This is a genomic window from Nocardioides aequoreus (genome assembly GCF_000720335.1).
GTDB lineage: Bacteria > Actinomycetota > Actinomycetes > Propionibacteriales > Nocardioidaceae > Marmoricola > Marmoricola aequoreus.
Window position 1 is genome coordinate 1 of sequence record NZ_JOJN01000014.1, and the last position, 55260, is coordinate 55260.

At 70.5% G+C, this 55260-nt stretch carries 58 protein-coding genes and 1 pseudogene (1 of these 59 only partly in view); 29 read left to right on the forward strand and 30 right to left on the reverse strand.

Annotated features, from left to right (window positions below; translation table 11 throughout):
• Positions 1-411 precede the first annotated feature (411 nt).
• Together IG63_RS0117980 and IG63_RS22320 are read right to left on the reverse strand one after the other, a co-directional pair.
• The gene (locus tag IG63_RS0117980) at positions 412-1269 is read right to left on the reverse strand and encodes a serine/threonine-protein kinase (RefSeq protein ID WP_051707148.1); all 858 of its coding nucleotides are present in this window, start codon (positions 1267-1269) and stop codon (positions 412-414) included.
• On the reverse strand, positions 1262-1933 hold the full coding sequence (locus IG63_RS22320) for an ATP-binding cassette domain-containing protein (protein ID WP_036196189.1): 672 nt from the start codon (positions 1931-1933) through the stop codon (positions 1262-1264). Before IG63_RS22320 ends, IG63_RS0117980 begins: the two co-directional genes overlap by 8 nt.
• A 279-nt stretch (positions 1934-2212) precedes the next feature.
• Between IG63_RS22320 and IG63_RS21025 the strand changes: the two genes are divergently transcribed.
• Together IG63_RS21025 and IG63_RS21030 are read left to right on the forward strand one after the other, a co-directional pair.
• On the forward strand, positions 2213-2995 hold the full coding sequence (locus IG63_RS21025; protein WP_211249385.1) for a sensor histidine kinase: 783 nt from the start codon (positions 2213-2215) through the stop codon (positions 2993-2995).
• Positions 2992-3646 (forward strand): annotated as a pseudogene (locus tag IG63_RS21030) (response regulator). Before IG63_RS21025 ends, IG63_RS21030 begins: the two are co-directional and overlap by 4 nt.
• Before the next feature lie 135 nt (positions 3647-3781).
• Here IG63_RS21030 and IG63_RS0118000 read toward each other — a convergent pair.
• Both IG63_RS0118000 and IG63_RS0118005 read right to left on the reverse strand, forming a co-directional pair.
• Positions 3782-4252, reverse strand: coding sequence for a DUF6326 family protein (locus IG63_RS0118000; protein ID WP_051707149.1), 471 nt, complete (start codon positions 4250-4252; stop codon positions 3782-3784).
• 137 nt (positions 4253-4389) lie between these two features.
• Positions 4390-5253: a CPBP family intramembrane glutamic endopeptidase gene (locus IG63_RS0118005; RefSeq protein WP_051707150.1), complete on the reverse strand. Its 864-nt coding sequence runs from the start codon at positions 5251-5253 to the stop codon at positions 4390-4392.
• Between the two features lie 132 nt (positions 5254-5385).
• Here IG63_RS0118005 and IG63_RS0118010 point away from each other — a divergent pair, with 132 nt between their 5' ends.
• From IG63_RS0118010 to IG63_RS0118020, 3 genes are read left to right on the forward strand one after another with little or no spacing between them, the layout of a single operon-like run.
• Positions 5386-6555: a sensor histidine kinase gene (locus IG63_RS0118010; RefSeq protein ID WP_030485736.1), complete on the forward strand. Its 1170-nt coding sequence runs from the start codon at positions 5386-5388 to the stop codon at positions 6553-6555.
• A complete protein-coding gene (locus tag IG63_RS0118015) occupies positions 6552-7202 on the forward strand; it encodes a response regulator (protein WP_030485737.1) in 651 nt (216 codons plus the stop codon). The genes IG63_RS0118010 and IG63_RS0118015 overlap by 4 nt, the downstream gene beginning before the upstream one ends.
• Before the next feature lie 14 nt (positions 7203-7216).
• Positions 7217-7609, forward strand: a complete 393-nt coding sequence (locus tag IG63_RS0118020; RefSeq protein ID WP_036196203.1) for a nuclear transport factor 2 family protein — start codon at positions 7217-7219, stop codon at positions 7607-7609.
• Positions 7610-8051: 442 nt separating this feature from the next.
• Here the strand turns inward: IG63_RS0118020 and IG63_RS0118025 are convergent, their stop codons facing one another.
• Complete coding sequence (locus IG63_RS0118025; protein WP_030485739.1) at positions 8052-8666, reverse strand: GyrI-like domain-containing protein; 615 nt, start codon at positions 8664-8666, stop codon at positions 8052-8054.
• 109 nt (positions 8667-8775) lie between these two features.
• On the opposite strand from IG63_RS0118025, the gene IG63_RS0118030 reads away from it, so the two are divergent.
• Both IG63_RS0118030 and IG63_RS0118035 read left to right on the forward strand, forming a co-directional pair.
• Entirely contained in the window at positions 8776-9270 is a 495-nt protein-coding gene (locus tag IG63_RS0118030; protein WP_030485740.1) for a putative immunity protein, read from the forward strand.
• A 170-nt stretch (positions 9271-9440) separates the two neighbouring features.
• Entirely contained in the window at positions 9441-9884 is a 444-nt protein-coding gene (locus IG63_RS0118035) for a protein-tyrosine phosphatase family protein (protein WP_223396577.1), read from the forward strand.
• A gap of 62 nt (positions 9885-9946) precedes the next feature.
• On the opposite strand, the gene IG63_RS0118040 is transcribed toward IG63_RS0118035, so the two are convergent.
• Together IG63_RS0118040 and IG63_RS0118045 are read right to left on the reverse strand one after the other, a co-directional pair.
• The gene (locus IG63_RS0118040; RefSeq protein WP_030485742.1) at positions 9947-10930 is read right to left on the reverse strand and encodes a serine hydrolase domain-containing protein; all 984 of its coding nucleotides are present in this window, start codon (positions 10928-10930) and stop codon (positions 9947-9949) included.
• On the reverse strand, positions 10927-11163 hold the full coding sequence (locus IG63_RS0118045; RefSeq protein ID WP_030485743.1) for a hypothetical protein: 237 nt from the start codon (positions 11161-11163) through the stop codon (positions 10927-10929). Before IG63_RS0118045 ends, IG63_RS0118040 begins: the two co-directional genes overlap by 4 nt.
• Positions 11164-11719: 556 nt before the next feature.
• Between IG63_RS0118045 and IG63_RS23370 the strand changes: the two genes are divergently transcribed.
• From IG63_RS23370 to IG63_RS0118060, 3 genes are read left to right on the forward strand one after another with little or no spacing between them, the layout of a single operon-like run.
• A complete protein-coding gene (locus tag IG63_RS23370; protein WP_036196205.1) occupies positions 11720-12775 on the forward strand; it encodes an ArdC-like ssDNA-binding domain-containing protein in 1056 nt (351 codons plus the stop codon).
• Positions 12772-13302: a hypothetical protein gene (locus tag IG63_RS0118055; protein WP_157210289.1), complete on the forward strand. Its 531-nt coding sequence runs from the start codon at positions 12772-12774 to the stop codon at positions 13300-13302. The genes IG63_RS23370 and IG63_RS0118055 overlap by 4 nt, the downstream gene beginning before the upstream one ends.
• Positions 13299-15062, forward strand: coding sequence for a type IV secretory system conjugative DNA transfer family protein (locus IG63_RS0118060; RefSeq protein WP_030485746.1), 1764 nt, complete (start codon positions 13299-13301; stop codon positions 15060-15062). Before IG63_RS0118055 ends, IG63_RS0118060 begins: the two co-directional genes overlap by 4 nt.
• On the opposite strand, the gene IG63_RS0118065 is transcribed toward IG63_RS0118060, so the two are convergent.
• Entirely contained in the window at positions 15059-15493 is a 435-nt protein-coding gene (locus tag IG63_RS0118065) for a hypothetical protein (RefSeq protein ID WP_030485747.1), read from the reverse strand. The two genes, IG63_RS0118060 and IG63_RS0118065, sit on opposite strands and share 4 nt — an antisense overlap.
• A 100-nt stretch (positions 15494-15593) precedes the next feature.
• On the opposite strand from IG63_RS0118065, the gene IG63_RS0118070 reads away from it, so the two are divergent.
• The 6 genes from IG63_RS0118070 to IG63_RS21820 all read left to right on the forward strand — a co-directional run bounded on the left by IG63_RS0118070 (position 15594) and on the right by IG63_RS21820 (position 20000).
• Positions 15594-16025 (forward strand): single-stranded DNA-binding protein, encoded by a 432-nt coding sequence (locus IG63_RS0118070; RefSeq protein WP_030485748.1) that lies wholly within the window; start codon positions 15594-15596, stop codon positions 16023-16025.
• A gap of 11 nt (positions 16026-16036) precedes the next feature.
• On the forward strand, positions 16037-16615 hold the full coding sequence (locus tag IG63_RS0118075) for a hypothetical protein (protein WP_051707155.1): 579 nt from the start codon (positions 16037-16039) through the stop codon (positions 16613-16615).
• A 98-nt stretch (positions 16616-16713) separates the two neighbouring features.
• Complete coding sequence (locus tag IG63_RS0118085; RefSeq protein ID WP_245604497.1) at positions 16714-17046, forward strand: hypothetical protein; 333 nt, start codon at positions 16714-16716, stop codon at positions 17044-17046.
• Positions 17046-18365, forward strand: coding sequence for a hypothetical protein (locus IG63_RS0118090; RefSeq protein ID WP_030485751.1), 1320 nt, complete (start codon positions 17046-17048; stop codon positions 18363-18365). The genes IG63_RS0118085 and IG63_RS0118090 overlap by 1 nt, the downstream gene beginning before the upstream one ends.
• Before the next feature lie 40 nt (positions 18366-18405).
• Positions 18406-18726: a helix-turn-helix transcriptional regulator gene (locus IG63_RS21815; RefSeq protein ID WP_245604498.1), complete on the forward strand. Its 321-nt coding sequence runs from the start codon at positions 18406-18408 to the stop codon at positions 18724-18726.
• A gap of 29 nt (positions 18727-18755) precedes the next feature.
• On the forward strand, positions 18756-20000 hold the full coding sequence (locus IG63_RS21820) for a tyrosine-type recombinase/integrase (protein ID WP_051707160.1): 1245 nt from the start codon (positions 18756-18758) through the stop codon (positions 19998-20000).
• 545 nt (positions 20001-20545) lie between these two features.
• On the opposite strand, the gene IG63_RS22325 is transcribed toward IG63_RS21820, so the two are convergent.
• From IG63_RS22325 to IG63_RS0118135, 7 genes are read right to left on the reverse strand one after another with little or no spacing between them, the layout of a single operon-like run.
• Positions 20546-20890 (reverse strand): cupin domain-containing protein, encoded by a 345-nt coding sequence (locus IG63_RS22325; protein WP_084597309.1) that lies wholly within the window; start codon positions 20888-20890, stop codon positions 20546-20548.
• Positions 20817-21368: a CBS domain-containing protein gene (locus tag IG63_RS0118110; protein ID WP_030485754.1), complete on the reverse strand. Its 552-nt coding sequence runs from the start codon at positions 21366-21368 to the stop codon at positions 20817-20819. The genes IG63_RS22325 and IG63_RS0118110 overlap by 74 nt, the downstream gene beginning before the upstream one ends.
• Positions 21365-22102: a respiratory nitrate reductase subunit gamma gene (narI, locus tag IG63_RS0118115; protein ID WP_030485755.1), complete on the reverse strand. Its 738-nt coding sequence runs from the start codon at positions 22100-22102 to the stop codon at positions 21365-21367. The genes IG63_RS0118110 and narI overlap by 4 nt, the downstream gene beginning before the upstream one ends.
• A complete protein-coding gene (gene narJ / locus IG63_RS0118120; protein WP_030485756.1) occupies positions 22099-22803 on the reverse strand; it encodes a nitrate reductase molybdenum cofactor assembly chaperone in 705 nt (234 codons plus the stop codon). The genes narI and narJ overlap by 4 nt, the downstream gene beginning before the upstream one ends.
• The gene (gene narH, locus IG63_RS0118125; RefSeq protein ID WP_030485757.1) at positions 22800-24464 is read right to left on the reverse strand and encodes a nitrate reductase subunit beta; all 1665 of its coding nucleotides are present in this window, start codon (positions 24462-24464) and stop codon (positions 22800-22802) included. Before narH ends, narJ begins: the two co-directional genes overlap by 4 nt.
• Position 24465: 1 nt before the next feature.
• Positions 24466-28164 carry a nitrate reductase subunit alpha gene (locus tag IG63_RS0118130; protein WP_030485758.1) on the reverse strand — a complete coding sequence of 1233 codons (3699 nt, stop codon included), beginning with the start codon at positions 28162-28164 and terminating at the stop codon, positions 24466-24468.
• Positions 28154-28933, reverse strand: coding sequence for a helix-turn-helix transcriptional regulator (locus IG63_RS0118135; RefSeq protein ID WP_211249387.1), 780 nt, complete (start codon positions 28931-28933; stop codon positions 28154-28156). Before IG63_RS0118135 ends, IG63_RS0118130 begins: the two co-directional genes overlap by 11 nt.
• Before the next feature lie 162 nt (positions 28934-29095).
• Here IG63_RS0118135 and IG63_RS0118140 point away from each other — a divergent pair, with 162 nt between their 5' ends.
• Positions 29096-30481 (forward strand): MFS transporter, encoded by a 1386-nt coding sequence (locus tag IG63_RS0118140; protein WP_084597310.1) that lies wholly within the window; start codon positions 29096-29098, stop codon positions 30479-30481.
• Positions 30478-31872: an MFS transporter gene (locus tag IG63_RS0118145; protein WP_030485761.1), complete on the forward strand. Its 1395-nt coding sequence runs from the start codon at positions 30478-30480 to the stop codon at positions 31870-31872. The genes IG63_RS0118140 and IG63_RS0118145 overlap by 4 nt, the downstream gene beginning before the upstream one ends.
• A gap of 125 nt (positions 31873-31997) precedes the next feature.
• Here the strand turns inward: IG63_RS0118145 and IG63_RS0118150 are convergent, their stop codons facing one another.
• Both IG63_RS0118150 and IG63_RS0118155 read right to left on the reverse strand, forming a co-directional pair.
• Positions 31998-33134 (reverse strand): class I SAM-dependent RNA methyltransferase, encoded by a 1137-nt coding sequence (locus tag IG63_RS0118150; RefSeq protein WP_036196198.1) that lies wholly within the window; start codon positions 33132-33134, stop codon positions 31998-32000.
• On the reverse strand, positions 33131-35149 hold the full coding sequence (locus IG63_RS0118155; protein WP_036196200.1) for an APC family permease: 2019 nt from the start codon (positions 35147-35149) through the stop codon (positions 33131-33133). The genes IG63_RS0118150 and IG63_RS0118155 overlap by 4 nt, the downstream gene beginning before the upstream one ends.
• Positions 35150-35184: 35 nt before the next feature.
• Here IG63_RS0118155 and IG63_RS0118160 point away from each other — a divergent pair, with 35 nt between their 5' ends.
• A complete protein-coding gene (locus IG63_RS0118160) occupies positions 35185-35874 on the forward strand; it encodes a potassium channel family protein (RefSeq protein WP_030485764.1) in 690 nt (229 codons plus the stop codon).
• A complete protein-coding gene (locus IG63_RS0118165; protein ID WP_030485765.1) occupies positions 35871-36548 on the forward strand; it encodes a potassium channel family protein in 678 nt (225 codons plus the stop codon). Before IG63_RS0118160 ends, IG63_RS0118165 begins: the two co-directional genes overlap by 4 nt.
• Positions 36549-36565: 17 nt before the next feature.
• Here IG63_RS0118165 and IG63_RS0118170 read toward each other — a convergent pair whose 3' ends face one another.
• The 4 genes from IG63_RS0118170 to dut are packed head-to-tail and all read right to left on the reverse strand — an operon-like array spanning position 36566 to position 38844.
• Positions 36566-37267 carry a DUF3159 domain-containing protein gene (locus tag IG63_RS0118170; RefSeq protein ID WP_030485766.1) on the reverse strand — a complete coding sequence of 234 codons (702 nt, stop codon included), beginning with the start codon at positions 37265-37267 and terminating at the stop codon, positions 36566-36568.
• Positions 37264-37620 carry an OB-fold nucleic acid binding domain-containing protein gene (locus IG63_RS0118175; protein ID WP_030485767.1) on the reverse strand — a complete coding sequence of 119 codons (357 nt, stop codon included), beginning with the start codon at positions 37618-37620 and terminating at the stop codon, positions 37264-37266. The genes IG63_RS0118170 and IG63_RS0118175 overlap by 4 nt, the downstream gene beginning before the upstream one ends.
• Positions 37621-37627: 7 nt before the next feature.
• Entirely contained in the window at positions 37628-38383 is a 756-nt protein-coding gene (locus tag IG63_RS0118180) for a DUF3710 domain-containing protein (protein WP_051707162.1), read from the reverse strand.
• A complete protein-coding gene (gene dut / locus IG63_RS0118185) occupies positions 38380-38844 on the reverse strand; it encodes a dUTP diphosphatase (RefSeq protein ID WP_030485769.1) in 465 nt (154 codons plus the stop codon). The genes IG63_RS0118180 and dut overlap by 4 nt, the downstream gene beginning before the upstream one ends.
• A gap of 53 nt (positions 38845-38897) precedes the next feature.
• Between dut and IG63_RS0118190 the strand changes: the two genes are divergently transcribed.
• Positions 38898-39377: a DUF3093 domain-containing protein gene (locus IG63_RS0118190; RefSeq protein ID WP_030485770.1), complete on the forward strand. Its 480-nt coding sequence runs from the start codon at positions 38898-38900 to the stop codon at positions 39375-39377.
• A 48-nt stretch (positions 39378-39425) separates the two neighbouring features.
• Positions 39426-39773 (forward strand): DUF4235 domain-containing protein, encoded by a 348-nt coding sequence (locus IG63_RS0118195; protein WP_030485771.1) that lies wholly within the window; start codon positions 39426-39428, stop codon positions 39771-39773.
• 66 nt (positions 39774-39839) lie between these two features.
• Here IG63_RS0118195 and IG63_RS0118200 read toward each other — a convergent pair whose 3' ends face one another.
• From IG63_RS0118200 to IG63_RS0118210, 3 genes are all read right to left on the reverse strand, one after another.
• The gene (locus tag IG63_RS0118200; RefSeq protein ID WP_030485772.1) at positions 39840-40130 is read right to left on the reverse strand and encodes a DUF4193 domain-containing protein; all 291 of its coding nucleotides are present in this window, start codon (positions 40128-40130) and stop codon (positions 39840-39842) included.
• Positions 40131-40360: 230 nt separating this feature from the next.
• Complete coding sequence (locus tag IG63_RS0118205; RefSeq protein ID WP_030485773.1) at positions 40361-41182, reverse strand: inositol monophosphatase family protein; 822 nt, start codon at positions 41180-41182, stop codon at positions 40361-40363.
• Positions 41182-42288: a ferrochelatase gene (locus tag IG63_RS0118210; RefSeq protein ID WP_030485774.1), complete on the reverse strand. Its 1107-nt coding sequence runs from the start codon at positions 42286-42288 to the stop codon at positions 41182-41184. Before IG63_RS0118210 ends, IG63_RS0118205 begins: the two co-directional genes overlap by 1 nt.
• 182 nt (positions 42289-42470) lie before the next feature.
• Between IG63_RS0118210 and IG63_RS0118215 the strand changes: the two genes are divergently transcribed.
• Genes IG63_RS0118215 through IG63_RS22330 form a run of 5 tightly spaced genes read left to right on the forward strand, consistent with a single transcriptional unit; the run spans position 42471 to position 48574 of the window.
• Complete coding sequence (locus tag IG63_RS0118215; protein ID WP_030485775.1) at positions 42471-43658, forward strand: MFS transporter; 1188 nt, start codon at positions 42471-42473, stop codon at positions 43656-43658.
• Positions 43659-43667: 9 nt separating this feature from the next.
• Entirely contained in the window at positions 43668-44963 is a 1296-nt protein-coding gene (locus tag IG63_RS0118220) for a D-arabinono-1,4-lactone oxidase (RefSeq protein WP_030485776.1), read from the forward strand.
• Between the two features lie 13 nt (positions 44964-44976).
• Positions 44977-45987 carry a septation protein SepH gene (sepH, locus tag IG63_RS21825; protein ID WP_051707164.1) on the forward strand — a complete coding sequence of 337 codons (1011 nt, stop codon included), beginning with the start codon at positions 44977-44979 and terminating at the stop codon, positions 45985-45987.
• A 44-nt stretch (positions 45988-46031) separates the two neighbouring features.
• Positions 46032-48047, forward strand: a complete 2016-nt coding sequence (locus tag IG63_RS0118230) for an SDR family oxidoreductase (protein ID WP_030485778.1) — start codon at positions 46032-46034, stop codon at positions 48045-48047.
• 2 nt (positions 48048-48049) lie between these two features.
• A complete protein-coding gene (locus tag IG63_RS22330; RefSeq protein WP_084597311.1) occupies positions 48050-48574 on the forward strand; it encodes a DUF952 domain-containing protein in 525 nt (174 codons plus the stop codon).
• On the opposite strand, the gene IG63_RS0118240 is transcribed toward IG63_RS22330, so the two are convergent.
• On the reverse strand, positions 48468-49427 hold the full coding sequence (locus tag IG63_RS0118240) for an EamA family transporter (protein WP_030485780.1): 960 nt from the start codon (positions 49425-49427) through the stop codon (positions 48468-48470). The genes IG63_RS22330 and IG63_RS0118240 overlap by 107 nt on opposite strands.
• Positions 49428-49499: 72 nt before the next feature.
• Here IG63_RS0118240 and IG63_RS0118245 point away from each other — a divergent pair, with 72 nt between their 5' ends.
• On the forward strand, positions 49500-50405 hold the full coding sequence (locus IG63_RS0118245) for a LysR family transcriptional regulator (RefSeq protein WP_030485781.1): 906 nt from the start codon (positions 49500-49502) through the stop codon (positions 50403-50405).
• On the opposite strand, the gene IG63_RS21830 is transcribed toward IG63_RS0118245, so the two are convergent.
• Together IG63_RS21830 and IG63_RS0118255 are read right to left on the reverse strand one after the other, a co-directional pair.
• Positions 50402-51157 (reverse strand): class I SAM-dependent methyltransferase, encoded by a 756-nt coding sequence (locus tag IG63_RS21830; RefSeq protein WP_051707166.1) that lies wholly within the window; start codon positions 51155-51157, stop codon positions 50402-50404. The genes IG63_RS0118245 and IG63_RS21830 overlap by 4 nt on opposite strands.
• On the reverse strand, positions 51154-52014 hold the full coding sequence (locus tag IG63_RS0118255; RefSeq protein WP_245604499.1) for a sulfurtransferase: 861 nt from the start codon (positions 52012-52014) through the stop codon (positions 51154-51156). The genes IG63_RS21830 and IG63_RS0118255 overlap by 4 nt, the downstream gene beginning before the upstream one ends.
• Before the next feature lie 37 nt (positions 52015-52051).
• Between IG63_RS0118255 and IG63_RS0118260 the strand changes: the two genes are divergently transcribed.
• A complete protein-coding gene (locus IG63_RS0118260) occupies positions 52052-52693 on the forward strand; it encodes a thymidine kinase (protein ID WP_030485784.1) in 642 nt (213 codons plus the stop codon).
• 7 nt (positions 52694-52700) lie between these two features.
• On the opposite strand, the gene IG63_RS0118265 is transcribed toward IG63_RS0118260, so the two are convergent.
• The 3 genes in view from IG63_RS0118265 to IG63_RS0118275 are tightly spaced (at most 32 nt apart) and all read right to left on the reverse strand, a layout consistent with a single transcriptional unit that may run on beyond the window.
• Positions 52701-53828: an alkaline phosphatase family protein gene (locus IG63_RS0118265; RefSeq protein WP_030485785.1), complete on the reverse strand. Its 1128-nt coding sequence runs from the start codon at positions 53826-53828 to the stop codon at positions 52701-52703.
• The gene (locus IG63_RS0118270; RefSeq protein WP_030485786.1) at positions 53828-54415 is read right to left on the reverse strand and encodes a DUF5998 family protein; all 588 of its coding nucleotides are present in this window, start codon (positions 54413-54415) and stop codon (positions 53828-53830) included. Before IG63_RS0118270 ends, IG63_RS0118265 begins: the two co-directional genes overlap by 1 nt.
• Before the next feature lie 32 nt (positions 54416-54447).
• Positions 54448-55260, reverse strand: the 3' end of a protein-coding gene (locus tag IG63_RS0118275; protein ID WP_030485787.1) for a bifunctional acetate--CoA ligase family protein/GNAT family N-acetyltransferase. Its footprint extends 1896 nt past the window's final position; only the last 813 of its 2709 coding nucleotides appear in the window; its start codon lies beyond the right edge, outside the window; the stop codon is at positions 54448-54450.

Below are 55260 nucleotides of genomic sequence, written 5' to 3' on the forward strand. Positions count from 1 at the left end.
TCACTTCAGATTCTCGCCGGTGACGAACCGACGCTACCTGCACAAACGCAGATCGGAGCCTCTGATGCCGCCGATCGAACCTGAGTGCCTAGAGACAGCTCTTTAGGAGTTCGCGCGAATATCGACGGTTTCGCTGCGAACCTGAGCATGCACCGCGCGGAGCGACGCGCCCCGTGCTCAGGTTGCCACGAAAGTGCCGTCGCCGTCGCAATCGATCAACCCGTCGCGGGGCCTGTCCGCAAGACGTCCCATTCCCGGTGAGGATCCAGGACGGGTCTTGCGGGACCATTGCTCACTGGCGCGTAGGACGAGCAGCCACTGCTTCGCTCAGGGTTCCTCAAACGAGGTATCGCAGATGGTGCCAGTTTGATCTTCGGGTTGTTCTGGAGGGTGTGCAGGATGGGTGCGCCGTTAAGGCGTTCCGGAGGCGTGGCTGCTGTAGGCGGCAGGGGCGTTCCATCTGCGCTGACTTCGAGGGACCCTGGTGAGGGCCTCGAGCTCGGCCATGACCTCTCGAAGCTGGGGGCGGTCCGGCGGTTGCGGTGAGAGGCAGGCGGCGATGAGCCGCGCCAGTCGTGGGTGCACGTTGTTCCGGGGTGAGAGGTCGGCTGCTGGTCGGTGCAGTTGGGGGTACTTCTCTCGTCCGTCGAAGGCGTCCTCTCCGGTGAGTGTCTCGTGCAGGGTGACAGCGAGCCCCCAGACATCGGCGGCTGTGCTGAGCTTCTCTCCTCGTGCCTGCTCGGGTGAGAGGTAGCACCAGGTACCGATGATGCGGGCCGCGGTGCCGATGGGCCGGGCGACGCTGAGGTCGAGCAGCTTGGCCTTGCGGGCCTCGGCGACGACGTTGTCTGGTTTGACGTCGAGGTGGAGGATGCCATGTTGGTGTAGGCAGTGGAGCGCGGAGCCTAGTTGGAGGCCGAGCTCGGCGGCCTCGCAGCTGTCGAGCGGAGCGTCGTCGATGAGGCGGGCGAGGGTGTCGCCGGTGAGTGTCTCCATGGCCAGGGCGGAATGCTCGCCCATGACGTAGTCGTAGCCGCGGACCAGGTGGGGGTGGGTGAGCGTGGTGAGCAGCTCGGCCTCGCGACGGAAGTCGTCTCGGACCTCGGTGTCGGTGAGGCGGTCTGGCCGTACCGTCTTGACGATGCAGCGGCAGCCGCGCTCGAGGCTCCAGGCGTCCCAGACGTCGAGGGCGTGCCCGCGGCGCAGCCGGGTGATCAGCTCATAGCCGGGAAGCGTCGTCGTTGCGCGGTGGCGCAGCAGGCTAGGCATGGGCGCCCTCCGGGGCAGGGCGGTTCGTCGCAGGGGTGGGCATGCGGTCGAGCTGCATCGCGGCGTAGGGAACCTCTCGGGGTGGTGATCCGGGCTCGACCCGCAGCACGCGAGCGTCGGCTTCGAAGACGGTGGGGTCGTGGGAGATCCAGATGGTGGTGCGGTCGGCTGCAAGGTCTCGTAGCGGCTTGAGGAGGGCGGCGGCAGTGGGCTGGTCGAGGCCGGTCAAGGGCTCGTCGAGCACGAGCACGGGTGCGTCCTGCAGCAGCGCGCGGGCGATGGCGATGCGCTGACGCTGGCCGCCAGAGAGCCTTGTTCCCCGGTGGCCGAGGACCGTGTCGAATCCGTGGGGGAGGTTCATGATGAAGTCGAGGGCTCCGGCAGTCCTGGCAGCCTCCCGGACTTCGTCCTCGGAAGCTTCGGGTGTGGCGTAGCGGATATTGTCGCGGACGGTCTCGTGGAGCACGGGCGCGTCTTGCTGGAGCACCGCGATCTGGCGGCGCAGCGCGTGCGGGTCGAGTTCACGGATGTCTCGTCCGTCGAGGCGCACGGTCCCGGTCGTGGGGTCGAGGAAGCGCAGCAGGAGTCGGACCAGGGTGGACTTGCCGGCGCAAAAGGCCGCCCGCCCCAGACCCGCCAGCACGCGGGTGGCGCGACTGGGCACTGGTGACGGCCGTCATGGTCTCGTCCGTTCTCGAGGGCACTCTCGCGCCCGACATCACGTGGCGTCCGGTCGTGACGATCGTCGCGCTGACTCTTGCGCCGGTGCTGCTGTGGCGGCGTACGCACCCCTTGGTCACCGTCACCGTGGGATTCGGCGTGGGCATGGCTCTGGGGCTGGCTGGCTCCTTCGCCGGGAAGTCCGGCGTCGGTCTTGCCACGATGGTCTTTGTGCTTGTTCTTGCCCCACTCATTGACCCGCTGGGGGTCGGGTGGCCAGATCGTGATCGGCCTGGTTGTGGCGGTCATGGCCGCCGCGATGAGCATCGTCACCGACTACACCGGTCGGGCAGAGCTCTTCGGTGGCCTCGGCATCCTCGCAGCCGCCGTGGCCAGCGGTGCAGCGTTGCGCCTTCGTGCTGAGAGCCAGCGCCGCTCACGCGAGCAGATCCGCAACCAGGAACGCGTTGATCTGGCTCGCGAACTGCACGACTCGGTCGCCCACCACGTCTCCGCGATCACTCTGCAGGCCCAAGCCGGCCGGGCCGTGGCTGCGCAGCGTCCCGAAGCGGCTCTCGAGGCACTCGCCGTCGTCGAGGGCGAGGCGGCGCGGACACTGGCCGAGATGCGAGCGGTGGTGCGGGTGCTACGCGACAGGCAGCCCGTCCAGTACGCCCCCCGCGCCGGCGCTGCCGACCTGGCCTCTCTCGCCCGCGACCACCCGACGCCCGTGATCGACGTCGAGACAGCAGGCGATTTCAGTGGACTCAGACCCCAGGTCGACGCGGCCATCTATCGGATCGCACAGGAGTCGGTGACCAACGCGCTGCGCCACGCGCGGGGCGTCACGCGTGTGCACGTCTTGGTGACCCAGAGTGCGTCCGCTGTCCGGCTGCGGGTGAGCGACGACGGCCACCCCGAGCCGGCCCGCGCGACGACGCACGGCTTCGGCCTGGTAGGGATGTCGGAGCGCGCTCAGCTGCTCGGCGGCACCCTGCACGCCGGACCCGCTCCCCACGGCGGATGGATCGTCGACGCCGAACTGCCCAAGGAGCTGCCACGATGACGGTGCGCGTGTTGGTGGCCGACGACCAAGACCTCGTACGCACTGGCCTGACGATGATCCTCGACGCCCAGCCCGACATCGAGGTGGTCGGCCAGGCCGCCGATGGCACGTCCGCCGTCGAGCTTGCGCAGCAGTTGCGTCCCGACGTCTGCCTGGTCGACATCCGCATGCCGGGGCTGGACGGCATCGAGGTGACCGAACGCCTGGCGGGGCGCGGCGTCGCCGAGCCCATGGCGATCGTGGTGATCACCACGTTCGACCTGGACGAATACGTCCACGGAGCCCTGCGAGCCGGCGCGCGGGGGTTCCTCCTCAAGGACGCCGGGCCGGAGTTGCTCGTCCGCGGTCCACGCTGCTGCCATCGGCGATGCCCTCATCGCACCGAACATCACGCGGCGACTGCTCGCGACTCTCGCGGCCGGGTCACCGCCCACGACCCCGGAGCAAGCGGTCGAGCCGCTGACGCAGCGTGAGGACGAGGTGCTGCGGCTGGTGGCCAGCGGTCGTACCAACGCCGAGATCGCCGCCGACCTGTTCATCAGCCTGACGACGGTCAAGACCCACGTCGCGAGCCTGCTGACGAAGATCGGCGCGCGCAACAGAGTCGAGATCGCCATGTGGGCCTATGAAACCGGACGGGTGGGGCACTAGAACCGACCATCGCACGGCGCCGCGCCGGACCCACTGCGGGGCCGCCATGGGGCGCTTGTCACGCGGAGCATGACCAGTACGGGACCCCTATCGGGTCGCTCCGCGAACTCATCCCAGTGTGCGATCGGAAGGGCTTCAGTTGGGAGGGGCTACCCGCGCGTGCCCAGGTCGGCGCCAGCGGTACGCGACGCGGAAGATCGTCACGAGCAGCACCAGTTCGACGCTGCTCCCGATCAGGTAGTACACCCATGTCTCGCCAACCATCGCGCCGACGATGGTCAGCGCATAGATGGGGGCGAGCGTGAGGTTGGCGAGTCGGTTGGGCCGGTGTGGGAGCAGAAGGCTCCCAGCCACCATGAGGCTCGGGATCAGGATGTACAGCGTCGTGAGGGCCAGGAAGGTCTGGTCGATTGCGAAGCCTGGTCCCGACACCTCGCCGGCCAGGGCGCCGTTGATGACGTCGGCGCGGAAGAAGCCGAAGATGTCGACGTAGGCGAACACGAACAACATCGAGGTCCACAGGCCGCTGAGGACTAGTCGGCGGTCGAGAGGTTCGTGAGTCGGAGCGGCAGTGGCGGGCGGCCGCGTGGCGGGGGCGTGGGACATGACTGGGGTGTTTCCTTTCAAGGAGGACCGAGTTCGGCGCCGTGCACCGAGGGTGAATGTTGACCTGGTTGTCGGCGTCCCCGCTCGCTGGCACGAAGCAGCCGGACCGGGCCGTGGCTAGGTGCACGGATGACCGCTCAACCCAGCACCACGAGCAGCGTCAGTGCTCCCAGCACGACGGTCTGCACGCTGTGTACGCAGATGCCGATGAGTGAGCTCCGGTAGCGGCTCGCGGGATAGGAGACGAGGAGCGTGTCGAGGAGGCTTGCTGGGATGACCCACGGGGTGTGTAGGTGGTAGACGGCGAACAGGACGCCGTTGGCAGCCCAGTCCGCTCGGCCGAACGCTCCTCGCATGCGGGGCAGGAGCAGGCCGCGGAACAGGAGCTCTTCCCCAAGGACGGTGTTGAAGATCATCATGGTGAGGATCAACGCGAACCAGGGCCAGTTTCCCGCCAGGAAGTCCTGGCCGGCGTTGGACTGGAGGAACGTGCCGAGGTCGCGGTGGTCCGGTGATGGGACGCTTGGCAGTTCCTCGGTGGCCGCCACCAGCAGGACCAGTGGGACGAGGAGCCACCAGAGTCGACCGCCGCGGCGTCCGCTGTGGGGGCTACGCGGGGGCCGCAGCCACAAGGCCTCTTTGGCGACCGACCAGCGCAGCGTCCCCTGCTCATGGCGCACGGCGCCCATGACGAGGATGAACTGCCAGACCAGGCCCGCGGTAAGGCAAAGCAGGATCGCCCGAGGCCAAGCGCTCGGCCCCTCGAAAGAGTCGGCCAGGAGGGGTGCCCCCACCCAGGCGAGCGCCGCTGTCGGCAGGGTTGCCGCTGCCCACGTGCCGAGGATGCGGCGGCGCGAGTACTGCGGGACCGATGGTAGGTCACCGGCGCGAGCAGGGGCCGGGGTGACTGTGGTACGAGGTCCCGGCGGCATCGGTCCGGGCGTAGCGACTGCGAGCCCTGTCCCGTCGTCGCGGGTCGTCGGCTCCTGGGGCAGGTCCATGCCGACGACGCTATGAGTGAACAGGGGTTCGGTGCGTCCATCGAAGGCCGTCGACTCGCTACGACCACCTGAGGACCCGGCGTCCTACCAACGTAGGACGCTGGGCGCCGGCGACGGCGATACGTTGGCCGGGTGCACCGACTGCGGGCAATCCTCCTCGACCACGGGTTGGATGCAGTCATCGTGTGCTTATCCGCCGCGGCGGGCCTGAACATCGTGACGCGCGCCGGCCCGACCGGCACCGACGATGTCGGTGTCGTCCTCCCGACGGTCGCGGTGGTCGTCATGACCCTGGCCCTGACGCTTCGCCGTCGAGCGCCCTTCGCGATCCCGGCAGGCACGTGGTTGTCCAGCGCCACGCTGTCCCTGGTCGACGGCTCGTTGATCGCCGGCCACGCCCCCCTCTCCATCGTGGGCATGATCGCCGCCGTGCTCCTGGGCGACCTGCGGGACCAGAACCAGTCCCGTGCGGGTCTTGCCGTCGTCGTGGCGTCAGCGGCGACCGTGGCCTACCAGGACCCGACCCACACGACGGGAGACCTGTTCTTCATCCCAGGACTCTTCGCCGCGGGGTGGCTGGTGGGGTTCACGCTCCACGCCCGCACTGAGCAGACCGAGGCCGCGGAGGAGCGGGCGGCGAGAGCGGAGTGGCAGCGTCGCAACGAGGGGCGGGTGGCAGTCGCTGAGGAACGGGCCCGGATCGCGCGCGAGCTGCACGACGTCGTCGCCCACGCGGTGAGCGTGATGGTGCTGCAGGTGGGGGCATTGAGGCACCGGCTGCCGGTCGAGGACGAGACGGGTCGGGAGACCCTGCGCAACGTCGAGGAGGCCGGCCGCGAGGCGCTGACCGAGATGCGCCGGCTGCTGGACGCGATGCGCCGCGACGGCGAGCCCCTCGACCTGGTCCCACAACCCGGCCTCGGGGAGATCGCTGCGCTGCTAGCCACCGTGCGCGCTGCGGGGCTTGACACCGATCTCCACGTCCATGGTGATGCCGTCGACCTCCCGCCCGGGCTGGCGCTGTCGGCCTACCGGATCACCCAAGAGGGCCTGACCAATGTCATGAAGCACGCCCACACCCACCATGCCGAGGTGCACCTGCGCTACAGCATCGATAGCCTCGAGCTGGAGGTCCGCGACGACGGCGTCGGACCGACCGCGACAGACAGCCTCGGTCACGGTCTGGTCGGGATCCGTGAACGGGTCACGCTTTACGGGGGGAGCATGACCGCGGGTCCCACGGAGACTGGCGGCTTTGCCTTGCGCGCACGACTCCCGCTGGACCCGGGGTTGACGGCGTGAACATCAAGGCGTTGATCGTCGACGACCAGGGGATGGTCCGCGCGGGTTTGCGCATGCTGCTCGACGTGGAGCCGGACATCGAGGTCGTCGCCGAGGCAGGCACCGGCATCGAAGCCGTCGCAAGTGCCGCACGCTACCGACCCGACGTCATCCTCATGGACATCCGGATGCCCGAGCTGGACGGCCTCGAGGCCACTCGCCGGATCTTCGCCGCCGACGAGGACGCCAAGGTCCTCGTCCTGACCACGTTCAATCACGACGATCTCGTGTACGAGGCGCTACGTGCCGGTGCCAGCGGTTTCGTCCTCAAGGACGAACCTCCCGAGCAGCTCGTCGCTGCGGTGCGCACGATCGCGGCCGGAGACGCGTTGCTGTCCCCCTCGGTGACCCGCAGCCTCATCGCTCACTTCACGAAGGACCGTCGAGAGCCACGACCCGCCGCGCTCGACACCCTCACCTCCCGGGAGCTGGACGTCTTCCGGCTCATCGCCGCCGGTCTGTCCAACGCCGAGATCGGACGCGAGCTCTTCATCAGCGACACCACCGTCAAGACACACGTGACCCGGCTCCTGCGCAAACTCCAGGTCCGGGATCGCGCCCAAGCGATCGTCATGGCCTACCACCACCACATCTTCGAGACTCGATGACAGCAAAGGACCGCATGGACCTCGTGGACGCCGAGCGCCACCTCCAAGCAGCCCAATGCCGGGGAGACCTCGAGGCGCTGGAGGCCCTCCTGCACCCGCGTGTCGTCGGCGCCGGGCCCGACGGCGTCCTATTCTCCAAGGCCGACGACCTCGACGCCTACCGGTCCGGGTCGCTCCGGATCCTCCAACTCGAGGAGGAGGCAGTCACCGTCCGCAACGACGGCAAGACGGGCGAGACCGACCTCATCGCCACCGTGGTGGCAATCCACCACGGTACGGAGACGGTCGCGCGGCTGCGCTACACCCGCCTGTGGGTCCAAGAGGAAAGCCGATGGCGCGTCATCGCGGCGACGTTCGCCCCACACGCCGCGGTACCGGTGGCCGGCCCAGACGTGGTCGATGCGTAAGGACCACGGTCGGGACAGCACTCCCCTGGTGCCGGATGTCTTCAACCCCAGTGCTCAGTCGTACCTCCCGCGGCGAGCGCGGACATCCAGGTGGTTGCTGTGTGATCTGCGGCTCCCACGAGTGGGCTGAGTCACCGCCGTCCCGGATGCCCACCTCGCCAACACCATCTTCGACGTCCGCGCCGCGGCCGGATCCAGTCTGGAGCGCGTCCCGCGCGACGATCCCGTACCGGCACGCTCCGCGAGCCCATCCCGAACTGGTCCCGGCGTTTAGGTGGAGAGGCTTGGGCCAGATCTCACCGAAGGTTCCCGCCGGGCCTTCGGGCGCTCACTAGCTCCTGGTTACGACGGCAAGCGCTAGCGGTCCTCGGCGATATTTCTGTCGAGATGCCGGGAAGACTGACGAGCGTGTGGGGGATCCCGCGGCCCCACCCTGCAGCCGCTACGCCCGCTCGACAGGTTGTCGCAAGATCGTGCGCAGCCTCGACGGCTCGACCCGCCGCGCATCGCTGAGGTAGATCTCGTGGTGCTTCCCGGTCATCCGCAGACCTGCACCGGGAACGAATTTCCCGTGCATCTCAGCCAGGACGTCGACCTCATCGTCGTAGGACCCGACGTGCAACGTTTGCACGCAGAGACCCTCCTCGAGACTCTCCAGCCGTACGTCTTCAAGCCTCACCCCGCGCTGCTTCGCGGCCGCCGCGCTCACAGCGGCAGCGAACATCTGCTCCGTGAGCCAGTCAGGCGTCATGATCATCGCGGTCCAGCACCACTGGGACTTATCGCGCGCGGACGTGAAGGAGGTCATGTCTGCGGCCCACCACAGCGCCTCTAGAGGAGGGACGACATAGTCGCGATCGAGTTCCCGCCTGCTGGTGAACTTCAATCCGTAGGCCACCGGGTATAGGGATGCGAGGGCGTCGGCGTACTTCTGGGACGTGTTGGGGTCGCCCCGACCGTCGATCATCAGGTACCTCATCCTGGGCACCTCGACGACCCTGAACTCGCCGGCACGCGCGCGGTACGCGTCGTGCGACTTCTTGAAGTCGACCTTCACCGGTCGAGTATCTCGCGCCGGGTCGCTCCGCAAGCCCATGGGCTCGCGGAGCGACCCGGTGCGGGATCGACATACGACTCGAGCGCAGCTGCACTGGCAGACTGCTTGCGTGAAGAAGTACAGCCGGGAGGATCAACGCACGATGGCCGTCTGGGCTCTGGATTGCGCTGAGCGCGTCCTGCACCTGTTCGAGGACGTGTGTCCCGATGACTCCCGTCCGCGAGCGGCTCTAGAGGCCGGACGAGAGTGGGTTCGGACCGGCGAGTTCAGCATGGCCGTCATCCGAAAGGCCTCACTCGACGCGCACGCCGCGGCGAAGGACGTGAAGGATCGGGAGGCGGCCGCTTGCGAGGCGGCGCATGCGGCCGGCCAGGCCGTGGCAACCGCGCACGTTCCGCAGCACGCGTACGGCGGAGCTTGGTACGCGTTGAAGGCGATCGCTGCGACCGGCGGCGAAGACGTTCTGCAGCGGCTCAGCGTCGAGCGCGAGTGGCAGGCCCATCAACTTCCCGGGCACCTGCGCGACGAAGTAATGGACCGAATTCAGATCGAAGAACGACGGACCGGGCCGTTCATTCGCATGATCAAGGGGCCTGGCTTCTGATCCGGGTTCATGAGGTGGTCGCCAACGGCGACGTTGGCCGAACAACATCCGTACTCGCTGTATCACGACCGTCACCCGGATGGTGACCAGACGGGGATCGGCTACCGGCATGCCCAGTCCGGTGGGCCCAGATGGTGAACCGGCGGCCTTGGCCCCCATGCTCGGGCATCATGAGCGTGATGACTCGGAAATGGGACGCGACGATGGCCGGGGTGCTGAACCTGCCGTCCGGACGAGTCGTGCGTGGCCGCGGCTTGCGCCGACCGATGCCCGAGAGCACGATGCCGGACTTCGGGCTGTACCTGCTCGGGAAACCGCCGGCTGATATGCGCTGGGACACGCGGTGGCTTCGCTGGCCAGACTTCCGGCTACCCGCCGACGAGGCGGACGCTCGGGACGCGTTGCGTGAGGCGTGGACCCGAGCCGGGTACGAGCGGGTGGAAATCGCATGCGACGGTGGACGCGGTAGGACCGGCACCGCTCTCGGTTGTCTTGCCGTGTTGGACGGAGTGCCGGCCAGGGAGGCGGTCACCTTCGTCCGCAAGCACTACCACCCCCGCGCAATCGAAACGCCCTGGCAACGCCGCTTCGTCGTCCGGTTTGGCGAGGAGTAACGGTGCCCCAGTGCGGGATCCCGCACCGGGTCGCTCCGCGAGCCCATGGTCTCCCGGGCGCTCTACGGCTGTCGGTCGTTGAGCTCACTGAGCATCTTGAATCCGTGCGGGTCGACGGTCGCCGATGTCGCCGAGAGCAGCACCACACCTGCTCCCTCCTGCCGGTCGAGACCGATCCAGCTGCGGAAGCCGCCGGTGCCGCCGTTGTGCCAGGTGATCTGGTGATTCCGGTGGGTGAGGGTGATCCACGCGGCGCCGATGGAGACTCCTCGACCCGAGAACGGGGATACTGGGTCAAGGGCCGCGAGTCCCGGGGCGGTGCCGTCCAGCAAGGCTTGGGTCAGTCGGGCCATGTCGTTGATCGACGCGCGGAGTCCTCCAGCCGGTGCGATGGCCGCGCCGGTCCAGGGCGCGCGCGGTGTACCGCGTCGGCTGCGACCGGGCAGGGCGGTGGGCCGTAGCTCCTCGACGGTGGCCGGCGCATACAGGCTCGAGAGCCCCAGCGGGCCGACCAGGCGCTGGCGGACGAGCTCGGGATAGCCGACCCCGGCCGCATGGGCCAGGGCATGGCCAAGCAGCTCGAAGCCGAAGTTGGAGTAGCGAGGGCTGGGGCGTCCCACTCGCACTCCACGAGCCTGCTCGAACAGGGCCTCGACATCCTCGCCGTACGGATTGGCGCCGTGCCGCCACAGGTCGAGGGTTCGGCGTAGCGGGGCGGCCGACCGCGGCAGTCTCGGCAGCCCTGAGCGATGCGTGCTCAGCGCAGCCAGGGTCACGCGTGCCACCGCGGTGTCGGCAACCGGCAGGAGGTCTCCCAGCGTCGTTGAGGTATTGATTTCGCCGCGAACCATTGCGTCGGAGTAGAGCAACCCGGTGATGGCCTTGGAGACCGAGCCGATCTCGTAGTCCGCCGCGAGTCCGGCACCGAGGCTCGCGATGCGGGAGTCTTCGCTGGACACGACGGCGATCGCAGCGACGTCGTGGTGGCGGCCCAGGGTCGCGCGAAGTCGGGCGGCCAGCTCCCGGTCACCGTGGACCTCGGTCACGACTGCGACCCGAAGAAGCGAGGACCGCCGTACTTCTTGTGCACTGCCTGCTTCGACACCCCCAACGCCGCTGCGACCTGCGTCCAACTGGACCCCTGGTTCCTCGCACGCCGCACCAGCACCGTGGTGACCCGCTCGAGCTCTCCAGTTGCGTACGATGTCGCGCGCAGGGCCGCCAGCGGGTCGTCGCTGTCGGTCGCACGGACCAGGGCCAACAGGTCATCGAGGTCCATGAGTCAACTATGGTTGACAAACCTCCCATCGTCAACTGGTATTGACGATGCTCGGATGTCCGTCGCCCCAAGACGAGCCCGAGACGACGTGAGAGAGGCCGTACGCCGATCGGCGGGAGCGTGCCACAGTGGGATGGGCTCGCGGAGCGACCCGGTGCGGGATGGGCTCGCGGAGCGACCCGGTGCGGGATGGGCTCGCGGAGCGACCCGGTGCGGGATGGGCTCGCGGCCGGCTCGCCGACAAGCGTTCGCAGCCGGCTTCTCTACCGGGGCGGCGACAGCGACCAAGTGCGCGCTCTCTGTCGCCAATGCGTCACAGATCCGACTAGGTTGTCGGCAAGTAGCAGGCCGCATCCCCTGGCCGGCTCGGCAAGGAGCTCATCGACCGCTCGGTGAACCGGCGGCGTCTTGATTCGCACGCGGAGTCTGCCTGGCTCCCCGTCGCCGTGCTGCGCCCAACCAGGAGCGACATCAACGTCTGGAAGGGCGGCCCCTGGCGCTAGCCGGACGCACCCGCACACCTGTTCTCCGACGACGACTGTCAGGAGGAATGGGGATGCGACCACAGACCTGCGACCTCGCGGTTCGCGAGGAGAAGCTCGAAGCGCTACAGAAGAAGCTCACCGAGTCCGTCGGTGCGCTGGTGACCGGGGATGACTGGAAGCGTGCGCTGGAGTTCGCCGCGAAGTTCCGCTCCCGTTCCTTCAACAACACGATGCTGATCTACGTCCAGCACTACGCGGCGTTCCAGCAGGGCCGGGTGCCCGAGCCGGTGCCGAGGTACGTCGCCGGCTTCCGCCAGTGGCTCAGCCTCAACCGAGCAGTGATGAAGGGCCAGTCGGGCTACGCGATCCTCGCGCCCGTTACCGCTCGGTTCGCTTCCTCGAATCCTGCCGACGCGGACTCGTGGCGACGTCTCGCCCGCGGCGAGAAGCCGGGCTTCGGCGAGGCTGTCCGCTCCAAGCTGGTTGGCCTCAAGCCTGCACACGTCTGGGACATCTCCCAGACCGACGGTGAGCCGATCCCCGAGACGCCGCGCCCCGCCTTGCTCCAAGGCCAGGCACCGGATGGCCTGTGGGACGGCCTTGCCGACCAGATCACCGCGCACGGGTTCGAGCTGCGTCTCGTCTCGGATGCGAGGTCGATTGGTGGCGCCAACGGATTGACCGACTACATGACCCGCGAGGTGTCGGTGCGGATGGACATGGACGACGCCGCCCAGGTCAAGACGCTGGCCCACGAGCTCGGGCACGTCATGCTCCACGGACCTGACAACGCCGACGCCGCCATGCACCGTGGCATCGCCGAGGTCGAAGCCGAGTCCGTCGCCCTCATGGTCGGCGCGGCGCACGGGCTGGCGACCGACGACTACACGATCCCGTACGTCGCCTCCTGGGCGTCGAGCGTGCCGGGCAAGACGCCCGTCGAGGTCGTGCAGTCCACCGCCGAGCGTGTGCGGGGTTCGGCGGTCACGATGCTCGACAAGCTCGACACCCCGCAGGTCGGCGACGGCAACCCGCCCGGACTCGACCGCGAAGCGCTCGCTGCTGGGCGTGGGGCAGCACCAGTGCAAACGGTCGCTCAGCGGCAGGTGGAGACGATCGGGCTATGAGCATGATCAACGCTGCCGCCCCGTACCGGCGCGACGACCGCCAAGCGGTCCGCGTCCCCGTGGTCATGCCGCTGGTCGAGGTCGACGTCGACGAGGAGGGCTTCCTGACCGTCAAGCTCGACCACGAGCCCTACTCCGCCGACGGATCGCTCACCCGCGACGACCTCCATCGAATACTCGACGAGATCGCCGCCGACCTGGGGACCGCCGTACGGGTCGAGGTCCACGAAGGCGACGGGAACACCTTCACCGACATCGTCACTCCTGCCCGTCCACGCCTGCGGATGGTCAGGCCCGTGCGCGAGTCGGCGGCCACGGTCGGCGAGGTGACCGGCGGCGGGTTCCAGGCAGGCGAGGAAGTCGCTGTCGCCGTGGTGGTCGCCCATCAGGTGGCGAGCACCGACGGCACCGCCCGCCTACGCCTGCCACCAGCGCTGCTCGAAGCTCACCCGGGTCTGGTGGTGTTCATGGGGAAGCGGTCCGGAACCGTCATGGTCAGCGCGCGTGCCGATGGTGGTGCGGCGTGAACCCTCGCGGACAGGGAGTCGACGACGACCTGGTCAATCTCGGCCTCATCCTCATCGCAGCCGTCGGCGTGATCGCGGCCATCCTGCGACTCGCCGGGTCGGCCGCCGCGTGGGTGTCAGGCGCCGCACAGCCGAACGGCGGTTGGGAGGCCGGCTTCCGGGTGCTCACCCACCCCGCCGACCCGGCCAGCGCCCTCGACGCCGAGGGCCTTGCGGCCTGGGTCTACTGGCTTGTCCTGGTGCTCATGGTCTCGGCGGTCATCGCCAGCACCCTCGTGCTGTGGCGACGGATCGGCGCGGTGAGGCACACGACGTCGCATGATCCCCGCCGACTTGCAGGGGTCGCCACTGGACGCGACGTACGAGCGGTTGCATCGGATAGGGCGCTGCTTGCGCGTGGCCGGATGCTGCGACCGTCCCTCGACAAGCCGGAGCCCTCCGACGTCGGCTACCTCCTCGGGCGCTCGCGGGGTCAGGGCGTCTGGGCGTCGGTCGAGGACTCGATCCTGGTGCTGGGACCGCCCCGCTCGGGCAAGGGCCTCCACGTCGTCATCAACGCGATCCTCGACGCCCCCGGCGCGGTCATCACGACCGCCACCCGACCCGACAACATCGCAGCCAGCCTCACCGCTCGCCAGGAGCGAGGACCGGTCGCGGTCTTCGACCCTCAACGGCTTGCCGAGGGTCTACCGGCTGGCCTTCGCTGGTCACCCGTGCGTGGCTGCGAAGACCCACTGACCGCGATGATCCGAGCCACCGGCCTGGCGTCCGCAACCGGCTTGTCGGCCGGAGGTGTCGAGTCCGGCGGCTTCTGGGAAGGCAAGACCCGTACAGCCCTCCAGGCGCTGCTCCATGCGGCCGCCCTCGACAATCGCAGTCCCCGCGAGCTGTTCGGGTGGACGCTGTCGCCGTCTGCGGCGGCAGACGCGGTGGCGATCTTGTCGGGCAACCCCAAGGCTGCACCCGGTTGGGCCGACTCGTTGGAGTCGATGATCCACTCAGACCCCCGCACCCGAGACTCGATCTGGATGGGTGTCTCTCTCGCCCTGACCTGCCTCGCCGACCCACGAGTCCTTGACGCCGTGTCCCCGAACCCCGGCGAGCACTTCGACCCCATCGACTTCCTGACCAGCAACGGCACCCTCTACCTCCTCGCCACCGGCGCAGGAGCTGGCGCCTCCTGGTCACTCGTCGCAGCCTTCATCGAGGACCTCGTCGAGACCGCCCGCCACCTCGCGGCCGCATCACCCGGCGCGCGCATGGACCCACCGCTACTCCTGGCACTCGACGAGATCGGCAACCTGTCGCCGCTGCCGTCCCTGCCCGTCCTCATGGCCGAGGGCGGCGGCACCGGGATCACCACGATGCCCGTGCTTCAGTCCCTCTCCCAGGCGCGAGACAAGTGGGGCGACCACGCAGCTGGCGCCATCTGGGACGCCTCCATCGTCAAAGTCGTCCTCGGCGGCACTTCGTCGGCGAAGGACCTCCAAGACCTCTCCGCCCTGATCGGCGAGCGCGACGAGAAGACCGACACCGTCTCCGTCGGCGACTACGGCTCCCGGTCGCTCCAACGCTCCGTGCGACGAGTGCCGGTGATGCCGCCAGAGGTGATTCGCACCCTGCCATTCGGCACCGCTCTCGTACTGCTCCGCAGCGCCCCGCCGCTAGTCACCGACCTACGTCCTTGGACGGCTCGCAAGGAAGCCGAGCGACTCCGCGATCAACGAACCCAGGTCGAGGCGGCACTCCGCCGCCGCTAGGAAAGCAGTCTGGCGACCGCATCCAGGTCGCGGTCGTGATTGCGAACGATCTTGCCGCGCTTGTTCTCAAAGGCTTCCAGGGATATCACCACCAGCCGGAGGCCGTGCTGAGGAATGAGCTGACGGCGCCGCTCGTCATACAGCGCTCGCTGTTCACCGCGAGACACGCCCGAGACCGTGATCCTGTCGGGCTTGTCGAAGAACGCGACCGCCTCGGTGTGCTGCCGCTCGTAGAACTCGACAACGAGGCTGCGACTGGGCCAGTAGGCATCCACCGGAAGTGCGGTTGCTCTCCCAGTTTTCGGAGACGGGTCACCAAGAAGCCACGGGAACCTGTGTTGGCGTAGGCCCGCCTCTCCCAACGCCTCGTCACAAAGATCGACGACGTAGAACTCGTCGCTCTGTGCGCGGCCACGACCACTGCTCTTCATCGGCAACGAGCGTAACCATCCAGGCAGATCGTCACCGCTGCACACCTGACTCCTGAGAGCGGATGCCATCCGGGCACCGCCCGACGTCAGGAGTCAGACGATGACGATTCCCACCCAGATGAGCCTCCACGGGTTCATCGCGACAGCGCCGGAGCTCACGTTCACCGGCAAGGGTCACGCCCGGTTCTTCTGCCGGGTCGGCATCGAGCAGCACCGCAAGGAGGTCGACGGGTCGTTCACCAAGCTCGACCCCGTCTTCTGCGACATGGTCCTGTTCGACCGTGCGGCCGAGCGGGCCTACCCGCGGTTCAAGCCGGGCGACCAGATCGTCGCTTCCGGCTACATCCACGAGTACGAGCAGGAGCGACCCGGCGGTCCCAGCGAGATCCGCGAGCAGTTCGTCGCACGCCGGATCGGACACGACTGCGCCCGCACCCGCTACGTCGTGGACCGCAATCCTGCCAAGCAGCCCGACCCTCCGACCAACGAGATGAACGTGGTCAACGAGCCGGCCCAGGCCGTCAGCTTCTGAAGGCCACCGTGATGAGCACCGACGTCGAATCCGACCAGCAGACGCTGGAGTTCGAGGGCGGCGACTCGTTCGAGGAGTTCGGCGGCCCCGACGCTGTCTTCGGGACCGCCGACTTCGACGATGAGCGCCCGCTGCGCCCGATCAACTGGAACCTCCTCACGGCGGACGAGGCATTCGATGAGTGGCACGACCTCGACGCGTGGGTGGACTGGCTGCGGCACACCTACGGCCTGCCGCCGACGGTGATCCCACCGCTGTGGCATCGCCACGACGAGCTGATCTGGGAACTCTCTGCACTCCACACCCACTGGCTCAACGCCTACGACCCCGATGGCTCGCCGTCAGCACCTCTCGCCTGGCATCGAGACTTCGCCGAGGCCCGAAACCGGCTACGCGAGTGGGTGTCCCTGTGCGGTACGCGGCTGGACCGTGACCGGCCGACCCGGCAGACCGCGTGGCCCGGAGAAGCCCCGTACGAGCCCGCGCCGGAGGTCGAGATCGTCGACCGACGAGCCGACTTCACCGCGTTCGTCGCCGAGGACCTCACCGTCCGCAGAGCGATCGAAGACGCGGTTCGCTTCGCTGCGTAGCCGCGCACCCGATAGACAGCGGGACTTTCCACCGGCTTGTCCACAGACAGGACTACGCGTTCTCGGCGTCCTCGATCGACCACTCCACGGTGGAAGACATGCCGACCATCTCCGGCCCCCGAAAGGACTCCCCCATGCTGCTCGCCCACGCGGTGACCCTCGCCGAGGCCCGCTCCTACGTCGCCGCCCTGGCCGACAACGCACTCTCAACTGATGCGTCGATCGAGTACGACCGCGTGTTGCTCCAGATCGACTTCATCCACGGCGACTACATCCCCGGCATCAGCCCGGTCCCGGTCACCGACCGCGACGTGCTCTTCGAGGTCGCGGAGTCGGCGATCGAGGACCTCGTCAGGCACGGCATCGACTCCCTGACCGTCGAGCTCGTCCTCGACATGCTGTGGGCCGCCCGAGAACTGGATGCGCCCTGATGTACGGCGAGACCAGCGGGATGCTCCGCGACGCGCTGAGTGAACTGCTGCGGCAGCACCGCATCCAGCAACGCATCGGCGGCGCCGGCCTGCACACGGTCCCCGAGACCACGACTCCCGATGAGCGGAAGGTGATCGGTGAGCAGATCGCGCGCTACCGCTACGCCGTACTCGTCTGGAGCCACCAGGCGATGTGTGCCGCCAACCCGCGCATCAATTTCGAAGGAAGCACCGGCCGCACCCGTGGCCCTGCCGAGGAGCTGCGCTATCGCCTGGAAGCCACTCTCGCCGCGATCGAGGTCAACCTGCCGACGATGGACGAGCTGGTCACCGAGCAGCCGTTCGCGCTCGTCGACACTTGGCGTCAGGCGGCTCGTGCTTGCGTGCTCGGCGAGCACGACTTCGCCAACGGCGTCGGGTACGGCCGTCTGTCCGAAGCCCAGTGCCTGACCGTCATCAAGGACGCGGCCGACGTGGTGCGTGCGGTCGTCAGCCTCGACCGTCGCTATGCCAACATCCCCGGCTGGCAGGCACTCAAGGAGCCGGGCCGCCTTGGACGTGCGGCCGAGACGTGCGTGACACGGGCGGGATACGGCGAGTCGGACTACACCGTCGACCTTCGCGGATGGCGGCCCGAACCAACGCTGATTGAAGGACCCGGGCTGCCCGGCATCACCGGCGTACTCCAGGCCCAGCACAACCTGCTCATCCACCTGGGAACATTCCCCACCGCCCACAACCTGCGTGTCGTGCTCGACTCCCAACGCATCGTCTCGCGTGAAGCGGCCCGCCGACTCCAAACCGTCGACCCGACCGTCGCGGTCCGGTGGGAGCGACGCGCTGAGAGCTACGGGCGACTCGTCCACGAGACCCGTGACCTCGGCGGGATGGTCGGCAACGGTGGACCCGCCGCCGGCCAAGGCTCCGTCGCCGCCGCCCGCATGGAGAAACTCGGCCGAGACGGACTTGCCGATCCCCCGCAGAAGCGTCGGCTCCAGCGGGTCAGCGCGGGCATCGACGACCGGATCTGCAACGTGATCGAGCACGGCGTCGCCCAGCGCCTCTACTTCCAGCGCATCAACGTCCCCGGACTCGACGACCACAACGGCGAACTCGTCCGCGTCACCCGGCAGACGTTCGTGTCCATCACCTCGCCCGTGCAGACCGAGCTGCTCGCAATCGTGCGCAGCGACCTGCGGCCCACACCTATCCAACGAAAGGCGCCGAAAGGTGCAGCGCAAAGCCGCCTCGACTTCGAGGCCGCGTTGCACCACCGGCCACCACCGAGAGGAGCGAGCCCTGATGTCCCGTCGATCTGACACCCCGTCCACCGCGGACAGCGGCGACAAGGAGATGCCCTTGGCCCTCGTCGTCCCGCTTCCCCAAGACCCCTTCCTCAACACCGAGGACGCCTGTGGCTATCTCGGCGTCCCGAAGGCCACGCTGCTGACCTGGCGGGTCCGTCGTCCCGGCTATGGCCCACGTGCAGTGAAGGCGGGCGGCAGGCTCAAGTACCGCCTGTCCGAGCTCGACCGGTGGCTCCGGGATCACGAGGAGTCGTTCGCACTCGGCGACGACAACGAAGGCGCCGACCCCGCCTCGGATGGCGGCCGGCAGGTTCGGAGCCGCAGCCGCGCAAGCCGGGTGCGGAGTGGAGCCCTCCGGACAGCGCAGCCCTGACGGGATCCGGTACACGAAAGGAATCAGAGATGGCCCGACAGAAGTTGGTGGTCGGCACCTACGGCGACATCAACTGCACACAGCGTGCCAACGGGACGTGGCTGGCTCGTGCCCGCTATTGCGATGTCGACGGCGTCGTCCGCGAGTACCGCAAGAGCGGCGAAACGAAGAACAAGGCAAGGGCCAACCTCAAGGCATTCTTCGTCGAGCACACCGGCACGTTCGGCGATGGTGCCATCGCTCCCGACGACACGGTTCAGGAACTGCTTGACCTCTGGTTCGCCAAGATGGAAAAGGCCGACGGCAGTCCCAACTCGGAGACCCTGGAGCGTTACCGTTATCACCTGCGTTGGGTGCTCGACAGCGACAAGACCGAGCACCCTCTGGGTGCCTACCAGCTGCGACACGTTCGGCCCGTCATCATCCAGGCGGCTCTGGACAGCGCCGGAGTCTCAGCGGACATGCGCAAGCGGATTCGCAGCGTCCTGGTGCGGGCCTTCAACATGGCGATCTTCCACGAGGCGCTCAACGGCAACCCGGCAACAGCCGTCCCGTCAGTCCCTGTGCCGAAGGTCAAGAAGAAGCCGGTGGCGGTCGAGGACCTTGACGCTGTGCGTGCGGCCATCCGTGAGTGGGCGAACGCCGAGCGGCGCAATGGCCCCAAGAGTGTCGACCTCCCGGACATCGTCGACATGCTCATCGCCACCGGTATGCGGATCGGCGAACTGCTCGCCCTGCGCTGGTCCGACATCGAGCTGACCGCCCCTCCCGCGCGCCGCGACGACGAGACCTGGTTCCCGTGGCTCATGGTCAACGGACAGATCACCTCCAAGGGCAAGCGGGTCAACTACGGCAAGACCCACGCCGCGATCCGCCCCATCGCACTCCCCGACTGGGCCGTTGCCATCCTGCGCCGACGCAAGCTGGAGCAGCCACCGAACGACATCGACGCAGTCTTCGCCAGCCGCAACGGAACCTGGCACTTCCCCGGGAACGTCCAGAGCCGGCTGTGGCACATCCGCCAGCTCGACGAGTACGCCGACATCGCCGCGCTCAGCGACGTCTCGCCCCACTCCTTCCGCCGGACAGTGGCAACCGAGATCGACGACGTCTACGACGCCGACGCCGCCAAGGATCAGCTCGGCCACACGTCCAAGACGGTCACCGAACGGCACTACATCAACCGCCGGCTCGTGGTGCCGGACTACCGCGCCGCGACGGAGCGGCTTGCTCCTCGGACTGAGCCCACCGACGATCCCGAAATCGGGCTCTGAGAGCCCTCAGACCCTCGGAACGGCCCCTGACCCCTCTTCGCACTACGCGTCGGCCCAGGGGCCGTTCTTCGCGTTCTCAGGGGTCTCCACGCCAGGCAGCGGGGCGCTCGCAAACTCAAAGTGCGCCCAAAGTGCGCCCTAAGCCCCGATTTTCGAGGCCGGCGCCAACACCCCGACTTGCATCACCGCAGGTCAGAGCCGGTTTTCGTCAGCAAGGCGACGCATTCGACGTGGTGCGTCATCGGGAAGACACTGATGATCCTGAGCGTGAGCGCGATCCCTTGCGGTCGGCTGGGCTCAGGAGGCGAAGGCGGCCTCTGACCTGCGACGATGTCGTCCCTGGGGATTGCGGGCGACGGAGCGGTAATGCGGGCCCTTGCGAATCAAAGCGAGCCCATTCCGAGCCCTGCTCTTAGTAGGCTCCGACGGTCGCAAACGATTGCAGCCAGCCATCCTGGCCTGGCGCCGGGCACCTCGCGGAGGGCGTCGTACTCATCGCCGACCTCGAACGAATTCCCCATGCCCTGCCGCCGTCTCCGGCCAGGTCAGCTTGGTGGCTGACCCGGCAGCGCGACGGTCAGCAGCACTGCTGCGTCGCCGATCGCCTCGAGATCGTGTCGTGCCGGCGGGATCACCAAGTGATCGCCTGCCTCACCGTCCCAGGTGGCGCTACCGGCGTGGAGCCTGACGCTGCCGTGCAGCACGTGCAGCGTCGCCTCGCCGGGACTCTCGTGCTCGCCGAGCCGTCGCCCGGCGGCGAGGGCGACGAGTGTCTGGCGTAACGCATGTCCTCGTCCGCCGTGGAGGGTGTGGGCGCTACGGCCGGCGCTGCTGTTGTTCGCCTCTTCCAAGTGCTCGAGCACGAGTGCGGTCAGGGAGGTGCTGTTCACGGGCCGTCCTTCGATCGATGGCTGTTGCGGCCGCCCTGGAGGCGACGTCGGTGTCGGAGCAGAATCCTGATCCGGAGCGCTTGAGGCAAACCAGGCCGAGAAGCGTGAGCTCCGCGTCCACCACGGCCAGTCGACGCTGCTCGGCCTGGATGAGGAAGGCACGTACGGCAGCGACGGGCGTGTCGGGCGACACGGTGCGACCCGACAGGACGGCGTACACCAGGGCCCGATGGTCCCCGGGGACGTCCGTCACGTCGCTGCGGGTCAGCGTCCCGCAGAGGGTCTCGCCGTGGGTCAGCAGGATCATGTGGACGTGGTCGTCGGCCAGGGCCGCGTGAACGTCGTCGATGGAAGCATCATCTGCTGGCAGGCTCTTGGGATGGGTGACCATGATGTCTCCGGCCACGCCCACCGCCGGTGGATCCTGGTCATCGGTCCCGACGAGCACCTCGTGGTCGATGGGGCTCGCGAACCTCATCCTCCGACCTGGTCCCAGCCGCGCCGTGTCGGCGTGCTGCCGGGCTGGCCGGGGCGGGAGTCGCGAGAGCGGTAGACGATGTACGGGCGGGTCAGGTACCCGATCGGCGCGGAGAAGACGTGGACGAGCCGGGTGAAGGGCCACAGGGCGAAGAGGGAGAAGGCGACGAGAGCGTGCAGCTGGAACCCGATCGGGGCCTCGCCCATCAGCTCGGCGTCGGGCTGGAAGGCCAGGAAGGAGCGATACCAGACCGAGACGCCCTCACGGTAGTTGTACTCCCCGCCCAGGCTGAAGATCGACCCAGCGATGGTGTTCCACATGCCGAGGACGATGGCGGCGCCGAGGAAGGCGTACATGACCTTGTCCATGGGCGTGGTGGCGCTGAAGACCGGGCCGACCGTGCGCCGGCGGTAGATCAGGATGGTCATTCCGACCAGTGCCATGACGCCCGCCACGAGACCACCAGCGACGGCAACGAGGTGGTAGAGGTGGTCATCGATGCCGACGGCCTCGGTCCATGACCGGGGCACGAGCAGTCCGATCACGTGTCCGCCGACGACGCCGAGCATGCCGAAGTGGAACAACGGCGAGCCCAGGCGCAGCAATTTGTCCTCGTAGAGCTGGGAGGAGCGGGTGGTCCAGCCGAACTTGTCGTAGCGGTAGCGCCAGGCGTGTCCGATGACGAACGTGGCGAGGCAGACGTAGGGCACGATGACCCAGAGCAAGGTGTTCACCGTGGGGCTCCTACGGGGATCGTCGCGGTGGAGATGAGGGTCGGGCCGGTGGACAGGGCCGGGTCTGCGCCGTAGCCGGACAGTCCCACCTCCTCGGCCGGTGGGCCCTGCTCGACGAGTCGGCGTACGGCCTCGGCCTCGTCGCCGGCCAGCTCTCGCAGGGTGCCCGAGACAGCCGTCAGGGCGCCCGCCCATGGCGAGCCCACCGAGCCGTCGTCGTTGCGCCAGCCGGCGAGTGCGATGCGCAGCATCTCGACCCCCGCCCGGTGGTCCTCGAGCAGCTGCCGGGCGATCGTGGCGTCCACCGTGGCGCCGAACTGCAGGACGGCACACAGGTGGTCGGGCAGCTCGCCGTGCTCCTCGGACCACTCGACGCCGCCGCTGCGGTAGGCGTCCTTGAACGCCACCAGGGCGGCTCCGCGCCTGCGCGTGTCGCCGTAGGCGAAGTAGGTGAGGTAGAGCGCGCACTTGCGGGTGTGGTCGAAGGTGGCGACGTAGTCCTGCTGCAGCTCTGCCAAGGTCCGCCCCCGCATGCTTTCGATGAGCGGGGCGAGGTGGGGATCGTCGGGGACCAGTGCCTCGAGCTCGTCGAGGGAGGAGACCAGCTCCTGGGTCGGGTAGTCGAGCAGGACCGAGCAGACGGCCCAGGTCCTCGCCGCGTCCTCGCGACGATCAGCGGAGCTCCCGCGGCGGAACCTCATCGGTCGCCTCCGCCCTCACGCGGGGGGAACAAGCCCTCAGGTGTCCCCTTGCCGTCCCAGTTGAGGAGGTTCATTCGCGACGACTTGTCGTCCGGTGAGGCGACCGAGTCGGCGGTCTGTCGGTCCTGGAGCATCCGGAAGTTCTCCACCGCCACCGGCGTCGGGTAGCCCGCACCCTCGCCCAGCAGCGCCTGGTCGTAGTACGAGCCGGCGGCGTCGAAATCGACCGAGCAGTCGGTGGCCAGCTCCTCGAGCGCGTGGGCCTGCTCCGCGTGGGCCAGAGGGATGACGTAGCGGTCGGCGTACTTCGCGATCGCCAGCAGGCGGAACATCTCGTACATCTCCTCCTCCGTCATGCCGACGGCGGCGGGGATGGACGGGTCGGTCTCACGCCCCAGGTTGATGTCGCGCATGTAGGACCGCATCGCGGCGAGCTTCTTGAGCACCCCGGTCACGGGCTCGACGTCGCCCGCCGTGAAGAGGTTGGCGAGGTACTCGACGGGGATCCGCAGGGTGTCGATCGCGGCGAACAGGTTGCCCCGGTCCTCCGCGTCCTCGCCGGTCTCCTTGACCACGTCGACCACGGGCGACAAGGGCGGGATGTACCAGACCATCGGCATCGTGCGGTACTCCGGGTGCAGGGGCAGTGCGACCTTGTAGTCGGTGATCAACCGCAGCACGGGCGACTTCTTCGCCGCCTCGATCCAGTCCGCCTCGATGCCCGCGGCACGAGCCTCCCGCTCGATCTCGGGGTCGCGGGGGTCGAGGAAGACCTTGCGCTGCGCCTCGTAGAGGGCGTGCTCGTCCTCGACCGCGGCAGCCTCGAGGACCGCGTCGGCGTCGTAGAGCATGAGCCCGATGTAGCGCAGCCGACCCACACAGGTCTCCGAGCACACGGTCGGGATGCCGACCTCGATACGCGGGTAGCAGAACGTGCACTTCTCGGCCTTGCCGGTCTTGTGGTTGAAGTAGACCTTCTTGTAGGGGCACCCCGAGACGCACATCCGCCAGCCGCGGCAGCGGTCTTGGTCGACGAGGACGATGCCGTCCTCTTCTCGCTTGTAGATTGCACCGGAAGGGCACGACGCGGCGCACGAGGGATTCAGGCAGTGCTCGCAGATGCGCGGCAGGTAGAACATGAAGGTCTCCTCGAACTCGAGCTTGACCTTGTCCTCGATGCCCTTGAGCATCACGTCGCGCGCCGCGTGCTCCTGCGAGCCGCCCAGGTCGTCGTCCCAGTTGGCCGACCACTCGATGTTCATGTCCTTGCCCGAGATCAGCGACTTGGGCCGAGCGACGGGGAAGGTGTCGGTCTGCGGGGAGTTGAGCAGAGTCTCGTAGTCATAGGTCCACGGCTCGTAGTAGTCCTCGATCGAGGGGAGCTTGGGGTTGGAGAAGATCGTCAGCAACTTCTTCCAACGCCCACCGGCGCGCAGCGCCAGGCGGCCGTTGGGCTTGCGCACCCACCCGCCCTGCCACTCGTCCTGGTCCTCGTACGTCCGGGGGTAGCCGAGGCCGGGCCGGGTCTCGACGTTGTTGAACCAGACATACTCGGTGCCGGTGCGGTTGGTCCAGGCCTGTTTGCAGGTCACCGAGCAGGTGTGGCACCCGATGCACTTGTCGAGGTTCATCACCATCGCCATCTGGGCCATCACGCGCATGTCAGTACTCCACCTTCGCGGTCCGCTTGCGGATCATGGTGACCTCGTCACGGTTGTTGCCGATCGGGCCGATGTAGTTGAAGAAGTAGGACAGCTGGGCATAGCCGCCGACGATGTGGTTGGGCTTCATCAGGACGCGCGTGAGGCTGTTGTGGATCCCTCCGCGCTTGCCGTCGCGCTCGGTGAGCGGCACGTCGATGAGCCGGTCCTGGGCGTGGTGCATGTACACGGTGCCCTCGGGCATGCGGTGGCTCACGATGGCCCGCGCAGCGACGACGCCGTTGCGGTTGACCATCTCGATCCAGTCGTTGTCCCTGATCCCGACCTTGGCGGCGTCCCGGTCGGACATCCAGACCGACTGCCCGCCGCGCGAGAGCGAGAGCATGAAGAGGTTGTCCTGGTACTCGGAGTGGATCGACCACTTGTTGTGCGGCGTGAGGTAGCGCACGGAGACGCCGAGCTCGTCCTGCTTGCCGATGGGTTTCTCCCCGAACAGGGCGGTCATGTTGAGGGGCGGCCGGTAGACCGGGAGCATCTCACCCATCCCGAGGAACCAGTCGTGGTCGACGTAGAACTGCTGGCGACCGGTGAGAGTGTGGAACGGCTTCTTCCGCTCGATGTTGATCGTGAAGGGGCTATAGCGCCGCCCACCCGACTCCGAGCCGGACCATTCCGGCGAGGTGATCACCGGCACTGGCGCCACCTGGGTGTCGGCGAAGGTGATCTGCTTGCCCTCGTGCTCGGCAGCGAGGTCGGCGAGCTCGGTGCCGGTCCGCTTCTCCAGGAACCGGAATCCCTGGGTCGCCAGGTGCCCGTTGGAGACCCCTGCGAGGTGGAGGATCGCGTCGGCCATCTGGATGTCGGTCTCGACCCTGGGCTGCCCGTCGCCGGCTCCACCGCGAGCAATGCCGTTGCGCGTGCGCAGGATGTCGATCTCCCGCTTGACGTCGTAGGCGACGCCCTTGGTGAGCATCCCGACGTTCTCCATGAGCGGCCCGATCGACGTCATCTTGTCGAAGATCGCGGTGTAGTCGCGCTCGGCGACCGCGATCACCGGCATCGTCTTGCCCGGGACCGGGTCGACCTCGCCCGTCTTCCAGTCCTTCACCACGCCGTGCTCGCTCGCCATCGCCTCCGGGGTGTCGTGCCACAGCGGCTTGGCGACAACGTCCTTCCGCGTCCCGAGGTGGGTCTCGGCGAGCTCGGAGAACCTCTTGGCGATGACCTTCCAGGCGTCCCAGTCCGACTTGGTCTGCCACGGGGGGGCGATGGCGGGGTTGAAGGAGTGGACGAACGGGTGCATGTCGGTGGTCGACAGGTCGTGCTTCTCGTACCAGGTGGCCGCGGGCAGCACGACGTCGCTGAAGATCGTCGAGGAGGTCATCCGGAAGTCGATGGTCATCAAGAGGTCGAGGCGGCCCTCGGCGGCCTTCTCGGGCCACTCGACGTCATTCGGTCTCTGGTCGGGCGGGGCCTCGACGGCGGTCGCCGCGGAGTCGGTGCCGAGCAGGTGGCGCAGAAAGTACTCGTTGCCCTTGGCTGAGGAGCCGAGGAGGTTGGAGCGCCACAGCGATAGGATGCGGGGGTGGTTGTCCTCGTGCTCGGGGTCCTCCACCGCGAAGCGGAGGGCGCCGTCCTTGAGCTGCTGGGCGACGTAGGAGGGGGCGTCCATGCCGGCCGCGGCAGCGTCGTCGGCGAGCTGGAGGCTGCTGCGGTCGAAGGTGGGGTACGACGGCGACCACCCCAGGCGCACCGACTGGGCCAGCAGGTCCATCACCGACCGCCCCGCGAAGACCCCGGTCCCGGCGTCGAGGTCGTCGGCGCTGAACGTGTCGTAGCGGTACTGCGACGTGTTCACGTACCAGTACGCCGTCTGGTTCATGTGCCGCGGCGGGCGGTGCCAGTCCAGGGCGAACGCCATGTGCTGGAAGCCCATGATCGGGCGGATCTTCTCCTGGCCGACGTAGTGCGCCCAGCCGCCGCCGTTGCGTCCCTGGGTGCCGGTGATGGTGGTGAGCAGCAGGATCGCGCGGTAGATCTGGTCGGAGTGGAACCAGTGGTTGACACCCGCCCCGAGCAGGATCATCCCCCGTCCCTTGCTGTCGATGGCGTTCTGCGCCCACTCCCGCGCGAGCCGGGTGACCTGGCTCGCAGGTACACCCGTGTGCTGCTCCTGCCACGCGGGGGTGGCCGGCACGGCCGGGTCGTCGTAGCCGTGCGGGTCGTCGGCGTCGGTGCGGGGCCACTGCCCCGGTAGGCCCTCGCGTGCCACTCCGTACTGCGCGAGCAGCAGGTCGAGCACGGTCGTGACGACGCGTTCGCCCACCCGGGCCACCGGGACGCCGCGGCGTTCGTGGACGACCTTGCCGTCGGCGGCGTCGAAGCGCGGGAGCTCGACCTCGACGGCCTCTCGGGTGCCGCCCTGGTGGTCGCGATACATGCTGAGCGCGGGGTCGATGTCGCCAAGCTCGAGGTTCCACTTCCCAACGCCCTCCTCGCCGAAGCGGTCGCCGATCGAGCCGTGTGGGACCCGCACTTCGCCGGTGTCGGCGTCGATGAGCGCCGGCTTCCACATGGCGTTCTCGCTCGTCCCGCCGAGGTCGCCCTCGACGAGGAACTTGCCGGGACGGTAGGAGCCGTCGGCGGACGGCTCGAGGCACACCAGGTGCGGCAGATCGGTGAACTGCTTGGTGTAGTCGGCGAAGAACCGGGTGGTGCTGTCGACGAAGTACTCCTTGAGGATCACGTGCCCCATCCCCATGGCGAGCGCGCCGTCGGTCCCGGGCGCCGGGCTGACCCACTCGTCGGCGAACTTCACGCTCTCGGCGTAGTCAGGGGCGACGGCGATGACCTTCTGGCCGCGGTAGCGCGCCTCCGTCATCCAGTGGGCGTCCGGGGTGCGTGTGGTGGGGACATTGGATCCCCACATCATCAGGTAGCCGGCGTCCCACCAGTCGCCCGACTCCGGGACGTCGGTCTGGTCACCGAACATCTGCGGCGAGGCGTTGGGAAGGTCGGCGTACCAGTCGTAGAACGACAGCATCGGGGCACCGATCAGCTCGAGGAAGCGCGCACCGGAGGTGTAGGACACGGGCGACATCGCTGGAATCGGCGAGAACCCGGCGATCCGGTCCGGACCCCAGCGCTTGACCGTGTAGACGTGCGCGGCCGCCACGATCTCAGCCACCTCGTCCCAGCTCGCCCGCACCAGGCCACCCTTGCCGCGCGCCTTCTTGTACACGCGTGCCTGCTCCTCGTCCTGGACGATGGATCCCCAGGCGACCACTGGGTCGCCGTACTGCTGCTTGGCCGCACGGAACATCTCGAGCAGCACACCCCGGACGTAGGGGTAGCGGACCCGGGTGGGGCTGTAGGTGTACCAGGAGAACGCGGCACCGCGGGGACAACCGCGGGGCTCGTACTCGGGACGGTCGGGGCCGGCGCTGGGGTAGTCGGTCTGCTGAGCCTCCCAGGTGATGATGCCGTCCTTGACGTAGACCTTCCACGAGCAGGAGCCGGTGCAGTTGACCCCGTGGGTGGAGCGCACCACCTTGTCGTGGCTCCACCGGTCCCGGTAGAACGCGTCGCCGTCGCGGCCGCCCTTCTTGTGGAGGCTGCGCTGGTCGTCGCTGACCTCCGCCTTGGTGAAGAATCGGCGACCCGAGATCAGGGCCTGCTGCATCGGGCTGTCAAGACTCATGCGGGGACTCCTCGCGGGGCGCTTCGGTTGACTGGTGGACGTGATGGTCTGCGAAGGACTGGCGTGTGGTGACGTCGGCGTGGCAGAGGTTCGGACCGACGAACGGGCTGATGGAGACACCGACGTCGTCCTCGCCGAGCTGGTGCAGAGCCCCGCGCAGCAGGCCCTGATGGATGCCGCACACAACAGCGGTGTTGGCGCGTGCGAGCTCCATGAAGGGGCAGTCGGCGAGAGCGATGCGGCAGGTCCTGCCGCCGTCGCTGGTGGTGAGCTCGGGCGAGTAGCCCCAATCCCGAAGCAGGTCAACGAGGGGGCCGATCTTGCCGAGCCATGCTCCAGGAGATGACGCCGGCGCAGATGCCGACCGGGGCAGGTGGTCGCGTGCCCACCGCTCCCCGGCCTGCTCGGGCGTGTCGCTGGTGCTGAACGACTCCGTCATCAGCTCTAGGAGGCGAAGCAGGTACGTGGCCCGGTCCGCGTCGTCGGCGTGGGGTGGGAGTGCGTACACCTTTCGGGGCCGGCCTACGCCGAATGCCGTGGTGAGGTGCGAGGCGATGATGCCGGCGGCCTCGAGGCGGTCGGTGTGGAACCGCACGGTGGTGGGATGCAGCCCGAGCACCTCGCTCAGCTGGGCCGCCGTCATCCCTCCCGGATCGATGTCGCCCTCGGCCGGGTGATGTTTCTTCAGGGCATCGACGATGGCCCGGCGGACCGGTGAGGCGAGCAGGCCGGCGCCGACAGCGGCGTGAGGCGTCTGCTCGGAGGTCACCTCCTCACCATCACCGGTATTGGAAGGACGGGCAACGGGTCCAAAGTCCCCTATTGAGAGGACCCTCGGACGTGGTCGATGACTCGTGCGGGTGAGGAAATACAGGAGCACGCTTCTCATCCCGCCGCTGAAGCAGCCAGCGCCCGTCATTCAGGAGAGCCCATGGCGTTCGTGAGCCCGCCCAGCCAGGCCCACGACCCGGTGCGCGGTCAGGACGGTACGACTGGCGTCGTGGCACCGGGCCCCACCCGGGTGCTCGTCCTCTCGACCGCGGGCTTCACCCTCATGTTTGCGGTGTGGCTGATGTTCGGGATCCTCGGGAAGCCGATCAGTGCCGAGTTCGGTCTGTCCGAGGTCCAGCTGTCGTGGATCATCGCGGCGGCGGTGCTCAACGGGTCCTTGTGGCGACTCCCCGCCGGGATGATCACGGACCGAATCGGTGGCCGGAAGGTGATGACCTTCCTGCTGCTCGGATCTGCTGTGCCGGCCTACCTTGTCTCAAGGGCCGACTCCTACGCCATGCTGCTGGTGCTGGCCTTCTTCGTCGGTTTCGCCGGCAACTCGTTCAGCTCCGGCATCGCCTGGAACTCGGCCTGGCAGCCGCGCCGTCACCAGGGCTTCGCACTCGGGGTCTTCGGTGCAGGCAACGTCGGGGCCTCGGTCACCAAGTTCGTCGGCCCGCCGCTGATCGCGGGCACCACCGTCGGGGCGACCTACCTGGGCATCTTCCCCGGTGGATGGCGCTTCGTGCCGGTTCTGTACGCCGTGCTGCTGGTGATCATGGCTGCGGCGACCTGGTTCCTCGCCCCGCACGAGGACCGGGCGCCGGGTGCGTCACAGCCGCTGGCCCAACAGCTGACACCCCTCAAGCAGGTCCGCGTCTGGCGCTTCGCGCTCTACTACGTCGCGTTCTTCGGCGCCTACGTCGCCCTGGCCGCGTGGCTGCCGACGTACTACATGGACAACTTCGACGTCTCGCTGCAGACCGCAGCCTTTCTGACCGCGTCCTACATCTTCCCCGCCTCGTTGCTGCGCCCGTACGGCGGTTGGCTCTCCGACCGGTTCGGCGCTCGCCGCGTCATGTACTGGTCGCTGGGCACCATGCTGGTGGTCACGGCGCTGCTGATGATGCCCAACGGTCACATCGTCATCGACCACACCGACGGCCGGGAAACCGAGCATCTCGCCTACGCCATCGGTCTTGCTCCCTTCGCCGTGCTCGTCTTCCTGCTGGGGTGCGCGATGGGCGTCGGCAAGGCGGCGGTCTACAAGCACATCCCGGAGTACTTCCCCGACAACGTCGGCGCCGTCGGCGGTCTCGTCGGGATGCTCGGTGGCCTCGGCGGGTTCTTCCTGCCGCCGCTGTTCGCCTACACCAAGGCGTGGTCTGGGTTCCCCTCGAGCACGTTCTTCGTCCTTTTCGTCCTGACGGTCGTCTGCCTGGCGTGGATGCACTGGACGGTCGTCCACATGTTGCACAACGAGTCGCCCGAGCTGGCGCGACACATCGAGCGGCCGAGCGAGGCCCGTGAGGAGAGCCTGGCATGAACTCCGCGACATCGACCACGTCCGGCGAGTGGTTGGAGTCCTGGGACCCCGAGGACGAAAGCACCTGGGACTCAGGACTCGCCTGGCGGACACTGTGGATCACCACGTTCTGCCTGACCCTGGCCTTCGTCGCCTGGTTCCTGCCCAGCGCCATCATCCCGAAACTCAACTCCCTCGGCTACAGCTTCAGCACATCCCAGCTCTACTGGATGGCTGCGATGCCGGGTCTCTCGGCCGGCTTGTTCCGACTGGGGTGGATGACGCTCCCGCCGATCCTCGGCACCCGCAAGATGGTCTCGCTGACGACGCTGTTGCTGATCGCGTCCACGCTCGGGTGGGGCGTACGCGTGCAGTCCCCCACCGCGCCCTATTGGGAGCTGATGGTCCTCGCTTTCCTCGCCGGCATCGGCGGCGGCGCGTTCTCCGGCTTCATGCCGAGTACGTCCTACTTCTTCCCTCGTACCAAGCAAGGCACGGCACTAGGTCTACAGGCGGGGCTCGGCAACTTCGGAGTCTCGTTGGTCCAGCTGCTCACGCCGTACCTGATCGCCGTGTCGTTCTTCGCCTTCCTCGGCGACAGCCAGGACCTCTCCGTCGCGGGCAAGCCATCGACGGAGGTCTGGTACCAGAACGCGGCCTTCGTGTGGATCCCGCTCATGGTGATCGGCGCAGCACTGGCGTGGACGATGCTCAAGTCGGTGCCGATCAAGGCCAACATCCGTCAGCAGTTCGACATCTTCAGCAACACCGACACCTGGCTGATGACCCTGCTCTACATCATGACGTTCGGGACGTTCTCCGGACTGGCCGCTCAGTTCGGGCTGTTGATGTCGAACCTCTACGGCTCCGGCAACGGTGACATCGTGAGCGGCGCCGGTGCCACCGCGACCGTCCTGATCGACGGGTACGCCGTGCCGGACCCCGTGAAGTTCGTCTTCCTCGGCCCCCTCATCGGAGCCGGAGCACGCGTGGCTTTTGCGCCGTTGACCGACCGCATGGGCGGCGCGGTCTGGACGCTGATCTCCGGGCTCGGCCTGATCGCGTCGATCGCGTACACAATCCCAGCGCTCACCCCGGACCTCAGCTCGACGGCCAGCCTGGACTCGGACTTCGACCAGTTCCTGTGGGGCATGCTCGCGATCTTCTTGTTCGCCGGGATCGGGAATGCCTCGACCTTCAAGCAGATGCCGATGATCTTCGAGCGCCGCCAAGCCGGCGGCGTGATCGGCTGGACTGCCGCGATCGCCGCCTTCGGCCCGTTCTTCTTCGGTGTCGGGATCACCACCATCGGCGCCACAGCGTTCTACGCCGTCGGCATCGCCTGGGCGGTGATGTGTGTGGTGATCACCTGGGTGCGCTATGCACGCAAGGGAGCGCCGCGCCCCAGCTGAGCCGCTCTGCCGCGCACGTGCCGTGGGTCTGCACGGATCGGTGACACCTGGTCAGTGCCGCCAAGGAGTGCCACGACAGGATGTCTGTCGCGCCGTTTCACTTGCTTCCCCGTGCGAAAGCTCGTTCAGCGCGGCCGCGCGCAAACGTCCGCAGGCTCCAGCAGCGCAACGCATTCCGTGTGGCTGGTCATCGGGAAGAGGTCGAGGGCACGCAGGGACGTGAGCCGGTAGCCCTCCTCCAGCAGGTACGCCGTGTCGCGGGCGAGGGCGGCCGGGTCGCAGGCGACGTAGACGACCGCGCGAGGAGCCAGCGCCGCGACCTGTCCGACCACCTGCCGCTTGGCACCCACCCGGGGCGGGTCGAGCACGACGAGGTCGGCCGGGCCGGCGCCGCGGTGGAGCACGCGGTCGACGCGCCCCCGCAGCACCCGGACGCCGAGGTCGCGCAGGTTGTCGCGGGAGAGGTCGGAGGCGACCCGGTCGCCCTCCACCGCCGTCACCCGGCCCTCGGGGCCCACGGCCGGCGCGAGGTAGGCCGAGAAGAGCCCGACGCCGGCGTAGAGGTCGAGCACCCGCTCCCCCGGCCGCGGCGCAGCCAGGTCCATCACCGCCTCGACGAGCAGCCGGGGCGCCTCGACGTGGGGCTGCCAGAAGCCGTCGGAGGCGACGGCGAAGGTGCGGGTGCCGTGGGAGGTGTGCACCGTCTGGTGCACCACCTCGCGGGGCGCGCCCTCCTCGTGCACCACCGCCCCCGGGGCCTCGACGAGACAGTCCTCGACGGGCTCGAGCTCGTGGGAGCGGTGCCGGCGCAGGGCGCGCCGCCCGTCGGGGAGGACGGCGTACCGCATCCGGGAGCGCCAGCGCAGGTCCGGCGGCACCTCCTCGACGACGACGTCGACCTCGAGGCCGGCCAGCCGTCGCATCTGCTCGCGCACCACCTCGCCCTTCAGCGCCCGCTGCCGCGCCGGGGCGACGTGCTGGAGGTCGCAGCCGCCGCAGCGGCCGGGGCCGGCGTACGGGCAGGGCGCGACGACCCGGTCGGGCGAGGCGTCGAGCACCTCGACCGCGTCGGCGCGCCAGAAGGACTTCTCCAGCTCGGTCACCTCGGCGACCACCCGCTCCCCCGGCAGCGCGTGGCGCACGAAGACGACACGGCCGCTCTCGCCGTGGCGCGCCACCACGTGCCCGCCGTGGGCGATCGGGCCGCAGACGAGCTCCAGCCGGGCGCCCACCTCCGTCGCGGGGCCGTCAGGGGCCGTCACCGGGTGCGGCCGCGGCGCTCGTCGCCGGGGCGCACCCGGGTGAGGTCGGCCTGCGCCCGCTCCTTGGCCACCTGCGAGCTGCGCAGCTGGTAGGGCACCGAGGTGACCATCACGCCCGGGGTGAAGAGCAGCCGGCCCTTGAGCCGCAGCGCGGTCTGGTTGTGCAGCAGTTGCTCCCACCAGCGGCCGACGACGTACTCCGGGATGTAGACGGCGACGACCCCGCGCGGGTTGGCCCGGCGGATCTCCGAGGCGTACTGCACGATCGGCCGGATCACCTCGCGGTAGGGCGAGTAGAGCATCTTCAGCGGCACGTCGATGCGCATCTGGTCCCACTCGTCGACCAGCCGGTCGGTGCGGTCGGCCTCGGCCTGCACGTAGACCGCCTCGAGCACGTTGGGCCGGCTCGCCTTGGCGTAGGCCAGCGCGCGCAGCGTGGGCTTGTGGAGCTTGGAGACCAGCACGATCGCGTGGACCCGCGTGGGCAGGACCTGGTCGTCGTCGCCGATCAGCAGCTCCTCCTCCACCCGGTCGTAGTGCTTGCGGATGGCGCTCATCAGCGCGTAGAAGGTCGCCATCGCGATGATCGTGATCCACGCCCCGAGCAGGAACTTGGTGACCAGCACGATCACCAGAACCACCGCGGTGAGCCCCAGGCCGAAGGTGTTGATGGCCCGCGCCCGCATCATCCGGCGGCGCTCCTGGGGGTCGGTCTCGGTGCGCAGGTGGCGCGTCCAGTGCCGGATCATGCCGAGCTGGCTGAGGTTGAAGGAGACGAAGACGCCGACGATGTAGAGCTGGATCAGCCGCGTGGTCTCGGCCTCGAAGGCGACGATCAGCACGATGGCCATGAAGGCGAGGAAGACGATGCCGTTGCTGTAGGCCAGCCGGTCGCCGCGGGAGCCGAAGGCGCGCGGCATCAGGCCGTCCTTGGAGAGGATCGAGCCCAGCACCGGGAAGCCGTTGAAGGCCGTGTTGGCCGCGAGCACGAGGATCAGCCCGGTGATGACGACGACGAAGTAGAAGCCCGGCGGGAAGTCGGCGAAGATGGCCCGCGCGATCTGCGCGATCACGGTGTCCTGCACGAAGCCGTCGGGCAGCGGGCTGCCGTCGGCCTGGCGCAGCTGGTCGATGGCGGACGGGTCGACGTAGCGCAGCCCCATCTGGCGGGCGAGCACGATGACGCTGACCATCATCGAGATGGCGATCACGCCGAGCAGCAGCAGCGTGGTCGCGGCGTTGCGGCTCTTGGGCTTGCGGAAGGCGGGCACGCCGTTGCTGATCGCCTCGACGCCGGTCAGCGCCGCACAGCCGGAGGAGAAGGCCCGCGCGAGCAGGAAGACCAGCGCCACCGTGGTCAGTGGCTCCTCCCAGCCGGGCTCGGGCTCGACCACCAGGTCGGCGCTCGCGACCTGCGGCAGGCTGCCGTCGGCGAGCTGAAAGAGGCCCAGCACGCACATCCCCAGGATCGCGACGATGAAGAGGTAGGTCGGCACCGCGAAGAAGGTGCCCGACTCGCGCACGCCGCGCAGGTTCATCGCCGCCAGCAGCACCACCATCGCGCTGGCGACCAGCACCTGGTGGTCGTGCACGAAGGGCAGCGCGGCCCCGGCGTACTGCGACGCCGAGGAGATGGAGACCGCGACGGTGAGGATGTAGTCGACCAGCAGCGCGCTGGCCACCGTCTTGCCGGCGCGCGGCCCGAGGTTGACCTTGGCCACCTCGTAGTCGCCGCCGCCCGAGGGGTAGGCGTGCACCGTCTGCCGGTAGGACGCGACCACCGTGAGCATCACCAGGGCGACGGCGAGCGCGATCTTCCAGGAGAAGACGTAGGCCGAGGTGCCCGCGATGGCCAGCATGATGAAGACCTCGTCGGGCGCGTAGGCGACCGAGGAGAGGGCGTCACTGGCGAAGACGGGTAGCGCGATGCGCTTCGGCAGCAAGGTCTCCCCGAGCTGCGAGCTCCGGAGCTTGCGTCCGAGCAGGATCCGCTTGGACACGTCGGTCAGGCCCACGAGAGTCGAGGGTACGACCACACCCGCCCTTCGCGATGCAGGACTGGCACTACTGTGCTGCTGTGCACGTCGTGATCATGGGCTGCGGCCGGGTGGGCTCGACGCTCGCGCGCAGCCTCGAGGACCGCAACCACACCGTCAGCGTCATCGACAGCAACCCCGACGCCTTCCGTCGGCTGGGGCCGTCGTTCAACGGCACCAAGGTCACGGGCTACGGCTTCGACCAGGCCGTGCTGACCGAGGCGGGGATCCAGCGCGGCGACGCCTTCGCGGCGGTGAGCTCGGGCGACAACTCCAACATCATCGCCGCGCGGGTGGCCCGCGAGACCTTCGGCATCGACCACGTCGTCGCCCGGATCTACGACCCCGGCCGCGCCGAGGTCTACCAGCGGCTCGGCATCACCACCGTCGCCACCGTGAAGTGGACGGCCGACCAGGTGCTGCGGCGGCTGCTCCCCGCGGGCGCCGAGCCCGACTTCCGCGACCCCTCCGGCACCATCCGCGTCGACCAGGTGCCTGCCCCCGAGGGCTGGGTGGGGCGGCGCAGCGTGACCTTCCAGGAGCAGTCGAGCAGCCGGATCGCCTGGATCGACCGGCTCGGCGAGGGCACCCTCCCGACGCGGGAGACGGTGCTCCAGGAGGGCGACGTGCTGCACCTGGTGATGCGGGAGAAGGACGCCACCGGCGTCTACGACGTGCTGAAGAAGGGGCCGGCAGCGGAATGAGGGTGGCGATCGCCGGAGCCGGCGCCGTGGGACGCTCCATCGCGCGCGAGCTGATCGACAACGGTCACGAGGTGCTGCTGATCGACAAGTCCCCGCACACCATCAAGCCGGACCGGGTGCCGGAGGCCGAGTGGCTGCTCGCCGACTCCTGCGAGCTCTCCTCCCTGGAGGAGGCGCGGCTCGACCAGTGCGACGTGGTGATCGCCGCCACCGGCGACGACAAGGTCAACCTGGTGACCTCGCTGCTCGCCAAGACCGAGTTCGGCGTGCCCCGCACCGTGGGTCGGGTCAACCACCCCGACAACGAGTGGCTCTTCACCGAGGCCTGGGGCGTCGACGTCAACGTCTCGACGCCGCGCATCATGTCGGCGCTGGTCGAGGAGGCCGTCACCGTCGGCGACCTGGTGCGGCTCTTCACCTTCCGCCAGGGCAACGCCAACCTGGTGGAGATGACGCTCCCGGCCGACAGCCCGTACGTCGGCACACCGGCCGGCCTGGTGCCCTTCCCCGACAACTGCGCGCTCGTCACGATCCTGCGCGACGGCCAGGTCTACCTGCCGGGCGCCGAGCAGCCGATCGAGGCCGGCGACGAGCTGCTCTTCGTCGTCCCCGCCGAGATGGAGGGCCGCCTGGAGATGCTGCTCGCCCCCGAGGAGCACCCCGAGCTGAAGTAGCCCGGGGAGTAGCCGGCTCAGCCGGCCGGGTCGGCCACCGGGGTGCGGTTGCGGGAGAGCAGCCAGACCATGCCGGCCAGGCAGGCGACCTGCAGCGGCCAGCCCATCACCAGCTTGGCGGCGCCGAGGGCCCCGATGGCGGCGTCCTGCGACCACCAGCCGTTGGTGCCGGCGAGGTAGATCGGGGCCTGCACCGCGACGCGGAGCACGCACGGCAGCGCCAGCAGCCAGGTCAGCCGCGAGCACAGCCGCACCGTGGCCCGGTCGTCGTGCCAGGCGGTGGGGTCGCCGGTGACGCTGCCGATCATGAAGCCGACCAGCGGCCACCGCACCAGGATGGTCAGGACCATCACCGCGCCGTAGGCGGCGTTGTAGATGATGCCGGGCAGGAAGTAGGCCAGCGCCTGCTCGCCCTCGTCGCCGCCGCCCGCGGCAGCCCGCCAGGCGAAGAGCGCGCCGAGGCCGATGCCGAAGAGCGCGTTGAGCACGAACTGCACCGACGAGCGCTGCACCAGCCGGACGACGAGCAGCACGGCGGCCACGGCGACGCTCAGCGTGATGGCGAGGCGCAGGTCGCGCTGGGTCAGGAAGACCACGGTGAAGCAGATGGTCGGCACGGCGGCCTCGAGCATGCCCCGGACGCCGCCGAGCGCCTTCGACAGCTGCGCCCGGACCACCTGCTCCACGGTCTGCTGACCGGTGCCGGAGGTCTCGCTCATCGCGGCCGCAGGGCGTAGCGGGGGTTGTACATCACCAGCTCGTCGACGTCGCCGCCGATCCGGCCCGAGACCCGGATGCCGGTGCCGGCCGAGATGCCGGCGATGCGGCGGCGGCCCAGCCAGACGACCTGCAGCCGGCCGGAGCCGTCGTAGAGCTCGGCCTCGAGGGCGGGTACGCCGCCGCGGGGGCGCAGCGTGACGGTCTTGAGGGTGCCCTGCACCGTGACCGGCGTGCGCAGCGGCGCCTCGGCGATGGTGACGAGCCCGGCCTTCGCGGTGTCCTTGCGCAGCTCGAGGGCCTCGTCGCGCTCGGAGCTGGCCCAGCGCGACAGCGAGGAGCGCCAGCGACTCATGCGGGCCTCACGGGGCCGGCGGGCGGTCGGCCGCCCCGTCCTCGGGCCCGTCGGCTGCCTCCCCCTCGCCGTCGGCGCCGTCGACCCGGCGGGCGTCGGGGGGCAGGGTGAGCGGAAGCGGGGTGCCGGGAGGCATCGCGCCGGCACCACGGCGCACGACCACGGAGCGGATGAAGCTCTCCCACGGCCCGGCCTGCTCGGCGTCGACCGCGGGGCGGCCCATCACGTTGGTGCGCAAGAGCCACGTGGGGCCCTCGTGGCCCGCGAAGCGGCTCGCCTGCGTGGCGGGCTCGCCGTCGGGACCCGTCACCGGCACGCGGGCGACCAGCTCGGTGCCGAAGGCGCCCTGCTCCTCGGTGGCGGTGCCGCCCTGGCGGCCGACCTCGGCCGCGAGCCGTGGACGCAGCTCCTCCCACGCCCCGCCGCCGCGGGAGGCGGCGAAGGCGCGCAGCTCGAGGGCGCCCGTGCCGCCGACCAGCAGCACCGACATCACCTCGCCGGTGGACTCGTCGACCTGCAGGCGGAGCTCGGCGTCGGTGGGCGGGGGGAAGAGCAGGCTCCCCAGGTCGACCCAGTCGCCCTCCTCGACGTCGACCTCGGCCACGTCGAAGGGCCCCGTCTCGGGCAGGTCGCGGGATCGCGCGGGGGGCGCCACCTCGTCGGCGGCCACCTCCTCGGTGGCCGCGTCGGCCGCGGTGTCGCCGACCCCGACCTCCGCGGTGTCCTCGACCTCCCCGGCCCTCTTCTTCCGGCCGAACCTCACGATGCTGCGCCCTCCATGTCGGTGGTGAACCCTCCGGTCGAACCGTAGCCGCCGGTGCCGCGCGCCGACCCGCCCAGGTCGTCGGTCTCGACGAAGTCGGCGGTCTCGACCCGCTGCACCAGCAGCTGCGCGATGCGGTCGCCGCGGCGCACGGTGAACTCCTGCTCGCGGTCGGTGTTGAGAAGGCACACCGAGATCTCGCCGCGGTAGCCCGCGTCGATGGTGCCGGGGGCGTTGACGATGGTGATGCCGTGCCGGGCAGCGAGGCCCGAGCGGGGGTGGACCAGGCCGACGTACCCCTCGGGCAGCGCCAGGGCGAGACCGGTCGGGACCAGGGCGCGCTCCCCGGGCGCCAGCCGGCAGTCGACCGCGGCGTGCAGGTCGGCGCCGGCGTCGCCGGGGTGGGCGTAGCTGGGCAGCGGCAGCTCGGGGTCGAGCCGACGCACCGGGATCTGCACCATGGAGCGCGACCCTACCCGCGCGAGGAGTGGCGCCGGGTGACAGGCTGGGGCGCGTGGGCGAGGCGGCCGGCGGGCACTACAGCGAGCGGTTGCACGTGCCGCTCCGCTGGTGGGTGCAGGCCATCATGCTGCTCGCCACGCTGTGGCTCGCCTTCGTCGTGGCGATGCCGGCGTGGGCCGCCTTCGCCGCCACCGCCGCGCTGCTCGCGAGCGTGGGCGGTCTGCTGCTGTGGGTCGGCAGCGCCGTGGTGCGCGTCGCCGATGGCGAGCTGCGCGCCGGGCCCGCCAGCATCCCGGTGGCGCTGCTCGGGGAGCCCGAGGCGCTCGACCCCGAGGCGACCCGCCGCGTGCACGGCGTGGAGGCCGACGCCCGCGCCTACCTGCTGACGCGTCCCTACCTCAAGCGTGCGGTGCGGGTGCCGGTGCTCGATCCCCAGGACCCGACGCCCTACTGGCTGCTCTCCACCCGCCGGCCACAGCGCCTGGCGGCCGCCATCGACGGTGCCCGGCGCGCCGGGGTGGATTCGCCCTAGGGTTGGGTACGGCCACGGGGCCACACCCGGTAGGTCAGAGAGGAAGCCATGGCGAAGAAAGCCCCCAAGAAGAGCGCACCCAAGGACAGCTCCAAGGTCTGGACGGTCTTCTCCCTCGCCGCCGCCCTGCTGGGCGCGACGGTGGCCCGCAAGGCGCTGACGGCGTCGTGGCAGAAGGCGACGGGCAAGAACCCCCCGGCCAACCCCGCCGACCCCGACGTCGACCTGTGGGAGGCCGTGATGTGGGCCGCCGCGAGCGGCGCGGTCATCCAGCTGGTCCGGATGCTCGCCTCGCGTCGCGCCGCGGAGTACTACGCCCGGTCGACCGGGCACCTGCCCCCCGGGCTGGGCAAGGACGACCAGGACGCGTCGCAGGCCGACCCGGCGACCACCTGAGCTCCAGCAGACGCCGAAGGGCCGCCTCCCTCGCGGGAGGCGGCCCTTCGTCGTGTCGTGGTGCGCTCAGGCGCAGTCGACGCAGATCAGCTTCTTCTCGTCGGCCAGCTGGCTGCGGTGGTGCACCAGGAAGCAGCTCATGCAGGTGAACTCGTCGAGCTGCTTGGGCTTGACCTCGACCGCGAGCTCCTCGTGCGAGAGGTCGGCGCCGGGCAGCTCGAAGGACTCGGCGGCCTCCGTCTCGTCCTCGTCGACCTTGCCGGAGTTCTTGTCGTGGCGACGAGCCTTCAGCTCCTCGAGGCTGTCTTCGTTCTGGTCCTCCTCGGTCTTGCGAGGGGCGTCGTAATCGGTTGCCATGGTGCGTCTCCTGCTCCCAGAAAAGTCTGTGCGTCCGCGCGGGCGCCGGGAAGTGGCGGTCCCACCCTCCCCGAGCCTCGCTGCTCGGCCGTCTCGCGCGGTGACGGCGAGATTCTGCACCAGTCGGGCGCGTTGTGCACGTCCGCCTCGGACTTGCGCCGCTTGTGGTGTCAGACCTCACGTCAACGTGCGGTCACACCGATGTGTTCCCGTGCCCAACGAGCCCGATCTCACACCCGCGGACCGGCGAAGCCGCACGCCTCCACGACCTGCGCGAAACCGTCGAAGGTCGCCCGTGGCGCGCAGGTGACGAGGTCGAGGTCGACGCCGGGCACCACCTCGAGACGGGCGCCCGCCTCGCGGGCCACCAGACCTCCCGCCGCGTGGTCCCACCAGTGCGGACCCTCCTCGACGTAGGCGTCGAGGCTCCCGGAGGCGACCGCGCACAGGTCGAGCGCGCACGAGCCGTCACGGCGTACGTCGCGCACCCGCGTGAGCAGCTCGGCCACCGCGCGCCCCTGGCGACGGCGTACGTCGGGCCGGTAGCTGAAGCCGGTGCCGACCAGCCAGCGACCCGGGTCGGCGCCGGAGTCGCGGACCCGCAGCTCGCGGCCGTCGAGCCGGGCGCCACCGCCGCGCACCGCGTCGTACTCGCGGCCGAGCGCGGGGGCGACGACCACCCCGGCGACGACCTCGTCGTCGCGGGCCGCGGCGACCGAGACCGCCCAGTGCGGCAGGCCGTAGAGGAAGTTGACGGTGCCGTCGACGGGGTCGAGCACCCAGCGCACCCCGGAGCTGCCCGCGACGTCGTCGCCCTCCTCACCCAGGATGGCGTCGTCGGGCCGGGCGGCCAGCAGGCGCTCGCGCAGCAGCTCCTCGGCCGCGCGGTCGGCCTGGGTGACGACGTCGGTGGGGCTCGACTTGGTGTCGGCGACCGACACCCCCTCCGCGCGCATCCGCACGGCCAGGGCACCGGCCTCGCGGGCGACCGTGCGGGCCAGCTCGAGCAGCTCGAGGTCCTCCGGGGACGCCGACGTCGTGGGGCCGGCCATCAGTCCGACCCGCACAGCGCGGGTCGCGGCCCGCGAGGGTTGGCGCAGCAGCCGGGCGAGCACACGTCCCACGACGGCTGTCCGCTGCTGACCCGGCGCACCGGCTCCTCGCCGCGCTCGGCCGCGGCCCGCTCCAGCAGCAGCTCGCGGACCATCGCGACGAAGCGCGGGTCGACGCCCGCGGTCGCCGCGCGGGTGCACGGGAGCCCGAGCTCGGCGGCGGTCTGCATCGCCTCGGTGTCGAGGTCGTAGATGACCTCCATGTGGTCGGAGACGAAGCCGATCGGCACCAGCACCGCGCCCGGCACGCCGCGCCGGTGCAGCGCCTTGAGGTGGTCGTTGACGTCGGGCTCGAGCCACGGCACCTGCGGCGGCCCGGAGCGCGAGCAGTAGACCAGCTCGTGGGGGTAGCGGTGGCCGGTCTCCTCGCGCACCCGCTCCACGACCTCGGCCGCCACCTCCCGGTGCTGGGCGACGTACGCCGAGCGGGGCTCGGCGGCCGGACCGCTCGCGGCCGACATCGACTCGGGGATCGAGTGCGTCACGAAGACCAGGTGGCCGCCGTGGCGGGCCTCGTCGGGCAGCTCGGCGAGCGCCGCCAGCGTGGCGTCGACCGCAGGCTCCACGAAGCCGGGGTGGTTGTAGTAGTGCCGCAGCTTGTCGAGCCGGGGCCCCTCGCCGTCGGCCCGGTCCTCGGTCAGGCCGAGCATGGCGTCGGCGAGGTTCTCCCGGTACTGCCGGCAGCCGCTGTAGCTGGAGTAGGCGCTGGTGACCAGGACCGCGGCGCGGGTGATGCCGTCGGCGCGCATCTCGGCCAGGGCGTCCTGCAGGTAGGGGTCCCAGTTGCGGTTGCCCCAGTAGACGGGCAGGTCGACGCCGGCGCCGGCGAGGTCGGCGCGCAGTGCCTCGAGCAGCGCCCGGTTCTGGTCGTTGATCGGGCTGCGCCCCCCGAAGCCGTAGTAGTGCTCCCCCACCTCCTCCAGCCGCTCGTCGGGGATGTCCTTGCCGCGGGTGACGTTGCGCAGGAAGGGCACCACGTCCTCGGGCTTCTCCGGGCCACCGAAGGAGACGAGGAGCAAGGCGTCGTACGGGCTGGGGTCGGGCATGGGGCAAAGCCTAGGAGGCCGCCGTGGAAGGCGTGCAGGCGAGCGGTGCGAGGGGCGTGCGATGGCAAGACGACGGAGCGACGGCGCACCGGTGGTGCGTCGAGCGAGGTCGGCGCAGTCAGCGTGCGTCCCTCGCGCCGCGCAGCGTGCGCGTTCCTCGGCGGGCTCCTAGAGTCGGCGCGATGCTCGCTGCCTACCGCCGGGTGCTGCGCCGGCCGGGCGCGGCGGCCTTCTCCACGACCGGTCTCGTGGCACGGCTGCCCGACTCGATGATGACGCTGGGCATCGTGCTGCTCGTCAGCGCGCTCACCGGCTCCTACGCGCTCGCCGGGCAGCTCAGCGCGGCGTACGTCGTGGGCACCGCGGCCTTCGCCGTGCCGCACGGCCGGCTGGCCGACGTCTTCGGCCAGGGGCGCGTGCTCGGCGTCGACGCGCTCGTCTTCGGCACCGCGTCGTCGGTCATGGTCGTCGCGATCACCCAGGGGTGGTCGGCTCCGTGGCCCCACGTGCTCGCGGTGGTCGCGGGCATGGCCAAGCCCCAGGCCGGCACCCTGGTGCGCTCGCGCTGGGCGCACCTGCTGACCGAGGAGCGCGACCGCCACACGGCCTTCGCCGTCGAGGGCGTCGCCGACGAGGTCGTCTTCGTCACGGGTCCGGCCCTGGTGACGCTGCTGGCGACCAGCGTGGCGCCGCAGGCGGGGCTGGTGGTCGCGATCGTCGCCGGCACCCTCGGCGCCGTCGTCCTGGCCGCGCAGCGACGCACCGAGCCGCCCGCCCACCGGCCCGACCGCGCGACCGGGCGCGCCCCGATGCCGTGGGTGCTGCTGCTGCCGCTGGCCCTGGGCGCGGTGGCGCTGGGCTCGCTCTTCGGCGCGCTGGAGGTCGCGACCGTGGCGGTCGCCGAGGGTGCGGGCCGCACCGGGCTGGCCGGCCCGATGCTCGCCGCCTTCGCGCTCGGGAGCCTGGCCGCGGGCGTGTGGGCGGGCGCCACGACCTTGCGGCGGCCGCCGCTGGCCCGGGCGCGCCTGGGCATGGCCCTGCTGGCGGTCGGCACGGTCGCGCTGCCGCTGCTCCCCGGGCTGGCGCTGGTGACGCTGGCGCTGCTGCTCACCGGGATGGCGCTGGCCCCCACCCTGATCGCGCTCTTCTCGCTGATCCAGGCGACCGTGCCCGCGTCGCGCCTCAACGAGGCCATGGGCATCGTCTCGACCGGCATCGCCGCGGGCATCGCCCCCGGGGCGTGGGGCGCGGGCGTCGTGGCCGACGCGGCGGGCGGCTCGGCAGCGTACGTCGTGTGCACGGCGTCGGCCGTGCTCGCCGCCCTCTCGGGGGTGCTGGTCCGGCTGCCGAGGGGCTCCACCGGGCCGTAGAGTCGGGCGGTGAGCACGTGGACCAACTGGGCCGGGCTGGCGACCGCGCACCCGACGGCGGAGAGCCGCCCGCACGACGCCGACGAGGTCGTCGCCGCGGTGCGCGACGCCCGCGAGCGGGGCCTCCGGGTCAAGATGCACGGCACCGGCCACTCCTTCACCGACATCGCCGTCACCGACGGCGTGATGCTGCACCCCGACTCGCTGCGGGGCATCACCGCGGTCGACCGTGGCGCCGGCACCGTCACCGTGCTCGCGGGCACCCCCCTGCACGTGGTCAACGAGGCGCTCGTGCGCCTGGGCCTCTCGCTGCACAACATGGGCGACGTGCAGGAGCAGACCGTGGCCGGCGCCGTCTCCACCGGCACCCACGGCACCGGCGGCAAGAAGGCCTCGCTGAGCCACCAGGTCCGTGCGCTCGAGCTCGTCGACGGGACCGGCCGGCTCCGCACGCTCAGCGCCGAGAGCGACCCGGCGCTGCTCGAGGTCGCCCGGATCGGTCTCGGGGCCCTGGGGGTGCTCACCTCGGTCACCCTGGAGGTCGAGGAGCTCTACACCCTCGACGCCCACGAGTGGCCGGTCCGGTGGGAGGAGGCGGTCGAGGGCTTCGAGGAGCTCGCCACCGCCCACGACCACTTCGAGGTCTACTGGTGGCCGCACACCGACCGCTGCCTGGCCAAGGCCGACGACCGCACGACCGAGGACCCCGCACCGCTGTCGCGGGCGCGGGAGTGGTGGGACGACCGCTTCCTGTCCAACACCGTCTTCGGGGCGGCGCAGCGGCTGGGCAACCTGCGCCCCGGCCTGGTGCGCCCGCTCAACCGGCTCAGCGCCCGTGCCCTGGGCGAGCGGCGCTACCGCGACGTGCCCCACCGCGTCTTCACCAGCCCCCGCTCGGTGCGCTTCCGCGAGATGGAGTACGCCGTGCCGCGCGAGGCCGGCATGACCGCCCTGGCCGAGGTGCGACGGGTGCTCGACCGCTCCGACCTGCGGGTCGGCTTCCCCGTGGAGGTGCGGCACGCGCCCGGCGACGACGTGCCCCTCTCCGCGGCCTACGGCCGCGACACCGTCTACCTGGCCTTCCACGTCAACGCCGCCACCGACCACACGGCGTACTTCCGCGCGGCGGAGGAGGTCGCGCTGGCCCACGACGGCCGGCCGCACTGGGGCAAGCTGCACACCCGCACGGCCGACGACCTGGCCCCGGCGTACCCCCGGTGGGACGACGTGCTGGCCGCGCGCGAGGCGCTCGACCCCGACCGCGTCTTCGGCAACGCCTACCTCACCCGGGTGCTGGGTCCCTGATCCGGGCGCGGGCGTGGGTAGGCTCGGCCCCCAGCACTCGGAGCAGGAGCAGGAGCAGGAGCAGATCATGGACAGCGCGCTGCGACCCCGCGACATCCAGGCGCGGATCCGGGGTGGCGAGACCGCCGAGTCGGTCGCCGCGGCCGCCGGCGTCCCGGTCGAGAAGATCATGCCCTACTGCTCCCCCGTGCTCGCCGAGCGCGCCCACGTCGCCCAGACCGCGCTGCGGGCCTCGGTGCGCCGCGGCGCCGGCCCCGGCGGCGCCCGCACCCTCGGCGAGTCGGTCGACCGCTTCCTGGCCGCCCACGGGCTGCGCGAGGGCGACGTGGAGTGGGACGCCTGGCGACGCGCCGACGGCCGCTGGGCGCTGACCGCGCAGGTCGAGGCCGGCGACCGGGAGCACCAGGCGGAGTTCACCCTCGACGTCGCCGGCCGCTACGTCGTCGCCGGCAACGACGACGCCCGCCTGCTGACCGGCGAGCTGAGCCCGGGCGAGCCCGACGCACCCTCGCGGGGGCTCACCGCCCTCGCGGGCGGCTACGCCGACGTGCCCTTCGCCCCCGACAACCTCGGCGACGACGCCCTCGAGCTCGTGCGCGACCGCCGGGCCCAGGAGGCAGTCCAGGAGACGGCCCGGGAGGCAACGCCGGAGGCACCTAGGCCCGCCGAGCCGGACCCCGCGGTGCTGCCCGAGGCCGACCCGGTCGCCGCCGCGGGTCCCCTCCCCGACCACGAGCCCGACTCGCAGCCCGACGAGGCGACGATCGAGGTCGCCGCCGACCCCGCGGAGTCGGCGATCGACGAGGGCGCGGTCGACGACCAGCCCGAGCTCGACCTCGGCGTGCCGGAGCAGCCGCCGTCGGACGGCGCGCCCTCCCCCGAGAGCGCCGAGACCCCTGCCGAGACGCCCGCCGAGACGCCTGCCGAGACCCCTGCCGAGACCCGCCCGAAGCGCACCCGCAAGGGCCGCGCGTCGGTGCCGTCGTGGGACGAGATCATGTTCGGAGGCGGCTCCCAGGACTGAGCGGTAGCCTCGGCCGACCACCCGTCGAGTCGAGAGCGGTCACCATGTCCTACTTCGTCACCGGAGCGACCGGCTTCATCGGTCGCTACCTCGTCCGAGAGCTGCTGGACCACCGCGAGGGCACCGTCTACGCGCTGTGCCGCGAGGGGTCGCGCGCCCGCCTCGACGCGCTCGTCGAGGAGTGGGACACCGACCGCGTCGTCCCGGTCGTCGGCGACCTCGGCGAGACCGACCTCGGCGTCGACCCCGAGTGGGTGGTCGCGCGGGCCGGCCAGGTCGAGCACTTCTTCCACCTCGCCGCCGTCTACGACATGACGGCCGACGACGAGCTCAACGAGCAGATGAACGTCGGCGGCACCCGCCACGCGCTGGGCCTGGCCGAGCGGCTCGGCGTGCAGCGCTTCCACCACGTGTCGTCGGTGGCGGTCGCGGGCGAGCACCGTGGCCTCTTCGACGAGTCGATGTTCGACGAGGGTCAGCGGCTCCCCTCGCCCTACCACCGCACCAAGTTCGAGTCCGAGCGGATCGTGCGCGAGGAGGCCTCGGTGCCCTGGCGGGTCTACCGCCCGGCCATCGTGGTGGGCGACTCCGAGACGGGCGCGATCGACAAGGTCGACGGTCCCTACTACTTCTTCCCGCTGCTCAAGGCCCTGCGCGACACCCTGCCCGGCTGGGTGCCGCTCGTCGGCGTCGACCTCGGCGACACCAACGTGGTCCCCGTCGACTACGTCGCCTCGGCCATGGACCACCTGGCCCACCTCGACGGTCTGGACGGCCGCGCCTTCCACCTGGTCGACCCCGAGCCGAAGCCCACCATCGACCTGCTCAACACCATCGCGGCGGCCGCGAAGGCGCCGCAGTTCGCGGTGCCCGTCGACCGCAGCGTCACCGGCCTGGTGCCGACCGGGCTGCTCCCCCGGGCACTGCAGCCCACGGCGCTGCTGAAGTCGGCGCTGCGGCTCTCGCCGGTGCAGCTGGTGCTCGAGCAGACCCTGGGCCGCCTCGGCATCCCGCCCGAGGTGCTCGAGCACGTCTCCTTCCCCTCCGTCTTCGCCGCCCGCGAGACCGAGCGGGCGCTCTCGGGCTCGGGCATCTCGGTGCCGGACCTCGACTCCTACGCCCTCGCCCTGTGGTCGTGGTGGGAGGACATGCTCGACGACGCGGTGGCGCGCGACACCAAGGCCGTGCGCGAGCTGACCAACAAGACGGTCGTCATCACCGGGGCCTCCTCCGGCATCGGCCTGGTCACCGCCGTGCAGGTCGCCAAGGCCGGCGGCGTCCCGATCCTGGTGGCGCGCGGAGCCGACAAGCTCGACGCCACGGTCCGGCTGATCCGCAGCCAGGGCGGCACCGCCCACGCCTATCCCTGCGACCTCTCCGACCTCGACGCGATCGACGCCCTGACCAAGCAGCTGCGCGAGGACTTCGACCACCTCGACTTCGTGGTCAACAACGCCGGTCGCTCGATCCGCCGCTCGCTGCGCCTCTCCGAGGACCGCTTCCACGACTTCGAGCGCACCATGCAGCTCAACTACTACGGCGCCATCCGGCTCGTGATGGGCCTGATCCCGGCGATGCGCGAGCAGCGCTCCGGGCACGTCGTCAACATCTCGAGCATCGGCGTGCTCACCAACCCGCCGCGCTTCTCGGCGTACGTCGCGTCCAAGGCGGCCCTCGACGCGTGGAGCAACGTCGTCTCCAGCGAGCTCTACGGCGACGGCATCTCCTTCACCAGCATCCACATGCCGCTCGTGCGCACGCCGATGATCGCCCCGACCAAGCTCTACGACCGCTTCCCCACGATCAGCCCGGCGCAGGCGGCCCGCAAGATCATCACGGCGATGGTCGAGAAGCCGCACGAGATCAACACCAAGACCGGCAGCCTGGGGGCGCTGAGCCACTACCTCGCCCCGAAGACCTCCTTCAAGATCCTGCACATGGCCTACCAGGTCTTCCCCGACAGCGCGGCGGCCAAGGCGCACACCGACGGCAGCCAGGGCGGCCACTCCGAGAGCGAGCAGATGCTGATCGCGCGGCTGCTGCAGGGCGTGCACTGGTAGGCGTGAGGATCCACCACATCGCGACCAGGGCCGACTGGTCGGCCGCCCGGCGCTCGGGCCGCTACGACACCTCCACCCGGGGGCGCACGCTCGCGCAGGAGGGCTTCATCCACGCGGCGCGGCCCGAGCAGGTGCGAGGGGTCTTCGACACCTTCTACGCCGACGCCGACGAGCCCCTCGTGCTGCTCACCATCGAGACCGACGAGCTCGATCGGCTCGGGGTGCCGTGGCGCGAGGACCCCGTCGGCGACCAGACCTTCCCCCACGTGTACGCCGCCCTGCCGCCCGCCGCGGTCGTCGCGGCACAGCCGCTCGGTCCACGCGGCACGACGCCGTCCTTCCTCTCGCTCTTCGTGGGCGAGATGGTCTGGCGCATCTGCCTGGCCGTGCTGGTGATGGTGCTCTCGGGCGTGGCCGGCGTCAGCGCCGCAGCGGTGTGGGGGCGGTCGGCGACGCTGCCGGGGGCCCTGGCGGGTCTGGCGCTGGGTGCGGTGCTGGCGCTGGCAGTCGCGCGCCGCCGCGGCTGAGGGTGGCGAGCAGCACGCCCCCGACCACGAGGCCACCGCCGGCCAGCTCGGTCGGGCTGACCCGCTCCCCCAGCACCAGCCAGGCGGAGCTCATCCCGACGACGGGCACCAGCATGGAGAAGGGCGCCACGCTGCTGGCGGGGTGCCGGGCCATGAGCCAGGTCCAGACACCCGAGGCCACCACCGTGCCCACGAGCACGGTGTAGGCCAGCCCCGCGAGGGCGAGCAGGCCGCCCGGGGTCGCGAGCGTCGTCATCGCGGTGGCGATGCGCTCGGGTCCCTCGACCACGAGCGCGAGCAGCCCCATGGGCAGCGGCGGCACCACCGACATCCACAGGGTGAGGTGCAGCGGCCTGGGTGGCCGCGCCTGCCTGCTGCAGACGTTGCCGACCGCCCACCCGAGCGCACCGGCGAGCGTGAGCAGGAAGGGCAGTAGGCTGGCCGTCTCGGCCCGGTGCCAGCCCACGACCGCCAAGCCGGCGGCCGCCACCACCACCCCGGCCACCCCGCGCGGACCCACGCGCTCGGAGAGCAGGGTGGCGCCGAGGACCAGGGTGAAGGGCGCCGAGGCCTGCAGCACCAGCGACGCCAGCCCGGCCGGCATCCCGACCGCCATCCCCCAGTAGAGGAAGAGGAACTGCACCGTGCCGAAGCCGAGCCCGTAGCCGACGAGCCAGCGCAGCGGCACCTGCGGGCGCGGCACCCACAGCAGGGTCGGCACGGCGATCACGGCGAAGCGCAGCGCCACGAGGAAGAAGGGCGGCACGTGCGCCAACGAGGCCTCGATGGCCAGGAAGTTCAGCCCCCACATCGTGGCGACGGCGACGGCGAGCAGCTGGTGTCGGACGGGCACGTCGCTCATCGTGGAGCGGTCCGGCGTGAAGGACAACCGAGATCTGATGACCTGTCCCGTTAGGCTGCCTACATGGATGTGCGTCACCTGGCGCTGCTGCGCGAGCTCGCCGACCGCGGGAGCCTGGCCGCGGTCGCCGCCGCGGGGCACCGCACCCCCTCCGCGGTCTCCCAGCAGCTGCGCACGGCGGAGCGCGCGGCCGGCATGGCGCTCGTCGAGCACTCCGGTCGCGGCGTGCGGCTCACCGAGGCCGGCCTGCTGCTGGCCCGGGGCGGGGCCGAGGTGGCCGCCGCCCTGGCACGCGTCGACGCCGCGTGGGACGCCTTCCGCGGGGGCGCGAGCGGCGTGGTCTCCGTCGCGGCGCTGCCGAGCGCGGCGACCTACCTGCTCCCCCGCCTCCAGCAGCTCCTGGAGGGCACGGCCCTCGAGCTGAGGTGCAGCGACGACGACCTCGCCGAGGCCGACTTCGCCCATCTGGCCGCCGACCACGACCTCGTCATCGCCCACAGCGTTACCGACGACCGGCCCGCCGGCACCGACGGGCTGACGGTGGTGCCGCTGGTCGTCGAGCCCCTCGACGTGGCGCTCGCCGCCGACCACCCGCTCGCGGAGCGCCCGTGGCTGCACGCGCGGGACGTGGTCGACGAGCGCTGGATCGGCGTGCCGCGCGGCTATCCCTTCGACAGCGTCCTGGTCGCCGTCGAGCGAGCCACCGGGGCGCGGCTCGACGTGCGGCAGCGGGTGCGCGACAACCGCCTCGTCGAGGCGCTGGTGGCGACCTCGCGGCACGTCGCGATCCTCCCCCGCTTCACCACGCCCACCGGCGACAGCGGCCTGGTGCTGCGCGAGCTGCGCGGCGTCCGTGCCCGTCGCCACGTCGTGGCCGTCGCGCGGCCCGACCGCGCCGAGCGCCTGGCCGTGCGCACCGTGCTCGACCTGCTGCAGCAGGTGGCCGCGGAGGTCGCGTCGGCTGACTAGTCGGGGGACGTCGCGCTGACCATGACGCGGTCGACCCGGTCGAAGGTGGCCAGCACCGTGCGACCCTCCTCGGCGAGGCCGGCCAGGCCGGCGTCGTCGCCGGGGTCGAGGCTCACCGCCTCCTCCCACAGCGCCTTCTCCCGCACCGACCAGTCGTCGCAGACCTCGCGCTCGACCTCCTCGAAGCCCGCTCGCTGCAGCCCGAAGGCGACGTCGAGGGTGCGCAGCGCCTGCGGCACCTCCTCGTCGTCGCGGTCGCGCGCCTCCCAGGCCGTCATCACCACCCGGCCACCGGGACGCAGCACCCGGCGCACCTCGGCGTAGGTGTTGAGGTCGCGCAGCGAGAACTGCACGGAGTCCAGGCACATCACCGCATCGACGCTGTCGGCCTCCAGCCCCGTGTCGGCCAGGTCGCCGACGCGGAAGTCGGCGTCCTGGGCCTGCGCCTCGGCGTTGGCCCGGGCCTGCCGCACGGCCTCCGCGGAGGCGTCGACGCCCACGAGCCGGGCACGGGTGCGCGTCGCGACCTCGAGGCCGTAGCCGCCGCGACCGCAGCCGAGGTCGAGCAGCACGTCGTCGGGCACGAGTCGCAGCGCGACGGTGACGTCGTCGAGGCCGCTGCCGGGCACGAGCCCGGTCACGAGCAGCAGCGGGGGCAGGTCGAGGTGGCGGCGGACGAGCTCCTCGCGCGCCGCGGAGGTGCTCAGGCGGGCGTACCAGTCGTCGAAGTGCGCGGCGTCCTTGGCGGTCATGGTCGGGTCGTACCCTTCTCGCCGGTGGCCACCGGGCGCGCCGGGTCGCTGACCCACGCGCTCCACGACCCGGGGTAGAGCGCCGCCTCGATCCCGGCGACCTCCATGGCGAGGATGTCGTGGGCGGCGGTGATGCCGGAGCCGCAGTAGACGGCGGTGGCCCGCTCGCGGGCCGCGGCGTACGTCGCGGCCAGCTCGCGCGGGCTGCGGAAGCGGCCGTCGTCGCCCAGGTTGGCCCCCGTGGGCACGTTGACGGCTCCCGGCACGTGCCCGGCCACGGGGTCGACCGGCTCGACCTCGCCCCGGTAGCGCGCCGGATCGCGCGCGTCGACCAGCAGGCCGCCGCGCTCGTCGGCGGCCAGCAGGGCGGCGCCATCGGCGTCGACCGTGGGCATCCGCGCGGGACGCGGCTCGAAGTCCCCCGGCCTGACCGTCACGGGACCGGTCTCCACCGCTCCGCCGGCCTCGACCCAGGCCGACCAGCCCCCGTCGAGCACCCGCACGTCGTCGTGGCCGGCCCACCGCAGCAGCCACCAGGCCCGCGCCGCGGCCCGGCCCTGCCAGTCGTCGTAGACCACGACGGGCCGCGTGCCGCTCACGCCCGCCTCGCGCATGGCGCGGGCGAAGCGCTGCACCTCGGGCAGCGGGTGCCGGCCGGTGCCGGGGCCCGGAGGGCCGGCGAGCGCCGTGTCGAGGTCGACGTACGCCGCCCCGGGCACGTGCCCGGCGGCGTGCTCGGCCGCTCCGGGCGGACCGCCGAGCCGCCAGCGGACGTCGAGCAGGGTGACGTCGGCACGGGTCGTCGCCGGGGTCGTCACCAGCGTCATCAGGTCGGGCACGGAGATCAGCGGGCTCACGACTCCATCACAGCAGAGGTGTGACAGGATCCCGCCGATGGCCGAGCTGCACTTCTTCACCGGGACGATGGACTCGGGCAAGAGCACCCTGGCGCTGCAGACCAACCACAACCACGCGGCACGGGGCCGGGTCGGGCGCATCTTCACCGCCCACGACCGCTCCGGCGTGGCCACGGTCAGCTCGCGGCTCGGCCTGACCCACGACGCGGTCGAGGTCGACCCCGGCTTCGACTTCTGGCGCTACGTCGTCGACCAGCTCACCCACGGGTCCCGGGTCGACTACCTGGTCTGCGACGAGGCGCAGTTCTACACCGCCGCCCAGGTCGACGGGCTGGCGAAGGTGGTCGACGAGCTGCAGATCGACGTCTTCTGCTTCGGCATCCTCAGCGACTTCCGCACCCAGCTCTTCGAGGGCTCCCGCCGGCTGGTCGAGCTGGCCGACCGGATGCAGGTGCTGCAGGTCGAGGCGCTGTGCTGGTGCGGCAAGCGCGCCACCCACAACGCCCGCACGGTGGGGGGCGAGATGGTCACCGAGGGCGAGCAGGTCGTCGTCGGCGACGTCGACGTCGAGGCCGAGGTGCACTACGAGGTGCTCTGCCGCGCCCACCACCGCCGCCGGATGACCACCGAGCGCGCCCGGGCGGTCTCGATGATCGCGGAGCCTCTGCCCTTCAGGTGACGGCCCTTCAGGTGACCAGCAGGGGGACGTGCATCTCCTCGGGGGTCAGCGAGCCGTGCAGCCCGACGAGCGAGGTCTCGAAGCCGTAGTCCTGGCTGCTGAAGAGCGCCCAGGTGCCGTGCGCGACCGCGAGCACCTCGCCCAGCCGGGGGCGCACCGAGGCCTCGGCCCGCCCGAACCAGCCGAGGTCGATCGCCTCGTCGCGGGTGAGCACGGTGGCGCGGTCGCCCAGCTGCTCGCGCCAGGTGGCGGCCACGTCGCCAACGGCTCCCGGGTGGCACCAGACCTGGCGGAAGCGGGCCTCGCCGCCCAGCTGCGCGACGCCGTCGCGCAGCCCCGCCACGCCGTCGAGGTCGAGGGCGGTCTCCGGCGTGGTGTCGACCATGCCGTGGTCGGCGGTGACCACGACCCGCACGTCGTCGGGCAGCGCGTCGCGCAGCTCCTGAACGTCCTCGTCGATGTCGCGCAGCTGGTGGCGCCACCGGGCGGAGTCGACGCCGGCGCGGTGGCCGTGCCAGTCGAGGTCGCCGTCGTAGACGTAGGTGACCGAGGGTCGTGTGGCCGCCGCGGCGACGGCGCCGGCGACGCGCTCGGTGACGTCGTCGGCGCCGACGAAGGCCGCCCCGCGGTGTGCGCAGCGGGTCAGCCCCGACCCGGCGAACTCCGCCTTGCTCACCACCGTCGTCGCGACCCCCGCGGCCTCGAGCCGCTGGAAGGCGGTCGGGTGCGGCTGCCAGGCGAGCGGGTCGACGGGCTGGTCCCAGAAGAGCGCGTTGAGCAGCTCGCCGGTCTCGGGGACGCGCGTGATGAAGCCGGCGACGCCGTGGCGGCCGGGAGGCAGCGCCGTGCCGAGCGAGGTCAGGGAGGTCGCGGTCGTCGAGGGCACCGTGGCGGTCAGCGGGTCGCGGCCCAGCAACGAGTGCAGGTACGGCGCCTGGCTGCGGTGCTGGGCGAGCTGGTCGTGGCCCAGGCCGTCGATGAGCACCACGACGTACGCCGACGCCTCGGGCAGCTCGAGGTCGACGCGGCCGAGGGCGTCGACGCCCAGGGCTGTGGCGACGCCCGGCAGCAGGTCGGCCAGCGAGCGCGCGCCGTACGCCGGTGCGACGAGCCGGCCGGGGACGCCGGGCGTCATCAGCCGTGCGTGCGCGCGGAGAGCCGCTCGGCGAAGGCCAGCAGCGCGTCGACGGCCCCCTGGCCGTCGGCGGCCGAGCTCACCCGCAGCGAGAAGTCGTCGGAGGCCATCACGCCGGTGTAGCCGTGGTCGGCCTCGCACTCGGGGTCGGAGCAGCCCGCGGGCTCCAGGTCGAGCCGGCTGACGCCGCCCCATCCGAGGGTGAGCACGGCCTCGCTGGGCTCGGGCTGGCCGCCCCCGGCGAAGCCGGCGGGGTTGGCGACCATCCGGTTGACCACGACCGAGCGGATCGTGGCCAGGCTGATGGCCTCGGTCGAGGTGGAGGTGTAGGGCTCCGGGAGCAGGTCGTCGGGAGCGTGCTCGTCGGTGTGGCAGAGGATCAGCCGCGTCGGGGTCAGCACGGCGACGGTGATGTGGCGGCGTACCTCGTCGCGGTCGATGGTCGGCTCGTGGTGCACGAGGTAGGCGTCGACCGCCTCCCCCGCCACGGCCGCGCGCACGCCGGCCGCGACCACCTGGGGGTAGTAGCCGGTCTTCTCGATCGCGACGACCAGCTCCTCGAGCCGGTCGGGTGACTCCTCACGCATGGGCGGCATCCTGTCACGCGCCCGCCACGGCCTCATCCCGGGAGCGTGTCACCGACGGGGCTGGAGAGGCGACGCACGAAGAGGTCGGAGCGCGGGTCGGTGACCGGCTCGACCCGGCCGCTGGCGTGGAGCACGCAGGCGCCCTGCGAGGTGGCGTGCACCAGGTCGAGGTCGATGCGCGCGACCTGCGGGAGGTCGATCTTGAGCTGCGCCACGCGGCGCATCAGGTCCTCGACCGCCGCGACGTCGACCTGCTCGCTGCCGCGGTAGCCGAAGAGCAGCGGCGCCGCCTTGATGCCGCGCACGGCGTCGGCGGCGTCGAGCGCCGTGAGCGGCGGGATCCGGTAGACGCGGTCGCCGACCAGGTCGGTGAGCGCCCCGGAGATGCCGAAGGAGACCGCCGGCCCGAAGAGGGGGTCCTCGAGCCCCGCGATCGCGACCGGCACGCCCGAGCTGGCGGTGCGCTGCACCACGAACTCCGCGCCCTCGCCCGGCCCCGCCACGTCGGTGAGCGACTCCCAGGCCTGCTGCATCTCGTAGGGGTCGTCGATGTTGCGCCAGACGTGACCCATGTCCGGGCGCTGCCGCAGCCGCTCGGCCGTCGCCTTGAGCACGACGTCCCAGCCGAGGTGCTCGGCCGCCGCGATCGCCTCCTCGACGCTCTCGACGCGCACCCGCTCCCAGAGGTTGACGCCGTAGTGGGCGAGCAGCTCGCCCATCTCGGCGTCGGTCAGGTCGTGGCCCTGCGGGTGGTGCATCAGCAGCTCGTTGACCTGGCGCGCGGCGGCGTCGACGTCGATGCCCTCGGGCACCCCGGTGCCGGCGTCGCGCCGCCCCAGCCAGGC

What these genes read in the sequence shown, in the direction of transcription:
- IG63_RS0118265 (WP_030485785.1), bottom strand. Translation starts at nt 53,828, where the DNA reads ATGACGCCCGGCGTCCCCGGCCGGCTCGTCGCACCGGCGTACGGCGCG.
- IG63_RS0118230 (WP_030485778.1), top strand. Translation starts at nt 46,032, where the DNA reads ATGTCCTACTTCGTCACCGGAGCGACCGGCTTCATCGGTCGCTACCTC.
- IG63_RS0118260 (WP_030485784.1), top strand. Translation starts at nt 52,052, where the DNA reads ATGGCCGAGCTGCACTTCTTCACCGGGACGATGGACTCGGGCAAGAGC.
- IG63_RS0118215 (WP_030485775.1), top strand. Translation starts at nt 42,471, where the DNA reads ATGCTCGCTGCCTACCGCCGGGTGCTGCGCCGGCCGGGCGCGGCGGCC.
- IG63_RS0118205 (WP_030485773.1), bottom strand. Translation starts at nt 41,182, where the DNA reads ATGGCCGGCCCCACGACGTCGGCGTCCCCGGAGGACCTCGAGCTGCTC.
- IG63_RS0117980 (WP_051707148.1), bottom strand. Translation starts at nt 1,269, where the DNA reads ATGCCTAGCCTGCTGCGCCACCGCGCAACGACGACGCTTCCCGGCTAT.
- IG63_RS0118055 (WP_157210289.1), top strand. Translation starts at nt 12,772, where the DNA reads ATGAGCATGATCAACGCTGCCGCCCCGTACCGGCGCGACGACCGCCAA.
- IG63_RS23370 (WP_036196205.1), top strand. Translation starts at nt 11,720, where the DNA reads ATGCGACCACAGACCTGCGACCTCGCGGTTCGCGAGGAGAAGCTCGAA.
- IG63_RS0118090 (WP_030485751.1), top strand. Translation starts at nt 17,046, where the DNA reads ATGTACGGCGAGACCAGCGGGATGCTCCGCGACGCGCTGAGTGAACTG.
- IG63_RS21830 (WP_051707166.1), bottom strand. Translation starts at nt 51,157, where the DNA reads ATGACCGCCAAGGACGCCGCGCACTTCGACGACTGGTACGCCCGCCTG.
- IG63_RS0118130 (WP_030485758.1), bottom strand. Translation starts at nt 28,164, where the DNA reads ATGAGTCTTGACAGCCCGATGCAGCAGGCCCTGATCTCGGGTCGCCGA.
- narJ (WP_030485756.1), bottom strand. Translation starts at nt 22,803, where the DNA reads ATGAGGTTCCGCCGCGGGAGCTCCGCTGATCGTCGCGAGGACGCGGCG.
- IG63_RS0118020 (WP_036196203.1), top strand. Translation starts at nt 7,217, where the DNA reads ATGGACCTCGTGGACGCCGAGCGCCACCTCCAAGCAGCCCAATGCCGG.
- IG63_RS0118195 (WP_030485771.1), top strand. Translation starts at nt 39,426, where the DNA reads ATGGCGAAGAAAGCCCCCAAGAAGAGCGCACCCAAGGACAGCTCCAAG.
- dut (WP_030485769.1), bottom strand. Translation starts at nt 38,844, where the DNA reads ATGGTGCAGATCCCGGTGCGTCGGCTCGACCCCGAGCTGCCGCTGCCC.
- IG63_RS0118145 (WP_030485761.1), top strand. Translation starts at nt 30,478, where the DNA reads ATGAACTCCGCGACATCGACCACGTCCGGCGAGTGGTTGGAGTCCTGG.
- IG63_RS21820 (WP_051707160.1), top strand. Translation starts at nt 18,756, where the DNA reads ATGGCCCGACAGAAGTTGGTGGTCGGCACCTACGGCGACATCAACTGC.
- IG63_RS0118075 (WP_051707155.1), top strand. Translation starts at nt 16,037, where the DNA reads ATGAGCACCGACGTCGAATCCGACCAGCAGACGCTGGAGTTCGAGGGC.
- IG63_RS0118160 (WP_030485764.1), top strand. Translation starts at nt 35,185, where the DNA reads ATGCAGGACTGGCACTACTGTGCTGCTGTGCACGTCGTGATCATGGGC.
- IG63_RS0118005 (WP_051707150.1), bottom strand. Translation starts at nt 5,253, where the DNA reads ATGGACCTGCCCCAGGAGCCGACGACCCGCGACGACGGGACAGGGCTC.
- IG63_RS0118170 (WP_030485766.1), bottom strand. Translation starts at nt 37,267, where the DNA reads ATGAGCGAGACCTCCGGCACCGGTCAGCAGACCGTGGAGCAGGTGGTC.
- IG63_RS0118140 (WP_084597310.1), top strand. Translation starts at nt 29,096, where the DNA reads ATGGCGTTCGTGAGCCCGCCCAGCCAGGCCCACGACCCGGTGCGCGGT.
- IG63_RS0118035 (WP_223396577.1), top strand. Translation starts at nt 9,441, where the DNA reads ATGAGCGTGATGACTCGGAAATGGGACGCGACGATGGCCGGGGTGCTG.
- IG63_RS0118200 (WP_030485772.1), bottom strand. Translation starts at nt 40,130, where the DNA reads ATGGCAACCGATTACGACGCCCCTCGCAAGACCGAGGAGGACCAGAAC.
- IG63_RS0118070 (WP_030485748.1), top strand. Translation starts at nt 15,594, where the DNA reads ATGACGATTCCCACCCAGATGAGCCTCCACGGGTTCATCGCGACAGCG.
- IG63_RS0118175 (WP_030485767.1), bottom strand. Translation starts at nt 37,620, where the DNA reads ATGAGTCGCTGGCGCTCCTCGCTGTCGCGCTGGGCCAGCTCCGAGCGC.
- narH (WP_030485757.1), bottom strand. Translation starts at nt 24,464, where the DNA reads ATGCGCGTGATGGCCCAGATGGCGATGGTGATGAACCTCGACAAGTGC.
- IG63_RS0118270 (WP_030485786.1), bottom strand. Translation starts at nt 54,415, where the DNA reads ATGCGTGAGGAGTCACCCGACCGGCTCGAGGAGCTGGTCGTCGCGATC.
- IG63_RS0118245 (WP_030485781.1), top strand. Translation starts at nt 49,500, where the DNA reads ATGGATGTGCGTCACCTGGCGCTGCTGCGCGAGCTCGCCGACCGCGGG.
- IG63_RS0118210 (WP_030485774.1), bottom strand. Translation starts at nt 42,288, where the DNA reads ATGCCCGACCCCAGCCCGTACGACGCCTTGCTCCTCGTCTCCTTCGGT.
- IG63_RS0118000 (WP_051707149.1), bottom strand. Translation starts at nt 4,252, where the DNA reads ATGTCCCACGCCCCCGCCACGCGGCCGCCCGCCACTGCCGCTCCGACT.
- IG63_RS0118110 (WP_030485754.1), bottom strand. Translation starts at nt 21,368, where the DNA reads ATGAGGTTCGCGAGCCCCATCGACCACGAGGTGCTCGTCGGGACCGAT.
- IG63_RS0118045 (WP_030485743.1), bottom strand. Translation starts at nt 11,163, where the DNA reads ATGGACCTCGATGACCTGTTGGCCCTGGTCCGTGCGACCGACAGCGAC.
- IG63_RS0118085 (WP_245604497.1), top strand. Translation starts at nt 16,714, where the DNA reads ATGCCGACCATCTCCGGCCCCCGAAAGGACTCCCCCATGCTGCTCGCC.
- IG63_RS0118065 (WP_030485747.1), bottom strand. Translation starts at nt 15,493, where the DNA reads ATGAAGAGCAGTGGTCGTGGCCGCGCACAGAGCGACGAGTTCTACGTC.
- IG63_RS0118165 (WP_030485765.1), top strand. Translation starts at nt 35,871, where the DNA reads ATGAGGGTGGCGATCGCCGGAGCCGGCGCCGTGGGACGCTCCATCGCG.